The following is a 56,456-nucleotide window of genomic DNA, read 5'->3' on the forward strand; positions in this document are numbered from 1 at the left end:
TCGCGACCGTGCGACGATGGCCGAAGCGCTGGATCGACCGGGGGCTGCTCGCGATCTCGTGGGGGGTCGTGATCGAGAACCTGGGGCGCACCGCGAGCGTGCCGCTGACGGTAGCCGGCGCGCCGCCTTCAGCGTTCCTCGGCACCGAATACAGCCAGCTCATGTACATGAACGGTCTTCTGACCGGCCTCGGCTTCGCAGTCCTCGCTCTCCTGGCGGTGATGTCGGACGTCGTCGATGGCCATCGCAAGGACGCGCTCATCGATCCCCTCACCGGCCTCCTCAACCGGCGCGGACTGGAAGCCGTCGCGGCGCTCGCCCCCGCCCGTCGAAGCGACGGCGTCATCGTCTGCGACCTCGACCACTTCAAGCAGGTGAACGACACCTGGGGCCATCATGTCGGCGATCGAGTGCTCATCGCCTTCGCGGAACTGATGCGAGCCGCGGTGGAAACCGTCGGCGTCGCTTCGCGCACGGGCGGCGAGGAATTCGTCCTGTATCTCACCGCATCAACGCCACGGCGCACCCGCGCGGTCGCCGAAAATCTCCGGCTCGCCATGTCCCGCTTCGACTGGCCGTCGACGGGGATCGACGGCGCGCAGACCGCATCCTTCGGCGTGACGATCCGCGCGCCGGCCGAGCCGCTGGAAGACGCGCTGCGGCGCGCCGACCGCTCGGTCTACGAAGCCAAACGCAACGGACGGGATCGGATCGAGGACGATGCGGCAGATCGAACTGCCGCCTCGATCCACGCCTGACGCCCCGCGCCCTCAATACATCGGCATGCCGCCGGTGATCGGGATCACCGCGCCGGACATGTAGCTGCCTTCGCGTGATGCCAGGAGGACGTAGGCGCCCGCGAGTTCGCCGGGCTGGCCGGCACGGCCGAGCGGCGTGTTCTGGCCAAGCGTTTCCAGGGTTTCCGGGTCCTTCGCGATCGGCTGGATCGGCGTCCAGACGGGTCCCGGCGCCACCGCGTTGACGCGGATGCCCTTCGGGGCGAGGAGGTTCGACAGGCCGATCGTCAGGCTGGAGATCGCGCCCTTGGTCGCGGCGTAGACGATCATGTTTTCCGTCGCGACCTTGGCCTGAACGCTGGTGGTGATGACGATCGACGAGCCCGGCTTCATGTGCGGCATCGCCGCCTTGGCGAGGCGGATCATCGCGAAGACATTCGCCTGGAACGCGCCCTGCATGTCATCGTCGTCGATGTCCGACAGATCATCGTTGGTGGTCTGGGCCGCGGCGTTGTTGACGAGGATGTCGAGACCGCCGAGGTCCGAAACGGTGCGCTCGACCAGCGAGCGGCAGAGATCCCGGTCGCGGATGTCACCGGGCAGGAGCAGGCAGCGCCGGCCGGCCTTCTCGACCCAGGCCTTGGTCTCCTCCGCGTCCGCCTGCTCTTCGGCAAGATAGGAGATCGCGACGTCCGCTCCTTCCCTCGCATAGGCGATCGCCACCGCCTTTCCGATGCCGGAGTCGCCGCCCGTGATCAGCGCCACACGGCCTTCGAGAAGCCCTTTGCCGACATAGCTGTGCTCGCCATGGTCGGGTTTGGTGTGCATCCGGGTCTCGAAGCCGGGGTTCGGCTGGGACGGCTCGGAGGGGAAGCTCGTCGGCTGGCTGGTGCGGGGATCGTCGGTCATCGGGCGTGCTCCGGATCGGTGGATGCCGTGGGAACGATCAGTCCGCGCATATCGCTCCCGCAAGGCGGGATCTAATTCGGCGTCCCGCTAACCGCGGCGGGACGAGCGACGTGCGCGCAGGCGATCCAGGGCGTCCGCATTCTCGCGCCCCCACCCGTAGAGCATCTCAACGGGCTCCACGAAGCGGAGCCCAAGCTCGGTCAACCGATACTCGACGGCGGGCGGGATCGTGCCCTGGACATGCCGCGTGATGAGCCCGCTCTCCTCCATCTCGCGGAGCGTCTGCGTCAGCATCTTCTTCGAGATGCCGGGCAGGGAGCGCAGGAGCACGCCCGTGCGCGCCGCGCCGGCATGGCGGACATGAAGCGTATGCAGGATCATGCTCGTCCATTTCGTGCCGAAGAGTTCGAGCACGCGGCGCGGCGCGCAGTCCTCGCGCCAGTCCTCGTCGGACGTTCCCGGTCGCATGGGTGGATACCTCCTGGTGCCTATGTCCCCAAATGGTGCCGTCTGGACGGCGGATGCAAGGCTGCCTAGCTCGCGCTTCAACAAGCAAGGGATCACGGACATGGCACGAACGGCATTGGTAGTGGGCGCAAGCGGCATCGTCGGCAGCGCGACGGCGACGCTTCTCCGGGAGAACGGCTGGACGGTTCACGGGCTGGCGCGGCGCCCCGTCGACCAGCCCGGCGTGCTGCCTGTCGCAGCCGATCTTCAGGACGCAGCGGCGACGGCAGCCGCCCTGCGGGACATCCGGGCAGACGCGGTCTTCATCACGACATGGCTGCGCCAGGACACCGAGGCGGAGAACATCCGCGTCAACTCGGGCATGGTGCGCAACCTTCTCGATGGCCTTCGGCCGACCGGATCGGTGCGGCACGTCGCGCTCGTCACCGGTCTCAAGCACTATCTCGGCCCCTTCGAGGCCTATGGACAGGGCAAGCTCCCGCAGACCCCGTTCCGCGAAAGCCAAGGCCGGCTGGACGTCGCGAACTTCTACTACGCGCAGGAGGACGAGGTCTTCGCGGCCGCCGCGCGCGACGGCTTCTCGTGGAGCGTCCATCGCCCGCACACGGTGATCGGCAAGGCGGTCGGCAACGCGATGAACATGGGCACGACGCTCGCGGTCTATGCCACGCTGTGTCGCGAACTCGGTCGACCGTTCCGCTTCCCCGGCTCGGCCGCGCAGTGGAACGGCCTCACCGACATGACCGATGCCCGCCAGCTCGCGCGCCAGCTTCTGTGGGCCGCGACGACGCCCGAGGCGGCGAACGAGGACTTCAACATCGTCAACGGCGACGTCTTCCGCTGGAGCTGGATGTGGGGTCGGATCGCCGACTGGTTCGGCCTGGAGCCCGCCCCGTTCGACGGCACGGTGATCCCGCTCGAAGAGCAGATGCGGGACGACGCGGCGGTCTGGCAGCGGATCGCCGGGCGCGATGGACTGGCCGAACACGACCTTTCCCGCCTCGCCTCGCCCTGGCATACGGACGCCGACCTCGGCCGGCCCATCGAGGTGGTCACGGACATGAGCAAGAGCCGTCGCCTCGGCTTCACCGCCTACGAGGCGACGGACGACGCGTTCTTCGACCTCTTCGCGCGCCTGCGTGCCGACCGCCTGATCCCTTGAGGCGACCGGACGTGCGCCGGGACATCCCGGCGCACCGACGATCCCTATCGCGCGCCTTCGCGCCGTGGCGTCACCTCGGGCGCCGCCCGACCCAGACGCGATCGCCGCGTCCGGGGTTGCGTCTCGCGGCAAGGGGTCGGAAGGGCGGGCGGAGCCTCAGGACCCGTCCCGCTCTTTGCTTCGGTGGCCGCTGGACGCCTCTTGCGCCAGGAAGCCGGCGGCCATCGTGCGGAACGCTTCGACGGCCTTCGGCAGAACGGCGCGCGGGTCGTCGCTGGCGGCCACCCAGAGGGCCGCGTTGAGGGCCGCCCCGCTCAGGAGACGGGCCGCGGCCTCCACGTCGACGGGTTTCATGATGCCGTCGCCGACGAGGCCGGCGACCGCCTGCTTCGTCAGGTCGAGGCAGGCGTTCTGGCTCGGCCATGTCGAGGGATCGCCGAGAAAAGCCGGGCCGTCTAGAAGCACGATCCGCTGAATCTGCGGATCGAGTGCCATCTCGATATAGGCGGACCCTTCCGCCAGGAGCGCTTCCCACCCGCTCGGCGCCGCAGCGGCCGCCTCCCGGGCTCGCGCGGCCATCTCGCCGTCGACCTCGGCCACGACCGCCGCCAGCAGCCCCTTCTTGTCACCGAAGTTGTGATAGAGCGCCCCGCGCGTCAGGCCGGCGTCGGCGGTCAGCTCGTCCATGGAGGCGGCGGCAAAGCCCTTCTCGGCGAACGCGCGGCGCGCCGCGCGCACGAGCCTGGCGCGATTCTCCTGCATGGTTTCGGCGCGGCGGGTCGGGGGCATAACGGCTCTTTGATCGAACGCGACACGCATCGATTGACATACGCGTCGTATGTGAATAAATCATATACGCGTTGTATATCAAATCCGACGGCGTGCGCAAAGCCCCGGCCACGGTCCGGGCGGCCGCGCGGTTACACCCATCCCCCGAAAGGCTCGATCATGACGAAGCGCGACCCCGTATTCCCCACCGAACGCCAGGCCCTCTACGAGACGTACACCTATTCCGCCGCCGTCCGGTCCGGCGACCTCCTTTTCGTGTCCGGCCAGGTCGGCAGCCGTCCCGACGGCTCGCCGGAGCCGGACTTCCCGGCCCAGGTCCGTCTGGCGTTCGCCAACCTCGAGGCCGTTCTGCGGGCCGCCGGCTGCACCTTCGAGGACGTCGTGGACGTCACCACCTTCAACACCGACCCGGAGAATCAGTTCCCGACGGTCATGGACGTGAAGGCCGAGGCCTTTCCGCAGGCCCCCTATCCCACCTGGACGGCACTCGGCGTCAACTGGCTGGCCGGCTTCGACTTCGAGATCAAGGTGATCGCACGCATTCCCGCCGCCTGATCCCGCGCCGCCGGTGTCGCCGCGAATGGCTCTCAGAGAGACGGAGTAGCGATGCATAGTCTGATCGTCACCGCCCATCCGGATCCGGCATCCTACACGAACGCGGCGGTGGCCCGGCTCGTCGCCGGACTGGAAACGGCGCCGGGCCACACGCACGAGATCCTGGATCTCGCGGCCGAAGGGTTCGATCCGCGGTTCACCACGATCGACAACGACCACTTCCACGGCCGGATCGGCCAGGGTGAGGATGTCCTGGCGCACCAGCGACGCGTGGATCGGGCCGACACGCTGATACTCGTGTTCCCGGTCTACTGGTGGTCCATGCCGGCGGTCATGAAGGGGTGGATCGACCGCGTCTTCACGTCCGGCTGGGCCTTCGTCGATGATCCCGAGAAGGGAACGACCCGCCTCCTCGGCCGGCTGAGGGGACAGATCGTCGCGATCGGCGGTGCCCACCGCCACACCTATGAGCGCCGCGGCTATCTCTCCGCCCTCGACACGCAGATCGTCCAGGGCATCTTCGGCTTCTGCGGCATCCGTCCCGCCGGCCTCGACCTCCTTCTTCCGATGGATGCCGCCAGCGAGGCGGAGGGGCTGCAGCTTGCGTTCGATATCGGGCGTCGCCTGTCGAGCAACCCGGCCTGATCGACAGCTTCGGCCATCGGCCGCAGACCCCTCGGGTCGTCAGACGTTTCCCGGTCGGCGACGAGCCATCGCGCCGGCCGGGACACTTCGCCTCACGCGCCGGGAACGGCCCGGCAGCCGCCTGCTTCCGCTTTTATACCCATCGGTAATTTATTCCATTGACAGAGCGGGTCCGAGCCCCTAGCTCTTTCCGTACCGATCGGTAATCAACTGCGAAGCCCTCGGCCGAACGGCTTCCGGGCTTTCCCTTCGAACACGCAGGCAGGCCGCCGAGACCATCGTCCGGCGGGGGAGACGGTGTCAGGCGCCGCTCCCGAATCCCACAACTCAGCCCCTCCCGTCCCGCGCACTCTCCCGTCGCGGCAAGGAACGCTTGCGCCCAAATTCTGGAGACGTCCATGTCACGCACCCTTGTTTCCGCTTCCGCCCTCCTGATCCTGATGACCGGCCTCGCATCGGCCCGCGATCTCGTTCCCGGCTCCGACCTCGGTGTGCGGGAAGCGCAGAGCCTTGCCGACCGGTCGGTGATCGCCGGGCCCGCGGCCGGCGAGGCCCGCGTCGAGACGTCGTACGGCTACCAGGCCGACCGGACGGTTCGCTTCGAGTCCTTCCGGCCCTCCGACCGGTCCGGCGATGGGACCGCTCCCTCGACCGCCGCGCGCGGCCCGCTGCGGACGATCGTCCCCAACTCCGACAGCTTCTGACCCGACCGCGCGCCCGCACCGCCAAGCGCGGTCCTGCGGGCCCCGTCTTCCAGCCGTGATGAAGGAAGTCCCATGTCCAAACTCCATGTCGTCCTGAACTGGGTCGCCGCCATCATGGCCAGCACCGTCGCGGCGGCTTTCGCGTTCACCTTCCTCGGGCTCGGCGTGCTGTGGCACGAGCCGCGGCCGGCCGCCGGCGCCGAAACCGGCGAGGCGGCCGCGCCGGCCGCGATCCCCGCTTCCGTGGCGCGGGTCGAGCGGCGCGCCGTGGAACTGTGGACGCGGCAATCCGGTCGCCTCGAGGCGGTGGAACGCGTCGAGGTCCGCTCGCGCGTCGCCGGAGCGATCGAGACGATCCACTTCCAGGAAGGCGCCCTCGTCGAGAAGGGCGCGCTGCTGGTCACGATCGACCCCGAGCCCTACCGCGCGGCCGTCGAGCGCGCCCTGTCCGACCGCCAGGCGGCCGAAGCGCGCCTTGCCTTCGCGATCGGCGAACGCGATCGCGGCCGTCAGCTCCAGGGCAATCGCACGATCGCGAGTTCGGAAGTCGATCGCCGCGTCCAGGCCGCCGCCGAGACCGAGGCTCAGCTCGCCTCGGCCGACGCCGCCCTGCGCACCGCCCGGCTCGACCTCTCTTATACCGAGATCCGCGCGCCGGTCGCGGGGCGCATCGGGCGCTCGCTCGTGACCGCCGGCAACATCGTGTCGGCGGGAGCGGCCTCTCCGGTGCTCGCCCACATGGTCTCGATCGATCCGATCTACGCGACCTTCGACGCCGACGAGGCGGGCGTGCAGCGCCTTCTGCAGTCGGCTGGCGGCACGGCGGGCATCGAGCGCATTCCGGCCCGGCTGGATATCGCCGATGACCGGAGCGTCGAAGGCCGCGTTCGGTTCGTGGACCCGACAGTCGACGCCGCCAACGGCACCGTCGCCATCCGCGTCGCCTTTCCCAATACAGACGGCACGTTGATGCCCGGCCAGTTCGCGCGGATCCGCATCGGAACGCCCCAGACGGAGCCTGCCCTTCTCGTGTCCGAGCGGGCTGTCGGCACCGACCAGGACAAGCGCTACGTTCTCGTCGTCGACGACGCGGACACCGTGCAGTACCGCGAGGTGCGCCTCGGCGCGGCCGCCGGCGACATGCGCGTCGTCGAAAGCGGACTGTCCGTCAACGAGCGCGTGGTGGTGAACGGCCTGCAGCGCCTTCGCCCGGGCGCCAAGATCGCTCCCCAGATGGTCTCCATGGAGACCGGCCGCAGCCTCGAACGGCAGGCCAGCGCGGACCTCCCCTCCCTGCGCTGACCGCCCTCCCGGCGGAGCCTCCTCCCGCTCCGCCGGGTCCGGCGCAGTTCCCCCCTTTTCCTGAAAGCACCCTGCCGTGAACATCTCCCGGTTCTTCGTGGACCGTCCCGTATTTGCGGGCGTCCTGTCCGTCATGATCTTTCTGGGCGGCCTCCTGTCGATCTTCGCCCTGCCGATCTCGGAGTATCCGGAGGTCGTTCCCCCGTCCGTCGTGGTGCGCGCGGCCTATCCCGGCGCCAACCCGGCGGTGATCGCCGAAACGGTGGCGACCCCTCTGGAGGAACAGATCAACGGCGTCGAGGGCATGCTCTACATGTCGAGCCAGGCGACGACCGACGGCGCCTTGCAGCTGACCGTCACCTTCCGCATCGGCACCGACCCCGATCAGGCGCAGCAGCTCGTGCAGAACCGCGTCGCCCAGGCCGAGCCGCGTCTGCCCGAAGAGGTGCGCCGTCTCGGCGTCTCGGTAGTGAAGTCGTCGCCGGACCTCATGCTGGTCGTCCACCTCACCTCGCCGAACGGTCGCTACGATCTGACCTATCTGCGCAACTACGCGCTCCTCAACGTGCGCGACCGCCTGGCCCGCATCGACGGCATGGGGCAGGTCCAGCTCTTCGGCTCGGGCGACTACTCGATGCGCATCTGGCTGGACCCCGAGAAGACCGCGAGCCGCGGTCTCTCGGCCAACGACGTCGTCACCGCGATCCGCGAGCAGAACGTCCAGGCCGCAGCCGGCGTCATCGGCGCCTCGCCGAGCGTGGAAGGCGTCGAGTTCCAGCTGTCCGTCAACGCGCAGGGGCGCCTCAAGGACACGCAGGAGTTCGCCGACATCATCGTGCGCACCGATCCGGAGACCGGCGCGATCACGCGCATCCGCGACATCGGTCGCGTCGAGCTCGGCGCCTCCGAATATGCGCTGCGCTCCCTTCTTTCCAACGAACCGGCGGTCGCCATTCCCGTCTTCCAGGCGCCCGGCTCGAATGCGATCGCGATCGCGGACGAGGTGCGCAGCACCATGGCCGAGATCAAGCAGACCATGCCGGAGGGCGTCGACTACGAGATCGTCTACGACACGACGCAGTTCGTGCGCGCCTCGATCGAGGCGGTGGTCGATACGCTGCTCGAGGCCGTCGTGCTCGTGGTGCTGGTCGTCGTGGTCTTTCTCCAGACCTGGCGCGCCTCGATCATCCCGCTCCTCGCCGTGCCCGTCTCCATCGTCGGCACCTTCGCGGTGATGCATCTCCTCGGCTTCTCGATCAACGCGCTCTCGCTCTTCGGCCTGGTGCTCGCCATCGGCATCGTGGTCGACGACGCGATCGTGGTGGTGGAGAACGTCGAGCGCAACATCGAGAACGGGCTGTCCCCGCGCGAGGCCACCTATCAGGCGATGCGCGAAGTGTCGGGGCCGATCATCGCGATCGCGCTGGTGCTCGTCGCCGTCTTCGTGCCGCTCGCCTTCATCTCGGGCCTCACCGGCCAGTTCTACCGGCAGTTCGCGCTGACGCTGGCGATCTCCACGGTGATCTCGGCCTTCAACTCGCTCACCCTCTCGCCGGCGCTCGCCGCCCTCCTCCTGCGCGGCCACGACGCGCCCAAGGACCGGTTGACCCGCATTCTCGACGGCGCGCTCGGCTGGTTCTTCCGGGGCTTCAACCGTTTCTTCGGGGCCTCGTCGCGACGCTACGGCAACGGGCTCGGTCGGCTGGTGACGCGCAAGGGCATGATGCTCGTCCTCTATGTCGGGCTCGTCGGGCTCACCGTCGTCCTGTTCCGCAGCGTGCCCGGCGGCTTCGTGCCGGCGCAGGACAAGCAGTATCTTGTGGGCTTCGCGCAGCTGCCCGACGGGGCATCGCTCGATCGCACGGACGTGGTCGCCCGCCGCATGGGCGAGATCGCGCTGAAGGTTCCGGGCGTGGAATCGACGCTGGCCTTCCCGGGCCTCTCCATCAACGGCTTCACCAACTCCTCCAACGCCGCCGTCGTGTTCCTGACGCTCGCACCCTTCGAGGATCGCGAGACGCCGGAGCTTTCGGCCGGCGCCATCGCGCAGCGGCTGAACGGCGAGTTCTCCGGGATCGAGGAAGCCTTCACCGCGATCTTCCCACCGCCCCCGGTGCAGGGGCTCGGCACGATCGGCGGCTTCAAGCTGCAGATCGAGGACCGCGCTGGCCAGGGCTACCAGGCCCTCGACGAGGCGGTGAAGGGCTTCCTCGCCAAAGCCTATCAGGCACCCGAGCTGACCGGCATGTTCACCGGCTACGGAATCGACGTGCCCCAGCTCTTTGCCGACGTCGACCGCGCCCGGGCGCGGCAGCTGAACGTGCCCATCAGCGAGATCTTCAACACGCTGCAGATCTATCTCGGCTCGCTTTACGTCAACGACTTCAACGAGTTCGGCCGCACCTACTCCGTGCGCGTCCAGGCCGATGCGCCCTATCGAGCAAGAGCCGAGGACATCGGCAGCCTGAAGGTGCGCTCGACCACGGGGGAGATGATCCCGCTGTCCGCTCTCCTCAGCGTCGACACGGTGGCGGGGCCGGAACGCGCGCTGCGCTACAACGGGTTCCTCGCTGCCGACATCAACGGCAACGCCGCGCCCGGGTTCTCCTCGGGCCAGGCACAGGCCGCGGTGGAGCGCATCGCCGCCGAAACGCTGCCGCCGGGCTTCGCCTTCGAATGGACCGAACTGACCTATCAGGAGATCATCGCCGGCAATTCGGGCCTCGTCATCTTTCCGCTGGCGATCCTTCTCGTCTTCCTCGTGCTGGCCGCGCAGTACGAGAGCCTGACCCTGCCCATCGCGATCCTCCTAATCGTGCCGGCCGGTCTGTTCTCGGCGCTGGCCGGGATCTGGCTGACGGGGGGCGACAACAACATCTTCACCCAGATCGGCCTCATCGTGCTGGTCGGGCTGTCGGCGAAGAACGCGATCCTGATCGTCGAGTTCGCGCGGGAGCTGGAGTTGGAGGGGCGCTCCCCGCGCGAAGCGGCGATCGAGGCGGCGCGCCTGCGGCTGCGGCCGATCCTGATGACCTCGCTCGCCTTCATCATGGGCGTCCTGCCGCTCGTCCTGTCCACGGGCGCGGGTGCCGAGATGCGATCGGCGATGGGCGTCGCGGTGTTCGCGGGCATGATCGGGGTCACCGTGTTCGGCCTCTTCCTGACGCCAATCTTCTATGTCCTGGTGCGAGGGAGAGGGGCGAGGAAGACGCAGCCGGCACCCGCACCCGCGACGATCGCCCACGCGTCGTAGCAGAATTACGGCGGCCCGCGCTCAGGCAGGCCGCCGGTCAACTCGGCGAGACCCACGGCGATCCTTTCGAAATGCTGCGTGACCGTGCGCAGGAGCCGTTCGCCCGCCTCCGTGGTCGGCACGCTGCGCGTCGTGCGGTTGAGGAGCCTGAGACCCAACCGCGCCTCTATCCCGCGGAGCGTGTGGCTGAGGGCCGGCTACGAGATGCCCATATCCTTGGCCGCCTGCGTGAAGCTTCCGGCTCTTGAGATCGCGAGGAAGGCGAGCACGTCGCTGAGATTGTCTTGGGACATTCACGAGCCTCGTCGATGGCGGACGAGCGCTAACTAGCGGCCAGCCGTGGGACCGGACAGCCCTGAAACTCCGATCGCGCCTCGCGGCACCTCGCCCGACGGCGGCGGCCAGGACCGGCGGGAACATCGCCCGCACAACCTCGGTTGTATTACGCGCGACGAGGAGGTTCCGATGACCAAGGGTGTGATGAACGCGTGGGAGATCGAGGCGGGTCGGATGCGGCGCCGCGATCTGACGAAGGAGGAGACGGCCGCGATCGGGGAGGAGATGCTGAAGGGCACGCTCGTTCCCGACATGGATCCCCGTCGCCGAAAGAACGTGATCCGCACGGCGATCGACGGCGTGCGGCCGGGCAAGGCGGCGCGAGCCGGAAGGCACACGTCATGAACACCGCCAACCTCCAGCTCGAGGGACTTTATGCCGCCGTTGCGGCGTTGATGACGGCGCTGCGCCAGAGCGGAGCGGTCAGCGAAGGCGATCTCGACGCCGCTCTCGCCGAAGCCGAGGACGCGGTGACGGCGGACCGAAGCCGCGCCGACGACCTCAGCCCCGCGCATCTCGACGCCATCGCCTTTCCGCTTCGGTACCTGCGCCTCGCCAACAGGCTCGGCGCGGAGGGATCCTATCCCGGCTTCGCCGAACTGACTGCGCGGGTCGGCCGCGAAAAGCCGCAGCGAGCCCACCTCCAGGCTCTCGAGCGCGAGGACATCGAGGCTTCCGAGGACGCGGACGTTCGACGCCTCGAGGTGATCGATGGCCGGGACGTCAGTCCGTAGCGCATCGACGGGCGAGCGCCCGCAGGTCGCCCTCCCGCGACGGCCGGTGCACGCCGCGTCCCCTTCGCGATCGGTGCGGCGGACCGCCCCATTGATTGCGCCAGCCTGCGGCGGCATCTCGCCCGGAAGTGGATACGCGGACGGCGCATGTGGCGAGAAAGCATCGGGGTTGGGACGAGACGACGGACACGGCGGCGCCCGAGGCGGTCGCATGCTGGCTATGCAGCCGGCCGCTCGGTCGCCGGATCGAATGGCATCATCCGGTCCCCAAGAGCCGCGGCGGGCGCGATACCGTGCCCGTTCATCCGATCTGCCATCGGACCCTCCACGCATGCTTCACCAACACCGACCTCGAGCGACACGCGGAAGGCGGCGAGCCGTTGAGCACCAATCCGGAACTGGCCCGGTTCCTGAAGTGGATCGCCGGCAAGCCCCCCGACTTCCACGCGCCGACACGCAAGGTGCGCTGAACCGGAAGACGGAGCCCTCAGCGCAGAAGGCCCTCGGCATCGAAGGCCTCCCATTCGCGCAACGAGGGCTTGGGGCCGAGCGGACCGGAACGCTCCGTGGCGGCGCCTCGCTTTCGCGGTGGCTTCGAGCCCCGCGTCATCGCCGCCTTGCCGGCCGCCCGCCGCCGGTTCTCCGCCGCAGCCTCCGCGTCCTCCGCTCGCCAAATGGACGCGAGGTCGCGATCCAGGACGTCTTCGATGTGCCGGGGGTCGAAGACGTGAAACGTGACCGCCTTGGCGCGTCCGCGCAGCTTCACGGTCCGCGTGCCGACGCTCCGCAGCCGGCCGTCCTTCGTCCATTTCAGGCGTTCGCGCGGCAGGATGGTGAGGATGTCGTCGACCTCGCGCGGCAGCACGGGCAGTGCGCCGATGCCGTCCAGCACCTCCTGCACGATCCTTGACGCGGCCGCGATGCGCTGTTCCTCGCCAGCTTCGAACGTCAGGCGGATGATCTCGTCCTGGACCAAGAGGTGCTTGCGGTCGGGGAAGGCCAACCGCCCCTTGATCTCGCGCACGATCCCCTCGGCGCGCACGCGCGATCCGAGCGCCGCCGCTCTCGGAAAGGGCCACTCGGCAAAGAGCGGCGGTCTGGCACTGTCATCGTCGGCGCGTGTCATCGTGGCAGAACGAGAATGCCTGGGGTTTCTTTCCACCGTGCCACGGGACGACGTGACGGGCGCCGTCGTCGGGAGATGAAACTTGGAAAGGCGGCGCAAAGGGACTTCGGTGCAGCAGCGCTGAACGGTCCGTTGCAAGGCCAGGACGCAAACAATGTCTTGCTTATCAATAGCGCACTATCTAAATCCTCCGCATGGCTACGATCGACCCCGCCCTAAAGGCTGCCTTCGCCGAAAACCTCGTGAAGATCGGCCGCAAGTTGCGCACGCGCTTCAATGCCGACGTGGTGCGGCATGGGCTGACCTATCCGCGCGCGCGCGTCCTGGCCGTTCTCGCCGAACGACAGCCGCTGCGGCAGGCGGAACTTGCGGCCGATCTCGAACTTGAGGGACCGACGGTGGTCCGGCTGCTCGACGGGATGGAGGCCCTGGACCTCATCACGCGCCGTTCGGTCGCCGGCGACCGGAGGGCGAAGCATGTGGAACTGACCGAGCACGGTGCCCGGCAGGCCGAGGTCGTGGGGGCGATATCGGCCCGCCTGCGCGATACGATCCTCTCCGGAAGCGACGCCGCCGAGGTCGAGACGGCGCTCGGGGTGCTGCTCGGCATCGGCGAGGTGCTCGACCGGCCGGCCGAAGGGGATGGCGCATGACCGACGAGACCCTTTCCGCGCGCGCCACCGCACAGGTCGGCGGCCCCGCCCCGGCCGACGTGATGGCGGACGGCTCGTCGACCGCCGGAGCGCAACGGTCCCGCCGCCGCGGCCAACCCATGCCGGCGCCCGCGCCCTATGTGCCCAAGCCCGTCTGGCTCGCCGGGCTCTACATCCTCGCCTCGACCCTGATCGCCATGACGCAGGGGCTCGGGCTCAACCTCGTCACCGCCAATCTCTACCAGATCCAGGGTCCGCTCGGCGCCTCGCTGAACGAGACCGTGTGGCTCTCGGCCGCCTATCTCGCGCCCAATGTCAGCCTGACGCTGCTCCTGACCAAGGTCCGGGCGCAGTTCGGCCTGCGCGTCTTCGCGACCTATGCGATCGTCGCGTTCGTCGCGGTCGCCTCGCTCCATCTCGTCGTGGACGACATCCAGTCGGCGATCGTGGTGCGCTTCTTTGCGGGCGTGGCGGCCTCGCCCATGTCCTCGCTCGCCTTCCTCTACATGCTGGAGCCCTTTCCGCCGGAACGGAAGATGACGGTGGCCGTCAGCCTGGCGATGACGAACCTGTCGATCGCAGCGCCGCTCGCGCGCATCGTCTCGCCGACGCTTCTCGACTACGGCGGCTGGAACGGGCTGTTCATGCTGGAGACGGCCCTCGCTCTCGTCAGCTTCGCCTTCATCCGGCTCCTGCCCTTGAACTCGCCGCCGAAGACGCCGGTGATCGAGACGATGGACGTCGTGAACTACGTGTTCATCGCGGTCGGGCTCGGCTCTCTCGCCATGGTCGCGACGGTGGGGCCGTTCTACTGGTGGTTCGAAGCGCCCTGGATCGGCGGGCTCCTGGCGCTCGGCCTCGGCAGCCTGACGATCGCCGTCGTGATCGAACTGAACCGCGAGAACCCGTTGATCGACGTGCGCTGGATCACCTCGCGCGAGATCCTGCACTTCGCCGGCACGCTCCTCCTGTTCCGGCTGCTTCTGTCGGAGCAGGCGAGCGGGGCCACCGGCTTCTTCCAGGTGCTGGGTCTCAAGAACGAACAGATGACGGTGCTGTATCTCGTGATGCTGGGCTCGGCGATCGCCGCGGGCCTTCTGTGCACCGTGATCGTGCGGCCGGGGCGCGCGCCCTATATCCACATCGTCGCCCTGTCCTGTCTCATCGCCGGCTCGCTGATGGATTCGCGCGCGACGGCGCTGACGGGTCCCGAGCAGATGTATCTCAGCCAGGGTCTCATCGCCGCCGCCGGCGTCCTCTTCCTTCCCCCGGCGATGGCTGTCGGCTTCGCCTCGGCGATGAAGCGCGGCATGAACTACATCCTGTCGTTCCTGATCGTCTTCCTGACGACGCAGTCGCTCGGCGGTGCGATAGGCTCGTCCCTGTTCCGAACCTTCGTGACGATCCGCGAGAAGTTCCATTCCAGCCAGCTCGCCGAAAACATCGTGCTGTCCGATCCCGTGGTCGCCGCGCGCATCGCACAGACCGGCGCAGCCTATGCGCGGGTCCTGCCGGATGCCGGGCTGCGCCAAGCCGAAGGACTGGCCCTTCTTGGCACCCAGGCGACGCGCCAGGCCAATATCCTCGCCTACAACGACGCTTTCCTCGCGATCGCGGTCCTGTCCGGCATCGGCCTCGCGACGCTTCTCGTGCATCTCGCCGTCATCCACCTGCGCCAATGGCGCGCGCCGCGCCCGGAAGCACAGGCCGCCTGACCGCCCACCCCATCCCTGCCCCGTCCGTTCCACGCCCTTCCAAAGTTCGTCCGATGAAACTCTCGCGCTTGCTCTCCACCCTCTTCGCCGTCGCGGTCGGCCTCGCCGGCGTCGCGCTGGTTCTCTATGCGTGGCGTCTGCCGCCCTTTGCGACCAGCATTGAAACCACCGAGGACGCCTATGTGCGCGGCCAGGTGACGGTGATCTCGCCGCAGCTCGCCGGCACGGTGGTCGAGGTGCCGGTTCAGGACTACGAGAGCGTCGCGGAGGGGCAGCTCATCGCTCGCATCGACGACCGGATCTTCTCCCAACGGCTGGCGCAGGCCCGCGCGACGCTGGCCGGGCAGCGGGCGCAGCTCGCCAATTCGCAGCAGGGACGTCGCTCCGCCGAGGCGAAGGTCAAGGCGAGCGAGGCCGCCATCGCCAGCGCCCAGTCGGCGTTCGATACGTCGGAGGCGAACTACGCCCGCATCGCGCCGCTGGCCAGCAAGGGTTTCGTGCCGGGCAGCGATCTCGACGTGGCGACACGCACGCGCGACCAGGCAGCCGCCGCGCTCGACCAGGCGAAGGCGGCGCTCGAGGTCTCGCGCCAGGACCTGCAGACGGTGATCGTGGCGCGCCAGTCGCTGGAAGCCGGGGTGGAAGGGGCGGAAGCGGCGGTCCGGCTGGCGGAGATCGATCTTGCCAACACGCGCATCCTCGCCCCGAAGAGCGGGCGCCTCGGCGAGATCGGCGTGAAGCTCGGGCAGTTCGTCCAGGCGGGCACGCAGCTCACCAGTCTGGTGCCCTCGACGGTCTGGGTCGTCGCCAATTTCAAGGAGACGCAACTTCCCGGCATGACGGTGGGCCAGCCCGTCCACTTCACCGTCGACGCCTTGGCGGCCAGGACGCTCACCGGGCGGATCGAGCGCTTCGCCCCGGCAACGGGCTCGGAATTCGCGGTTCTTCGCCCCGACAACGCGACGGGCAACTTCACGAAGGTCGCGCAGCGCCTGCCCGTTCGCATCGCGATCGATCCCGGCCAGCCGGGGGCAAGCGAACTCGTGCCCGGCATGTCGGTGGTGGTGCGCCTCGACACGGCGGCCGACGCGGCGCCACCCGCGGTCGCCGGCAACTAAAAGCCGCGTCCGGCCGGCGGCGGCATCGTCGAACGACCGCGCGTCCTCCAACGCGGAGCGGTGCGCTGACAGCTCAATCCCGGCGGCGGCGAGCCGCAGCGATCGCAAGGACCGCGCACAGGACGACCGCCGCATCTTCGGCGAGGCCGCTCGGCGTCCTGCCGAACGCGTCCATGCTTCGGCGCCGCAGCGCGACCCCGCCGAAGGCGCTGCCAAGGGCGACAGCCGCGGCCAGCCCCGCGCCCGCGGGCCGCTGTGCGCGCGGCGCCAGGACGGCACCCGCGAAGGCCGCGGTGAACGTTCGGGCGAGGAGGCCGGGCAGGACGGTGCGATCGGGCGCCGAAGGCATCTTGTCGCCCGCCATCTCCGCAAGGCCGAGCGCCAGGAGGCCGGCCAGCGCTCCGGGTCGGCGCAAGAGGCTTCCGGCCGGCGCCCCCGACGGGAGGGCGCCCTGCCGAGCGGCGACGGCCAGAACCGCCGGCGGTGTCATGGCGCGTTGTCCGGCGGCAAGGCCGATCAGAAGCGAGGCGAGCATGGCGCGTTTCCAGAAAGGATCGATCGGTCACAACACGCGAGGGTGCCGATCGTATCCCTCCGAAGGGCGCCGCGTCAGACGACGGCTGCGGACTCGAACGTGGCGGCAGTGACGCCGAGAAGCGTGATGGTGCCGCCACCCGACAGGCTGACAACGGCGGAGCCCTGGATGTCGTCCACGCGGTAGCTCTGCCCGCCGAAGCTCAAGCGGTCACCCTCGGCGGCGTTGAAGTCGACGATGATGTCGCTGCCGTGCCCAGCCTCGAACAGGAAGAGGTCCGCGCCCTGACCGCCGCTCAGCGTGTCGTTGCCGAACCCGCCATGCACGGTGTCGTTGCCCCGGTCGCCCGCGACCAGATCGTCGCCACGCCCGCCGTAGACGAGGTCGTTGCCCTGCCCGCCATGGACGGTGTCGTTTCCACGGTCGCCCGTGACGGTATCGTCGCCCAAGTTGCCCAGCACGAGGTCGTCATCCCTCCCACCGTAGACGAGATCGTTGCCCGTGCCGCCATAGATCGTATCGTTGCCCTGGTTGCCCGCGAGCGTATCGTTGCCCTCGCCGCCATAGACGAGATCGTTGCCCGTAAACCCGTAGACGACGTCGTTGCCGGCGCCCGCGTCGACGGTGTCGCTGCCGGCCGTTCCGTTGAGGATTTCCGAGAAGGCCGTCCCGACGATCGACTGTCCCGCCAACCCGTAGAGCGCCTGGATGGCGGCGATGTCGGCGGCCATGGGCGCGGTCTGGACGCCGAGATAGGGATACATGATCGAAGACGGATCGTCGGCGTGGGCGAGGCCGATCGTATGACCGATCTCATGGACCACGACGCCGTAGAAATTGCTGCCGCCAGCGGAGGCCGGCCCCCAGTATTCCGCCGAATCGATGGCGATCTCGGCGTGAAGGGTCAGGCCGTTCGCGTAGGACCAACGGGCCTCGCCCAGCGTGCCGCCCCGCCCGTCGAAGCTTTGAAGGCCGATCTGGATGTCGGCCGGACCGGTTCCGATTTCGACGAAATCGATCGCGGCGATCTTCTCCCAGGCATCGAAGGCGCTGCGGACCAGGGACTGGAAGGCGGCGGACCCGATGGCGCTCTCGAACCCGTAGAACCGTGCGCCCACGAGGCTGAGGCTCCAGGTGACGACGCCGCCACTCGTGCCGGGCACGGACGAGTCGCCCCATTTCGTGCCCGTGTAGGGGACCTGGACCATTCTTCGTTCCTTGCGATCTAGCCGACCCTCGAATGAGGACGTGCCTTATCATCCGACGGACGGAGTAAATAGGCCGCCAACGCGGTGGCGTTCACAAGTCCTTTATTTTCTCCGAAGTGCGAGGCGGGAACGGGAATCGGTGGAAAGCGTCGCCGACCTGCTTTCGCCCGATGCGGACGAGGGCCAAGTTCGGTCCATCGGAATCAGAGAGTCGCCATCATGATGCAAGCTGCCGCGCGCCACGACGAACTCGATGCTGCCGTGGACGAGGCGGTGGCCCAGGCCGGCGGCGATCTTCTGGCCGCGATCCGGAACCTCGCGCGACGCCAGCACGAGATGGAGCATTGCCTCCAGGCCGACGTGTCGGCCGGTTTCGTTCGGCGGGGGCTCCGCCCGGCGCGCTGAAGCGCTTAGGGCCGGGACGTCAGGCGTCCCGGCCTGTCGACGGATCCGCGGAAAGGTCGAATTCGAGAACGCGCAGTCCCGGATCGTCCTTGTGCACCTTCTGGCGAAAGCCGATGCGCCGCGCCATCGACAGCATCGCCGTGTTCTCCGCCAGAACCTCGCCATGGACGGTGCCGACACGCTGGGCCTTTGCATAGGCGAGGATCGCCTCCATCAGGAGGCGGCCGAGACCCCGCCCCTTCTGGTCCGAGCGCACCATGATGCCGAATTCGGCGCGCTCGCCGTCGGGATCCGCGATGAGACGCACGACGCCGAGTATGGCGCTCTGCGCACCGGGCTCCGCCGGCTCGGCAACGAGGGCCATCTCGCGCGAATAGTCGATCTGCGTCAGGCGCGCCGCGAAGGCATGCCCGATCCGGCGCAGCGGCGCGAAGAAGCGCAGGCGCACGTCCTCGGGGTCGCTGAGCTCCACCATCCGGACCAGCGCCGGCTCGTCTTCGGGCCGGATCGGACGCAGGCGGAACCGGCCCTTGCGCGAGACGGCCTCGCGTTCCAGGTCTTCCGGGTAGGGCAGGATGGCGAAGCGCGCGCTCCCCGCCGGCGGCTCTGCGCGCAGCACGACACGGGCGTCGAGCGCCACCACCCCCTCGCCGTCGGCAAGGAGCGGATTGATGTCGAGTTCGGCGATGGCCTCGATGTCGGCGGCCATCCGCGACAAGGTGACGAGCGTCGCGGCGATCGTCTCGGCGTCCGCCGGCGGGCGCTCCCGGTAGCCTTGGAGGAGACGCCAGACCTTCGTGCGGCCGATCATGTCGCGCGCGAGCACGGCGTTCAGCGGCGGCAGGCCGATGGCACGGTCGTTCAGGATGTCGGCCGCCGTGCCGCCCTGGCCGAAGCGGATGACCGGGCCGAACACCGGATCGGTGGAGATGCCGAGCCGCAGTTCCACGGCATGGGCGCGGCGCACCATGGCCTGGACGGTGAAGCCATCGATCCGCGCGCCGGGCTGGCGTCCCGCCACGGTGCGGATCATGTGTTCGCCGGCCTCGCGTACGCTTGCGGCGTCGTCGAGCTGGAGGCGCACGCCGCCGACGTCGGTCTTGTCGGCGATGTCGGGCGAAAGGATCTTCAGCGCCACCGGGAAGCCGATGCGGGCGGCGAGCGCGGCGGCTTCCGCCGGATCGCCCGCGATCTCGGTGGGAACCGTGGCGATGCCGTAGGCAGCCAGAAGCGCCTTCGATTCCGGCTCGGTGAGAACCGTGCGTCCCTCGCCGAGCGCGCCCCCGACGAGCCGCTCGACGGCCGCACGATCGACGCCGAACGGCGCCACCACCGCCGGCGTCTGCATCAGGAGGTCCTGGTTGCGCCGATAGGTGACGAGCTGCATGAAGGCGCGGACCGTCTCGTCCGGCGTCTGGTAGGTCGGGACGTTGCCGGCCGCGAAGACGCGGCGTGCGGTTCGGGCGGCGCGCTCGCCGAGCCAGCAGGTGAGGATCGGCGTGCGGCGCGCCTTGCGCGCTGCCTCCACCGTGGCGCGCGCGGCCTCGGTCCCGTCGGCGATCGCTTGCGGACAGTTCATCACGAGGACGGCGTCCTGATCGCCGGATTCGAGGATCGCGGCGAGCGTGTCGGCATAGGCGTCGGCCGTGGCGTCGGGCGCGAGCTTCACGAGACCGCTGCGCGCGGGAGATCCCGGCAGGCCTGGAGCCAGCCGTGACCAGGCGGCTTCGGGGAGCTCTGCCAGACGTCCGCCGAAGGCGCTCAGGGCATCGAGCGCCAGCGTGCCCGCCGCATCGCTGTTGGTGACGACGGCGAGCCGGTCGCCGCTCGGGCGAAGGCCCGTGGCGAGCGTGGCGACCGCCTCGAACAGTTCGCGCAGCGTGTCGACCCGCAGCATGCCGGCGCGCCGGAACGCGGCGTCGTAGACGTCGTCCGCGCCGCGCCCGCCGCCGATTTCGGGCCGGAGGTCCGCCTGCAGCCCGGCGCCCCGCCCCGTCTTGATGACCACCACCGGCTTGGTGCGCGCGGCGATGCGGGCGGCGGTCATGAACTTGCGCGCGTCCGTGACGGTCTCGAGGTAGAGGAGGATCGCCCGCGCCCGCGCGTCGAGCGCGAGATAGTCGAGAAGGTCGCCGATATCGACGTCGCTCATGTCGCCGGTCGAGACGACGTGCGAGAAGCCGATCTCGCGCACGTCGGCCCAGTCGAGCACGGTGGTCGCCATGGCGGCCGACTGGCTGACGAAGGCGAGATCCCCCTTGCGCGGCGTGAGGTGGGCGAAGCTGGCGTTGAGCGCCGTCGGCGGCGACAGGACGCCCAGACAATTGGGGCCGACCACGCGCAGGAGATGGGGACGCGCCGCTTCGAGGAGCGCCCGTCTGCCGGCCGCGTCGAAGCCGGACGAGATCACCACGGCCGCCCGGCAGCCTCGCTGCGCGAGATCGGCCACCAGCGCCGGCACGCCCGAGGCGGGGGTCGCCACGACAGCGAGATCCGGCACGGCGGGAAGCGCGTCGAGCGAGGGATAACACACCACCGAGCGGATGGAGGTCTCGCGCGGATTGACCGGCATCACGGGACCGTCGAACCCCGAGCCGAACAGGTTGCGCGCCAGGACGGCGCCGACCGATCCCGCCCGGTTGCTCGCTCCGATCAGAGCGATGGATCGCGGCTCGAACAGGGCATCCAGGTTGCGGATCGACATGCGGTCTCCTTAGGCCGGCGCGGACGCCCGCGTCCAGGCGCGTGCGCTCCGAGCGTCACGGTGCCGGCACGATGGCGACATTTGTGGTGGGGCCGTCATCCGATTTGTTAAGCGCCTTGCGTGTAGGAATGACCACTGGCCGTGCAACCCTTGCGGTCGGACCAACGAACGGGGATCGACCTGGCTTCCATGATGAACGTCCTTCGCAACATCGGGGTGCGCGCTCGCCTCTTGTTGTTGATCGCGGCCGCGATGCTGCCGCTGATCGGACTCATCGCGGCCGGCCTCGTGGTCTCGTTCCGCGACGCCGAACTCGAGGCGCACAGGAACATCGCCAACGAAACAAGACTGGGCGCCGAAACGATCTCGCGCGTCTTCAGCGAGGCGCGCGAATTCCTCGCCACCTTGCGCCAGATGCCTCAGGTCCGCGACCTCGGCGAGACGAACTGCAAGGGCCTCCTGGCGGGTCTGAAGGCCGAGCGCCAACAGTTCATGACCATCGGCGTCGTGTCCCCGGACGGCGTGATCCGCTGCCACAGCCGCGGCGTCCACGGATCGTCGTTCGGCGACCAGAAGCTCATCGAGCGGACCATGGCATCCCGTGGCGCCCGGTTCCTGGTCGGCGACTTCATGATCGGCGCGGTCACGAAAAAGCCGACCGTGGCCGTGGCCATGCGCCTGCCGCCCTCCAGCGACCCGAACGGCGCGGGCGCCGTCTTCGCTTCGCTCAACCTGTCGCTGATCGAGCAGGATGTGCGCGCGTTGTCGGAGGCGACCGGTCACTCGGTCGCGATCGTGCAGCCCCGCGCCTCTCGCGTCCTGGTGAGCTGGCCGCATGTCGCGGAGTTCGGCACCGTGATGCCGGACTTCCGCCTGCTGGGCACGATGCGGGAAACGCGCGAACGCGGAACGGCGACCACGGCCGATCTGTCCGGCCGCACGACGATCTTCGGCTTCGAGCCCATCGATGGGGCCGGCACCGCCGATCTCTGGCTGGCCGTCGGCGTATCCCCGGACGAAGTCTACGGAACCCTTCACAGCCGGATGCGATGGGCCTTGCTGACGAGTGCCGCGACCCTCGTCTTGGCGCTCGCGGGCACCGCCCTCCTCGCCTACTGGATGCAGCTTCGCCCCATCGAGCTCCTGTCGCGCTCGGCGCAGCGAATCGGCGCCGGCAACTTCTCGGTGCGCACCGGCATGGAATCCTGGCAGGCGCCCGAGTTCCGGCGTCTGGGCCAGCTCGTGGACACGGCGGCCAGGACCTTGGCGCAGGCCAAAGTGGCCGAAGAGGCCGTGGCGGCGGGCCAGCGGCGGTTCCAGCTGGTCGCGGACAACACCGTGGACATGATCTCCTGCGTCGATGCGGACGGAAACCGGACGCTGGTCACGGGTGCAAGCCGGCGGATCCTCGGCTACGATCCGGCGGAGCTTCTCGGACAGAGCCCGCTCGAGATCGTGGTGCCGGAGGATCAGCCCATCGTGCGTTCGCTCCTCGACACCTTCCGCGCCGGGGGCGAGGTCAACGGCGTGCGCTACCGCGTGCGGCGCAAGGACGGCAGTATCGTCTGGGTCGAGCTGTCCGGCCGGCCGATCGACGATGCGGGCGGCAGCGTGATCTCCCTGCGCGACGTCGACCAGCGACAGCGCACCGAGGAAGCGCTGGCGGAAGCCAACCGGCAGCTGGAAATGCTCGCCGCAACGGACGACCTGACGCGCCTTGCCAACCGCCGGACCTTCAATCGCCGGCTGGAGGAGGCCTTTGCGAAGGCCGAGGACGGGACCGATTTCAGCCTGCTCCTCCTCGACGTCGACCGGTTCAAGGCGTTCAACGATCGCTACGGCCATCCGGCCGGTGACCGCTGCCTGAAGGCGGTCTCGGAGGCGCTGGCGGCCTGCGTGCGGCGCGACGACGAGATCGGCGCCCGCTACGGCGGCGAGGAGCTGGCCCTGATCCTGCCGGGCGCGGGGCCGGCCGAGGCGCTGATCCGGGCCGAGACCATCCGGCGCGCCGTGGCCTCGCTCGCCATCCCGCACCAGGACGGCGACGAAGGATACCTCACGGTGAGCATCGGCGTGGCGTCCCTGTCCGATCTGCGCTCGGGGACCACCGTTCCCCTCGACATCATCCAGAAGGCCGACGAGGCTCTGTATGCGGCGAAGGCGGGCGGGCGCAACCAGGTGCGCGCCCGCGCGGCCTGAACTCAGGCCGCGCCGGCGCGGCGGTCGGCCCGCATCATCTCGGCCGCCTTCTCCGCGATCATCACCGTGGGGGAGTTCGTGTTGCCGGAAACGATCGCGGGCATCACCGATGCGTCGGCGACGCGAAGGTTCGCGACGCCGCGCACCCGCAGCCGCGGATCCACCACCGATTCCGGATCGGCGCCCATGCGGCAGGTGCCCACCGGATGAAAGATGGTGGTACCGATCGCTCCTGCCGCCTCGCGCAGCTCGTCCTCCGTCTGGAAGGCGGGACCCGGCTTGAACTCCTCCGGCCGGTAAGGCTTCAGCGCCGCCTGCGCGACGATGCGCCGTGTCAGCCGGATCGCGTCGGCCGCCACGCGCCGGTCGCCCTCGGTCGAGAGATAGTTCGGCCGAATCGAAGGCTGCAGCCTGTGGTCGGGAGCGCGGGCATGGACGCTGCCGCGGCTCTCCGGCCGCAGGTTGCAGACGCTTGCCGTGAAGGCGGGGAACGGATGCACCGCCTCGCCGAACTTCTCGAGGCTGAGCGGTTGCACGTGATACTGGAGGTTCGCCGTCTCGAAGGCCGGATCGGAGCGGGTGAAGATGCCGAGCTGGCTCGGCGCCATGGACATCGGGCCCGACCGCTTCAGCGCGTATTCCAGTGCGATCGCCGCCTTTCCGAGGAGCGTCGAGGCCTTTTCGTTCAGCGTCGGGATGCCCGACACCTTGTAGGCGCAGCGCAGCTGGAGATGATCCTGCAGGTTCTCGCCGACGTCCCGCCGCTCGTGCACCACCGCAATGCCGGCGTCGAAGAGGACGTCTCCCCGCCCGATGCCCGACAGTTCCAGGATGTGCGGCGAGCCGATCGCCCCGGCGCTGAGCACGACTTCGCCGCGGCAGCGCGCGAGGCGGACCTGCGTGCCTTGCGAAAATTCGACGCCCGTGACGCGCGCCCCGTCCACCACGAGGCGGCGCACCTGCGCATGGGTTTCGACATGGAGGTTGGGCCGGCCCATGACGGGCTTCAGGAAGGCCTTCACGGCGTTCCAGCGGACACCGCGCCGCTGGTTGACCTTGAAGTAGGAGGAACCCTCGTTGTCGCCGCGGTTGAAGTCGTCGATGGGCGCGATGCCGGCCTGTTCGGCGGCGGTGCGGAAGGCGTCGAGAATGTCCCAGTGGAGGCGCGCGGTCTCGACCCGCCATTCGCCGCCCGCCCCGTGCATCTCGTCGGCGCCGGCGAACCAGTCCTCCGAGCGGCGAAACACGGGCAGGACGTCGTCCCAAGCCCAGCCCTCGCAGCCTATCTGGCGCCACCCGTCGTAGTCGCGCGCCTGGCCGCGCATGTAGATCATGCCGTTGATCGACGAGCAGCCGCCGAGCACCTTGCCGCGGGGGTAGGACAGGACGCGCCCGTTCAATCCGGCTTCCGCATCCGTCAGGAAGCACCAGTCGGTGCGCGGGTTGCCGATGCAGTAGAGATAGCCGACGGGAATGTGGATCCAGGCGTAGTTGTCGCGCCCGCCTGCCTCGAGGAGCAGGACGCGCTGGTCCGGATCGGCCGAGAGACGGTTGGCGAGGACGCAGCCGGCGGTGCCGCCGCCGACCACGATGTAATCGAACTCGCCGTCCATCCGAGGAGCCTTCAGCCCCGCCGCCGGAGGCGGTGGGCGATCTCGCCGACGATGCCGCGCCGGAACAGGAGCACGCAGACCATGAAGGTGAGGCCCGTGATCACGGTGACCGGGAAGGCCGAGGTCGCGAGATAGTTCTGAAGCGACACGACGAGCGCGGCGCCCACCAGCGGCCCCGCCATGGTGCCGATTCCGCCGAGCAGCGTCATCAGGATCACCTCGCCTGACATCTGCCAGGCGACATCGGTGAGCGTCGCGAACTGGAACACCAGCGCCTTCAAGCCACCGGCCAGTCCCGCGAGCCCGGCCGACATGACGAAGGCGGCGAGCTTGTAGGAGCCGACCGAAAGGCCGAGCGAAGTGGCGCGCGTCTCGTTCTCGCGGATCGATTTGAGGATCATGCCGAAGGGCGAGTGGACGATGCGCCAGATCGCGAAGAGCCCGATCAGCACCACGGCGAGCACGTAGTAGTAGATCGCCAGCGGCTGGCCGAGGTCGATGATCCCCAGCGCGTAGCCGCGCGGCACGCCCTGCAGCCCGTCCTCGCCGCCGGTGAAGGGTGCCTGCAGGCAGAAGAAGGCGAACATCTGGGACAGCGCCAGCGTGATCATCGCGAAGTAGATCCCCTGCCGGCGGATGGCGAGGAAGCCGATCGCAAGGCCGAGCAGCGCGCCCGCCGCGACGCCGACGAGAAGCCCGAGTTCGGGGGCGAGGCCCCACACCTTCACGGCATGCGCCGTGGCGTAGGAGGCGCCGCCGAAGAAGGCGGCATGGCCGAACGACAGGAGGCCCGTGTAGCCCAGGAGCAGGTTGAAGCTCGCGGCGAAGAGCGCGAAGCACAGGACCTTCATCAGGAAGATCGGGTAGACCAGGAAGGGCGCGGCGACGAGGCCGGCGAGCGCGACCAGGAGGAGCACGAGGCCGGTCGCCTTGGCGGCGGACCGTTCGCGCGGGAGCGTCATGGCATCTTGCGACATGTCAGGCCGCCCTTCCGAAGAGGCCCGCAGGGCGCACGAGCAGCACGATGGCCATGATCACGAAGATCACGATCGAGGAGGCTTCGGGGTAGAAGACCTTGGTCAGCCCTTCGAAGAGCCCGAGCATGTAGCCGGTGAGGATGGCTCCGCCGATCGAGCCCATGCCGCCGACGACCACCACCGCGAAGACGACGATGATGATGTTGGAGCCCATCAGCGGCGAGACCTGGTAGACGGGCGCCGCCATGATGCCGGCCAGCCCCGCCAGCGCCGAGCCGAGCCCGTAGGTGAAGGTGAGGAGCAGCGGCACGTTGATGCCGAAGGCGCGCACCATGACCGGATTTTCGGTGGCCGCGCGCAAGGTGGCGCCGAGCCGCGTCTTCTCGATCAGCGCCCAGGTGCCGATGCACACCGCGAGCGAGGCCACCACGATGAAGGCGCGGTAGTTCGGCAGGAACATGAAGCCGAGATTGGTGCCGCCGGTGAGCTGGGCTGGCGGCGCGTAGGGCTGGCCCGAGGCGCCGTAGAGGTAGCGGAACAGCCCCTCGATCACGAGGGCGAGGCCAAAGGTGAAGAGGAGGCCGTAGAGCGGATCGAGGTTGTAGAGCCGCGACAGCGCCGCCCGCTCGATCACGACGCCGACGAGCCCGACGATCAGGGGCGCCAGCAGCAGCGAGAACCAGAAGCCGATGCCGAGGTTCGTCAGCAGGAGATAGCCGACGAAGGCGCCGAGCATGTACTGCGCGCCGTGTGCGAAGTTGATGATGCGCAGGAGGCCGAAGATGATCGCGAGGCCAAGGCTCAGCATCGCGTAGAACGAGCCGTTGATGAGCCCGACCAGAAGCTGGCCGAGCAGCGCCTGGATCGGAATGCCGAAGACGGTGGTCATCCCAGTCAGACTCCGAGGGTTTCGGTAAGCTGGTTCATACGGTCCGGAAGCTCGCGCACGGGGAAGCCGTCGAGCACCTGCCCGTGGTCCATGAGGTAGAAGCGGTCGGCGACCTTGGCGGCGAAGCGGAAGTTCTGCTCGACCAAGAGCACCGTCATGCCGCGGCTCTTGAGCGTGGTGAGGATCTCGCCGATACGCTGGACGATCACGGGCGCGAGCCCCTCCGTCGGCTCGTCGAGGAGCATGAGCTTCACGCCCGAGCGCAGGATGCGCGCGATCGCCAGCATCTGCTGCTCGCCGCCCGACAACTGCGTGCCCGACGAGGCGCGGCGCTCCTCGAGGTTGGGGAACAGGCGATAGATCTCGGCGATCTCCATGCCGCCCGGCGCCACGACCGGCGGCAGGAGGAGATTTTCCTCCACGGTGAGGCTGGCGAAGATCGCCCGCTCCTCCGGCACGAAGCCGATCCCGTGATGGGCGGTCCGATGCAGCGGCACGCGGAGCATGTCGCGGCCGTCGAAGCGGATCTCGCCGGTGCGCCTGGGGATGATGCCCATGATGGCGCGGAGCGTCGTGGTCTTGCCGACGCCGTTGCGCCCGACCAGCGTCACCGTCTCACCGGGCAGGATGTCGAGGTCGACGCCATGCAGCGCCTGGCTCTCGCCGTACCAGGCGTTGAGCCCGCGAACGCGGAGCAGCGGCTCAGCCATGGTCGGTCCCCATATAGGCGGTGCGCACGCGCTCGTCGGTGGAGACGGTGGCGTAGTCGCCGGCCGCCAGGATCTCGCCGCGCTGGAGCACGGTGACGCGGTCGCAGAGGTCGGCCACCACCTTGAGATTGTGCTCCACCATCAAGACGGCGCGCGTCTCGGCGACCTTCCTGATAATGGCGGCGACCGTGCCGACGTCCTCGTGGCCCATGCCGGCCATCGGCTCGTCGAGGAGCAGCACCTTCGGATCGAGCGCCAGCGTGGTGGCGAGTTCGAGGACGCGCTTGCGCCCGTAGGAAAGGTCGGCGGCCAGGAGGTCGCGCGCGTCCTCCAGCCCCACCTCGCGCAGAAGCTCCATCGCCCGGCCGTCCAGCCGGTCGAGCACCGAGAGACCGCGCCAGAACTGCGTGGCGAGGCCGGCCGGGCGCTGCAGGGCGACCCGCACGTTTTCCAGCACCGTCATGTGCGGGAAGGTCGCCGAGATCTGGAACGAGCGCACGAGACCCATGCGCGCGACCTTCGACGGCGAGGTCTTGGTGATGTCCTCGCCCATCAGGGTGATGGTTCCCGCTGTGGAGGCTAAGAACTTGGTCAGGAGGTTGAAGACCGTGGTCTTGCCGGCGCCATTCGGCCCAATCAGGGCATGAACCTCGGCGTGACGAACATCGAGGTCGACGTCCTTGACGGCGGTGAAGCCGCCGAAGTCGCGCCGGAGGCCGCGGCAGGCGAGGACCACCTCTCCCCCGCCCCCGGCCGGAACGGTGCCCGGCCGGTCGATACGCTCCGCGACGCCTGCCATGGCGGCCGCGCCCCTACTGCGTCGCCACCAGCGAACAGCCGCTTTTGGCCGGATCGATATAGGCCTCGGCGCCCGGAACGGTGGCGAGCACCTTGTAGTAGTCCCAGGGCTTCGTGCTCTCGGCCGGCGTCTTCACCTCCATGAGGTACATGTCGTAGATCATGCGCCCGTTGGCGCCGACCTTGCCGCCGCGCGCGAAGACGTCCTCGACCGGCATCTCGTGCAAAGCCTTCGACACGGCCTCGGTCTCGTCGGTGCCAGCCTTCTCGATCGCCTTCAGATACTGCGTCACGGCCGAATAGGTGCCGGCCTGGATCATGTTGGGCATGCGCTGGGTGCGCTCGAAGAACTTCTGGGAGAAGGCACGCGATTCGTCGTCGCGATCCCAGTAGAACCCTTCCGTCAGCGACAGCCCCTGCGCCGCCTCGAGGCCGAGACCGTGGACTTCCGCCAGCGTGAAGAGCAATGCCGCGAGGCGCTGGCCGCCCTGCACGATGCCGAACTCGGCCGCCTGCTTCACGGCGTTGGCGGTGTCGAGGCCGGCGTTCGCCATGCCGATCACCTTGGCGCCGGACGACTGGGCCTGGAGGAGGAACGAGGAATAATCGGTGGTCGAGAGCGGATGGCGCACAGAGCCGAGCACCTGGCCACCGTTGGCCTTCACGAAGTTCGAGGTCTGCTCCTCCAGCGAATAGCCGAAGGCGTAGTCGGCGGTGAGGAAGAACCATGTGTCGCCGCCCTGCTTCACCAGCGCGCCGCCGGTGCCGACCGCCAACGCATGCGTGTCGTAGGCCCAGTGGAAGCCGTAGGGGCTGCACTGCTTGCCGGTGAGTTCCACCGTCGCCGCGCCGGTCGTGATCGTGACCTTCTTCTTCTCCTTGGACAGACCCTGCACGGCCAGCGCGACCGAGGAGGTCGTCAGCTCCATGATCGAATCGACCTGCTCGGTGTCGTACCACTGGCGGGCGATGTTGGAGGCGACGTCGGGCTTGTTCTGGTGGTCGGCGTTGACGACCTCGATCGGCGCATCCAGCACCTTGCCGCCGTAATCCTCCACCGCCATCTTCGCCGCCTCGAAGCTCCAGCGGCCGCCGAAGTCGGCATAGACGCCGGACTGGTCGTTGAGGATGCCGATCTTCACCTTGCCGTCGGACACCTGGGCGGCGGCCGGCAGAACGGTGGCGGCGAGAAGAAGCGTCGAAAGCGCGGCGAGCTTGGTCATCCGTGGTCCTCCCGGTTGCAGCGAACCCCGGGAGACGGCGCGCGCGGACGAGCGGAACCGCCAGCCCCGTCGCGCAACCTCCCAGTGACCGTCCCGCGTCCTTGGAGATCGCGCGGGTTCAAGCCGTTCGCCCGCAGCACCAGGACCTCCCGTCCCGTCGTGCTGCCGATACGCGAAGGCTAGCATCGGCCGTCGTCCATATGAATGTTCATTTCCGAAAACATTCTGTACAAAAACGTACGGACAGGAGCGGCGGTTGAGCGAATTTGCCTGGGACGACCTGCAGTATTTTCTGGCCGTCGCGCGAACCGGTCAGCTGTCGTCGGCCGCGCGCATCCTGCGCACGAACCATGTGACCGTCTCGCGCCGTCTCGACCGGCTGGAGAAGGATCTCGGCATTCGGCTCTTCGAGCGCTCGCCGCGCGGCTACATGCTGACCGCGCTGGGAGAGCGGCTGGTGGAGCGGGCGGGGGCGATGGAGCGAGACGCGGCGGTGTTCGCGGAGGCCGCCACTGAAGGCCCCGCCAGCCCGCGCGGCACGGTGCGACTGGCGACGCCCGAGGGCTTCGGCAACTTCTTCCTGGCCGACCGGCTTCCCGGCCTCGCGCGCAGCCATCCCGCCCTGTCGATCGAACTCGTGCCGATCCAGCAGATCGTCTCCCTGTCTCGCCGTGAGGCGGACCTGTCGGTGGCCCTTCATGCGCCGTCGAGCGGTCCCTACCGGCGCGAGCGCATCTTGCCCTACCGGCTCTTCGTCTACGCCTCGCGCGGCTATCTCGACGCCTCGGGACCGATCGCCGAGCCATGCGCCCTCGGGTCCCATCCGGTAATCGGCTACATCGAGGACATGATCTTCACGCCCGGGCTCGACTATCTCCGCGAGATCCTGCCGGGCACGCGGGCGAGCTACCAGAGCTCGAGCATCCATGCGCAGCTCGCGGCAACGCGCGACGGCTTCGGGCTCGGCGTCCTGCCCTACTTCATCACCAGCCGCTACCCCGACCTCGTGCCGATCCTGCCGCGCGAGGTGCATATCGAGCGCGACTACTGGCTGATCTGCCACGACGACCTCGTCGGTGCCCCGCGTATCCGCCTCCTGTCGGACTTCATCCGCGACACGGCGCGCGCCGCCAGGTCGATCTTCGCCGGCGAGCCGCTCCTCGCATGAAAAAGGCCGCCCCGGGGGCGGCCTTCTCGATCGATCGCCGATCGGCTCTTACGCCTTCGGCGCGGTCATCTTGCCGTCCATGCGGCGCCAGAGGCCGAGCGGGTTGGCATCCTTCAGGGCGTCCGGCAGGAGGCCGTCCGGCAGGTCCTGGTAGCAGACCGGGCGCAGGAACCGCTCGATCGCCTTGGAGCCGACCGAGGTGGAGCGACCGTCCGCCGTGGAGGGATAGGGGCCGCCGTGCACCATGGCGTGCGCCACCTCGACGCCCGTGCCGAAGCCGTTGACGAGTATGCGGCCGGCCTTGCGCTCGAGCAGAGGCAGGACGGCGCGCGCGGCCTCGTGGTCGGCGTCCGCGATGTGGATTGCCGCGGTCAGCTGACCTTCCAGCGCCGCGACGACGCTCTTCATCTCGGCGGCGTCGCGGCACACGACCACGATCGAGGCCGAGCCGAACATCTCCTCCTGCAGCTCGGCCGACTTGACGAAGTCGGCGGCCGAGACGCGGAACAGCGCGGCCTGTCCGCGAAGGTTCTCGCCGGCCAGGCCCTTGGCGACCACGGAGACCGAGGCATGGCCCTCGACGGCGGCGACGCCCTTGGCATAGGCCGAGCAGATGCCGGGCGTCAGCATGACCGCGGCGGGCGCGGCCACGAGCGTTTCTTCCGCGGCCTTGAGGAAGGCCTCCAGACCTTCGCCCTCGATGGCGATCACGAGCCCCGGATTGGTGCAGAACTGGCCGGCGCCCAGCGTCAGCGAGCCGACGAAGGCCTTGCCGATCGCAGCGCCGCGGTCCCGCAGCGCTGCCGGGAACAGGAGCACCGGGTTGATCGAGCTCATCTCGGCATAGACCGGGATCGGCTCGGGGCGGTTGGCGGCGATCTTCATCAGCGCCGTGCCGCCCGTGCGCGAACCGGTGAAGCCGACCGCCTTGATGCGGGGATCGGCGACGAGGCCCTCGCCGATCGCGCGCTCGGCCGCGAAGAGGAGCGAGAACGTGCCCTCCGGCATGCCGCACTTGGCGACGGCCGCATGCACCGCGCGCCCGACGAGCTCGGACGTGCCGGGATGAGCCGAGTGGGCCTTCACAACGACCGGGCAGCCGGCAGCCAGCGCCGAGGCCGTGTCGCCGCCGGCGACCGAGAAGGCGAGCGGGAAGTTCGACGCGCCGAACACGGCGACGGGCCCGAGCGGCACGTTGCGCAGCCGCAGGTCCGGCCGGGGCAGCGGCTGGCGGTCCGGCATCGCGGGGTCGATGCGCGCGTCGAGATAGCCGCCGTCGCGCAGGACGCCCGCGAAGAGGCGCAACTGGCCCATCGTGCGGCCGCGCTCGCCCTCGATGCGCGGACGCGGCAGGCCGCTCTCGGCCATGCAGCGCTCGATCAGCTCGTCGCCCAGCGCCAGGATCTCGTCGGCGATCGTCTCCAGGAACTTGGCGCGGGCCTCGAGGCTCGTCTCGCGGAAGGCGTCGAACGCGGTTTCGGCCAAGGCACAGGCCCGGTCGAGATCGGCCTTGCTGGCGCCGCCGAATGCGGGCTGGAGCTGTGCGCCCGTCGCGGCCTCGATTCCGTAGACCGTGCCCTGCCCTCCCTTGGAGATGGCCTGGCCGATGATCTGCTCGCCTTGGATGGTCATGGGGTTCTCCGTCCTGTCGCGACTGGCGCAGCGCACCCGTCACCTCGCGCTCCGATTACAGGCTCCGGGCGACGGAGGGAACCATGGCAGTGCCGTTCGATCGCAATTCCTCGGACAATTCGCCGGATTTCGTTGGAAATCGTAAGGCGAGCCTGTTACCTGTAAGCGTATGCCTGCAACCTACATGTTGCGTAGCCGTGCACATTGCTGCATGGGAGATTGACAGACAATTGCAGGACATGGCGGCCCAAGCGATGAGCAAGGACATTCTCCTCGACGAGCAGCTCTGCTTCGCCATCTATTCGGCAACCCATGCGTTCAACCGCTTCTACAAGCCTCGCCTCGATCGACTGGGCCTGACCTATCCCCAGTATCTCGTGATGATGGTGCTGTGGGAGGAGGAGCCGCAGACCGTGGGAAGCATCGGCGAACGCCTGCTTCTCGACTCCAGCACGCTGACCCCACTGCTCAAGCGGCTGGAAACGGCCGGCTATGTCAGCCGCACCCGTTCCTCGCGCGACGAACGCGTCGTGGAGGTCACGCTGACGCCCGTCGGCCGCTCGCTTCGCGAAGACGCCTGCCCGATCCCCGAAGCCGCCAAGTCGGCGACGGGCACGTCGATGACGGAGTTGAACGAGCTTCGGCACCAGCTCGTCACGATCCGGGACGCGCTCAACACCGCCGATCCCGCCTGACGCCTCGCCGCGAGGCGTGCGCAGCGCGGAGGAATCCGCTAAGAGATCGCCCGAATACGGCAGCCGCGGACGGCGCCGCGCGAGGGAGGATCGACGATGGTGGCGCTCGGCAACGGCAATCTGGCCGAAATCTCTGATGTGGCACGCGTGCCGGCCTATGATCGGGCGGCCCTTGTGCCCGGCATCGCGCATTTCGGCGTCGGCAATTTCCACCGCGCGCACCAGTGCGTCTATCTCGACGACCTGTTCGCCACCGGGGCCGGACATGAATGGGCGGTCGTCGGACTCGGCGTGCGTCCCGAGGAGAAGGCGGCCTTCGCCGATCTCGCCGCCCAGGATGGGCTCTTCACCGTCACCGAGGTGGACGAGGGCGTGCGGCAGACGCGTGTGATCGGTTCGGTGGTCCGTGTCGTGGAGCCGGGCGACCGGGCCGCCACGATGGCGGTCCTGACCGATCCGGCGATCCGCATCGTCACCCTCACCATCACGGAAGGCGGCTACTACCTGTCGGGCGACAAGCCCAATCTCGACCATCCCGACCTCGTCGCCGATGCCGCCGACCTTGCCGGCTCGCGCACCGTCTTCGGTCTGATCGTCGCCGCCCTGTCCGAGCGGCGTGCGGCGGGCACCCCGCCCTTCACCGTCCTGTGCTGCGACAACCTTCCCCATAACGGCGACCTGACGCGCCGCCTCGTGACCGGTCTCGCACACCAGGCGGATCCGGCGCTCGCCGATCATATCGAGACCTCGGTCGCCTTCCCGAACTCGATGGTGGACCGCATCACCCCCGCGACGACGCCCGGCCAGATCGAATCGCTGCGCGCCGAGACCGGCATCGAGGACAAGCGCCCGGTGTTCTGCGAGCCCTTCATCCAGTGGGTGGTGGAAGAGCGCTTTCCCAATGGGCGCCCGGCGCTGGAGACCGTGGGCGTCACCTTCGTGGAGGACGTCACCCCCTACGAGCTGATGAAGCTGCGCATCCTGAACGCGGGTCACGCCACGATCGCCTATCCCGCCGCGCTCCTCGGCCTCACCTATGCGCACGACGCGATGCGCGACGACCTCGTCCTGCGCTTCTTCCGCGACGTGGAGGAGAACGAACTGCTGCCGACGGCCCCGAGTATCGAAGGCGTCAGCCGCGAGGACTACCTGGCGACCGTCACCTCGCGCTTCGCCAACCCGGCGATCGCCGACACGCTTCGGCGCCTGGCGCTCGACGGCTCGAACCGCCAACCCAAGTTCATCCTGCCGTCCGTGCGCGAGCGGCTGGCGAAAGGGGAGGACATCTCGGGCCTCGCCCTCGTCGGAGCGCTGTGGTGCCGCTACTGCTACGGCACGCTGGAGGACGGGACCGCGATCGAGCCGAACGACCCGAATTGGGATACGCTGCAGGCGGCCGCGCGCGCCGCCAAGGACGAGCCCCGCCGCTTTCTGGAGCAGCGCGACATCTTCGGCGATCTCGGCGCGAATGCCCTCTATGCCGATACGTTCGGGCGGCACCTGCAGGCCCTCTGGCGCGATGGCGTGCGCCCGGTTCTGGAAGCGCATCTGGCGCGCAGGGCAACCTGAGCCTTCCCCACGCGGAACGGCAGCGAACCGAAAGGGCCGGACCTCCTCGAGGTCCGGCCCTTTGTCGTTTCCCGTCGTCGTCGGCCTCCCCCGGGGGAGGCGGTCCACTCTCCGTGTGTCAGGGAAACAGGATTGCGACGGCCAATGTCGTGCCCGCGGCCAGCATGGCCAGTGCAGTCAGGTTGACGAAGACGGACACCATGGTCTCGATGCGCACCGGAAACTCTCCTCGTGGTCGGCCCTTCGCTTCTACAACGGCCTTGTTTCCGCCTGGTTTCGTGACCCCGCGGATTTGATCGCACACCCCGCAATCCACAGACATATCGCTTCGACCGATGCGCCGCGCAGATGACCGAGGCCCGTCCGGCGAACCGCCGGATCGGCTTGCCCGGCTCTTCCTCTGCGATGCAAGAAATCGTGTTGACAGATCCCGCGGTTTAGAACTTGTATGAGTTATTGCGGATCAGCGGTCCGCAAGGATGTCGGCCGGAATGGCTCGACGTCGTCGCCGGCTCGGGAGGCCGGGGGAATTTTCGGCCGGCGTTCGTCCGGCATCAGGGAGGAAGAGCATGAGCAAGTTGGGCAAGCTGGCAGCGGCCTTGGCGTTGGCGACCGTGATGGGCGCCCCGGCCTTCGCGCAGAGCGGCATGGTGGTCGGCTTCTCGCAGGTCGGCTCCGAATCGGGCTGGCGCGCCGCCGAGACGGCGGTGACCCGCCAGGAAGCCGAGAAGCGCGGCATCGACCTGAAATTCGCCGACGCGCAGCAGAAGCAGGAAAACCAGATCAAGGCGATCCGCTCCTTCGTGGCGCAGGGCGTCGACGCGATCCTGCTCGCCCCCGTAGTCGCCACGGGCTGGGACGACGTCCTGGAAGAGGCCAAGGAAGCCGAGATCCCCGTCGTCCTTCTCGACCGCAACATCGAGACGACGGACGACTCCCTGTATCTTACGGCCGTGACCTCCGATCAGGTCCACGAGGGCAAGGTCGCCGGCGACTATCTCGTCGGCCAGGTCGGCTCGAAGCCCTGCAACGTCGTGGAGCTCCAGGGCACCACGGGATCGTCGCCCGCCATCGCCCGCAAGAAGGGCTTCGAGGAGGCGATCGCCGGCCACGACAACATCAAGCTCACCCGCTCGCAGACGGGCGACTTCACCCGCACCAAGGGCAAGGAAGTCATGGAGAGCTTCATCAAGGCCGAGAACGGCGGCAAGGACATCTGCGCGGTCTACGCCCACAACGACGACATGGCCGTCGGCGCGATCCAGGCCATCAAGGAAGCCGGTCTGAAGCCGGGCTCGGACGTCATGGTCGTCTCGATCGACGCCGTGCCGGACATCTTCGCCGCCATGGCGGCCGGCGAGGCCAACGCCACCGTCGAGCTGACGCCCAACATGGCCGGCCCCGCCTTCGACGCGCTGGAGGCCTACAAGAAGGACGGCACCGAACCGAAGAAGTGGATCCAGACGGAATCCAAGCTCTACACCCAGGCCGACGACCCGAAGGCGGTGATGGAGTCCAAGAAGGGCCTCGGTTACTGAGCCGAGCCGTCTGACGGGTCTCGTCCCGTCCGGCCCACGATCCCCGCGCCGCCGGCCTGACTTCATGGCCGGCGGCGCGGTCCTTGGCGGCGACGGCACGGCCGACCGCGCCGGCTCGCGGCGAGATCCGCGACGGCCCGCCCCCGGCTCATCGGACCCGAGCGAACTTTATGCCTCACGATCTCCTGGCCCTTCGCGGGCTGACCAAGACCTTTGCCGGAATGACGGCGCTCGACGGCGTAGACCTGACGCTGCGCGCCGGCGAGATCCACGCGCTTCTCGGCGAGAACGGCGCCGGCAAGTCGACCCTGATCAAGACGCTGACGGGCGTCTATCGGCGCGACGGCGGCCGCATCCTTCTCGACGGCGCCGAGATCAACCCGGCCGACAGCCGGCAGGCGCAGGCCCTGGGCATCGGCACGGTCTATCAGGAGGTCAACCTCCTGCCCAACCTGTCGGTCGCCGAGAACCTCTTTCTCGGCCGCCAGCCGATGCGCTTTGGGTTCACCGATGGGCGCGCCATGCGCCGGCGGACCCGGGAGCTCCTGACGGCCTACGGCCTCGACGTCGACCCCTCCGCGACGCTCGGCCAGCTCTCGGTCGCGGTCCAGCAGCTCGTCGCCATCATCCGCGCGGTGGACGTGTCGGGCAAGGTGCTGATCCTCGACGAGCCGACCGCGAGCCTCGACGCCGCCGAGGTCGAGATGCTGTTCGCGGCGATGCGGCGCCTGCGAGACCAGGGCATGGCGATCGTCTTCGTCACACATTTCCTCGATCAGGTCTTCGCCGTCTGCGACCGCGCCACGGTGCTGCGCAACGGCCGGCTCGTCGGCGAGCGCGCGATCGCCGAGACCTCGCGCATGGACATCGTCACCATGATGCTGGGCCGCGAGCTGGGCGAGGCCGTTCATCACAAGACGCCTGCCACCGCCGCCGCTGGTGAGCCGCGCGTCGCCTTCCGCAATTTCGGCCGCCGCCGCAGCGTCGAGCCCTTCGACCTCGCCATCCGACCGGGGGAGGCGGTGGGCGTCGCCGGTCTTCTCGGCTCCGGCCGCACCGAGACCGCCCGCCTCGTCTTCGGCGCCGACCGAGCCGATACGGGTGAGGCCTTCGTGGACGGCAAGCTCGTGCGCCTCGCCAACCCTCGCGCGGCCATCCGCGCCGGCTTCGGCTACTGCCCGGAGGAGCGCAAGGTGGAGGGCATCGTCGGCGACCTGTCGGTGCGCGAGAATATCATTCTGGCATTGCAGGCCCGGCGCGGCTGGGCGAAGCCCCTGTCGATGCGCGAGCAGATCCGCATATCCGACCGCTTCGTCAAGGCGCTTGATATCCGAACCACCGATATCGAGAAGCCGATCCGGCTCCTGTCCGGCGGCAACCAGCAGAAGGCGATCCTCGCCCGCTGGCTGGCGACGGAGCCGAGCTTCCTGATCCTCGACGAGCCGACGCGCGGCATCGACGTCGGCGCCCATGCCGAGATCGTGCGCCTGATCGAGACGCTGTGCGCGGACGGCATGGCGATGCTCGTCATCTCGTCGGAGCTCGACGAGATCACCGCCTATGCGAACCGCGTGCGCGTGCTGCGCGACCGCCGCCATCTCGGCGACCTCACGGGCGAGGACGTCTCGCCCGCCGCCATCATGCGCACCATTGCCGGCACGTCCACGGAAGGAGCGCGCGCGTGAGCCTCTCCCGCCTCAGATCGGCCCTGCCGCAGCTCCTGGCGCTCGCGCTCGTGCTCGGCATCAACGCGATGGTGTTCCCGTCCTTCTTCGACCTCGCCGTGCGCAACGACCGGCTCTACGGCCCCTTGATCGACGTCCTCAACCGCGGCGCGCCGGTGATGCTGCTCGCCATCGGTATGACGCTCGTGATCGCGACCAAGGGCGTCGACCTCTCCGTCGGCGCCACCATGGCGATCTCGGGCGCGGTCGCCGCGACCCTCACCGTCGCAGGCGTGCCAATCCCGCTCGTGATCCTCGCCTCGCTCGGCGTCGGCCTCCTCTGCGGCCTCTGGAACGGCATCCTCGTCGCCGTCCTCGACATCCAGCCGATCATCGCGACCCTGATCCTGATGGTCGCTGGACGCGGCATCGCGCAGCTCGTCACCTCCGGCTTCATCGTCACCTTCAACGATCCGACCCTGTTCTTCATCGGCTCGGGCTCGTTCCTCTTCCTGCCCATGCCGGTGGTGATCGCGCTGGTGATGGCCGTGCTCGTCATCCTTCTCGTGCGGCGCACCGCGCTCGGCCTCCTGATCGAGGCGACGGGCATCAACCGCCGCGCCTCGGCACTGGCCGGCGTCGACGCCAAGGCGGTGCTCATCGCCGCCTACATGACGTCGGGCCTCTGCGCCTCCGTCGCCGGCCTCATCGCCGCCGCCGACATCCGCGGCGCGGACGCGAACAACGCCGGTCTGTGGCTCGAACTCGACGCGATCCTTGCGGTCGTCATCGGCGGCACGTCGCTGATGGGCGGGCGCTTCTCGATCCCGCTCGCGCTCGTCGGTGCCCTGATCATCCAGGCGATGAACACCGGCATCCTCTTGTCCGGCTTCCCGCCGGAGATGAACCTCATTCTGAAGGCCGTGCTGATCGCCGTGATCCTGGTGCTGCAGTCGCCCGCCATGGCGCGCGCGACGAGCCTCCTGGCGGCGCGCCGTCCGCCCGCAACCGGGGTCGCCGCGCCCACCGCCGCCGATCCCCGCAAGGTCTGACGCCGATGAATGCGCGCTTTCTGCCCCTTCTCGTCACGGTCGCCGTCTTCGCCGTCGCCTTCGCCCTGTCGGCGGCGCAGTTCCCGGCGATGCTGTCCACCCGCGTCGTCGCCAACCTCCTGACCGACAACGCCTTCCTCGGCATCGTCGCCGTCGGCATGACCTTCGTCATCCTGTCCGGCGGCATCGACCTGTCGGTCGGCTCGGTGATCGCCTTCACCGGCGTCTTTCTCGCCGTCACCATTCGCGACGGATACCACCCCTACCCGATGATCGCGGCGATCCTCGTGATATCGGCCCTCTTCGGCGCGTTGATGGGCGCGATGATCCATACGCTCGAGACGCCGCCCTTCATCGTCACACTGGCCGGCATGTTCCTCGCACGCGGCGGCTGCTACCTCTTGACCACCGAGTCCGTGCCGATCGACCATCCGGCCTTCGACGCGCTGAAGCGGATCTACTGGACCATCCCCACCGGCGGTCGCCTCACCTTCGTCGCCATGGTCATGCTGGCCGTCTTCGCGCTTGGCATGGTGATCGCGCACAAGACGCGCTTCGGAACCTATGTCTATGCGCTGGGCGGCGACAGGACCTCGTCGGAGCTGATGGGCGTGCCGGTGGCCCGCGTCACAATCGGCATCTACGCGCTGTCGAGCCTGCTCGCCGGCATCGCCGGCGTCGTCTTCGCGCTCTACACCTCGTCCGGCTACTCGCTGGCGACCGTCGGCGTCGAGCTCGATGCGATCGCCGCCGTCGTGATCGGCGGGACCCTCCTCACCGGCGGGGTCGGCTTCGTCGCCGGTACCTTCGTCGGCATCCTGATCTCCGGCCTGATCCAGACCTACATCGTCTTCGACGGCACGCTCTCGTCCTGGTGGACCAAGATCGCCATCGGCATCCTCCTCTTCGCCTTCATCACCCTGCAGCGCGGCCTGACGAAACGCACCAGCCTCGCGGCCGCGGCGTAAGGAAGGGGCGGGGCTGCCGCCCCGGTCCCCGCTCGGGAATGAATTCCCGAACCCTTCTTTCTTTTTGACATGGAAAAAGGGGGCCGGCGGCCCCCTTTTCCATGTCACCAAAGATGGGGGTCCAGGGGAATCATTCCCCTGGCGGGGTGCAGGGGCGGCGCCCCAGCCCTACCCCTCCGCCGAGAATGCCGCGAAGGCGGCCATGTTGACGATGTCGGTGTCGGCGGCGCCGAGCTTGACAATCTGGACGGGCTTTTCGAGACCGACGAGCACGGGGCCGAGCACGGTCGCCTCGCCGAGTTCCTGCACCAGACGCGTCGAGATCGAGGCGGAGTGGAAGGCCGGCATGACGAGAACGTTGGCCGGTCCGGTGAGGCGGCAGAACGGATAGAGCGCCATCAGCTCGGGATTGAGCGCGACATCGGCGCCCATCTCGCCATCGAACTCGAAGTCGACGCTGTTCTGCGACAGGAGCGCGACGGCCTCGCGCACGCGCTCGGACCGCTCGGAGGCGGGGTGGCCGAAGGTCGAGTGGGCGAGGAAGGCGACGCGCGGCGTGTGGCCGAGCTTGCGGGCGAAGCGCGCGGCTTCCGTGGCGATGCGGGCAAGCTGCTGGGCGCCCGGCATATCGTGGACCGCGGTGTCGGCGACGAACGTCGTGCGCCCCCTGGCGATCACGATCGAGATGCCGATCACGGCGCGGTTCGGCTTGGGGTCGATGACGTGTCGCACGTCGTCGAGCACGACCGAGTAGTTGCGCGTCAGGCCGGAGACCATGGCGTCTGCGTCGCCCAGCGCCACCATGGCGGCGGCGAAGTGGTTGCGGTCGGTGTTGATCAAGCGATGACAATCGCGCTGCAGGTAGCCGTGGCGCTGGAGGCGGCCGTAAAGGTGCTCGGAATAGGCGCTGGTGCGGTCCGACAGGCGCGCGTTGTTGATGGCGATCCCGTCCTTCAGCTCGACGCCGGCAAAGCGAGCGGTCTCGCGGATGCGGTCCTCGCGCCCGACGAGGACCGCCTGTCCGAGCCCTTGCGTGACGTAGGAGGTGGCGGCGCGGATGACCTGCTCCTCCTCGCCTTCCGCGAAGACGACCTTGCGGGGACGCTGGCGCAGGCTGGCGAAGATGTTCTGGAACGTGCCGGCAGTCGGGTCGCGGCGCGAGGCGAGCTGGTTGCGGTAGGCGGTCCAGTCCGCGATGTCCTTGCGCGCCACCCCGGACTCCATCGCGGCGCGGGCCACGGCTTCCGGGATGTGGGTGATGAGGCGTGGATCGAAGGGGGCGGGGATGATGTAGTCGCGGCCGAACTTCGGACGCCCCGAACCCTTGTAGGCCGAGGCGACGGCATCGGGCACGTCCTCGCGGGCGAGCGCCGCCAGAGCCTCGGCAGCCGCGATCTTCATCGCGTCGTTGATCTGCGTCGCGCGCACGTCGAGCGCGCCGCGGAAGATGTAGGGGAAGCCGAGGACATTGTTGACCTGATTGGGGTAGTCCGAGCGGCCGGTCGCCACGATCGCGTCGTCGCGGATCGCGTGCGCCTCCTCCGGGGTGATCTCCGGGTCCGGGTTGGCCATGGCGAAGATGATCGGGTTCTCCGCCATCGAGCGCACCATTTCGGGGGTCAGCGCGCCCTTGGCCGAGACGCCGAAGAAGACGTCGGCGCCGCGCATCGCATCCTCGAGGGTCCGGGCGTCCGTATGGGCGGCGTGCGCCGACTTCCACTGGTTCATGCCCTCGGTGCGACCCTGGAAGATCACGCCCTTGGTGTCGCAGAGGATGACGCTGTCGTGCGGCACGCCCATCGCCTTGACAAGCTCGACGCAGGCGATGCCAGCCGCGCCCGCGCCGTTGCAGACGAGCTTGATGTCCCGCATCTCGCGCCCCGTCAGATGCAGGGCGTTGATGATGCCGGCGGCGGCGATAATCGCCGTGCCGTGCTGGTCGTCGTGGAAGACGGGAATGTCCATCAGCTCGCGCAGGCGCTGCTCGATGATGAAGCACTCGGGCGCCTTGATATCCTCGAGGTTGATGCCGCCGAAGGAGGGGCCGAGATAGCGCACGGCGTTGACGAAGGTGTCGGGGTCTTCGGTGTCGACCTCGAGGTCGATGGAATCGACGTCGGCGAAGCGCTTGAAGAGGACGGCCTTGCCCTCCATCACGGGCTTGGAGGCGAGCGGCCCGAGATTGCCGAGGCCGAGGATCGCCGTGCCGTTGGAGATCACGGCCACCATGTTGCCGCGCGTCGTGTAGTCGAAGGCGCGCGCCGGATCCTCGGCGATGGCCTTTACCGGCACGGCGACGCCGGGCGAGTAGGCCAGGCTGAGGTCCCGCTGCGTCGCCATGGGTTTCGTCGGCGCGATCTCCAGCTTGCCGGGACGTCCGTCGGCATGGAAGGCGAGCGCCTCCGCATCGGTGGTGCGGATGCCGCTGCGTCGCGTCGTGTCGGCCATGATTCCCTCGCTTCGTAGGCCAGGCTCATCGCCGGCCGCAAGGGTCGTTGTTTCGTGGGGAGCGGCCGTCGTCAACGGGTCCGTCGTGCGGCAGTGCAGCGAAGACGCCAGCGTTTGCGGGATCGGATGGCCGGTCGGCGGCGGGACGACCGCGGCGCTTCGGACCGCCGGTCTCTTGGGATCGCGAGGGCAATAAACGAAGACGGGAGAGACCCGGGACGACGGGTCTCTCCCCAAAACTGGAGGCAGGAAGCCGAAGGGGCATGACGCCCCTTCGGTATCGCGGTCGGATTAGAAGTTGCGCTGGAAGCGCAGGAAGCCCGAGACCTGATCGGTGTCGCCGATCGGGCCGCCGAAGTCGACGTTCCGGTAGGAGACTTCGGCCAGCGTCGCGAAGTTGTTGGTGATCTGGTAGCCGACGTTGCCGACGAGCGCGTAGTAGTCGCCCGACGAGATGACCGGCAGGAGCTGACCGAAGGCGTTACGCACGAAGAAGCGCGTGTCGAAGGTCTCGCCGTACTGGCCCGACACCGCGACGCCGACCTTGCCGAACGCCTGGGCGTAGCCCGCACCGGCGGCCCACTCGAGGACGATCGGAACCGAGCCCGGGACCGGGTTCAGGATGTTCGGGTTGTTGGCGGCGAAGGTACCGGCCGTGGTCAGACCGTCGGTGACGGCGTAGACGGTCGGGTCGAAGGCGTAGTGACCCTCGATCTTCAGCTGCGACTCGGGCGCGATGAGGTCCTTCAGCAGCACGCCGGCCTTCAGAGCGAAGGCGCCGTTGTCACCGTCTTCCAGCAGCGTCGGGTAGTTGCCGTTCAGCACGAAGCGGCCGGCAGAGGTGAACAGGTCGTCGACGTCTTCCTGGTTGAAGGTCTCGTCGTAGACGGCCGACAGGAAGGCACCGCCCCAGGCGCCGGAATAGACCAGCTTGCCGTGGATGTCCGGAACCACGTCGCCGGTGCCGTCGTCTTCGAGGCCGATCGAGGCCGAGAAGCCGCCCGCGGCGAAGGTGTAGGACACCTGGTTGGTGTTGAAGTCACCGACGATGAGGTCGGTATCGGTCAGAAGGCCATCCTCGAGACCGCCGATGTCCGACGACCACATGGAGTCGCGGTAACCCATGAGCAGGCCGCCGAGCTGGATGTAGGCCTGGTCGATCGCAACGCCGTTGTTGGCGCCCGACAGGTTGGTCGCCTGGAGACGGGCGAAGGCGCGCAGGGTGCCGAGCTCGGTCTCTTCGCGGGCGTCGAAGTTCAGACGGGCGCGGACGCGGCTGCGCAGGTCGTAGTCGTCGCCTTCGAGGTTCTGGGCCGGGTCACCGGCGACGTTCACCTGGAAGCGGACGTAACCACCGACCGAAAGGCAGGTCTCGGTGCCCGGGATGTAGTAGAAGCCCTTGCCGTAGACGTCGCAAACGCGGACGTAGTCGACCGGCTCGGGCTCGACGGCAACGATGGCATCAGCGGCGCGAGCGCCGGAAACAGCGACGAGAGCCGCAGCGGAGCCAAGAAGAACTTGGTGGAAAACGTTTTTCATTGTCCCGGACAATTCCTGGTTGAAGGCTAAGGCAGCCCTTGCGGCGGCTACCTCCGACAAATGCCATTGAAGTTGTTTGGACACAATTTAAAAACCGCTGCGGCCTTCCCTCGTAAGCTCTCTGACACAGCGTTGTGCCGTTTTGGCCACATTTCGACTTGCAGCAACGCAATCACTACTTAAGATAAGGGAAGCTTCCTAATCTGAACCAGCGTCGGCGGAAAGGGGCGCCACAATTGCTGGATGGCCGGATCGAGCGCGGCGTAATGTGCAGCGATAACAGCACCATGGCGGCGTGGCGCGCGCGCATGCGCCAGGGACCACCTGTCGTATACAAGTGCCGCAAAGCCGTGTTGGCTGAAGACTCGAGGGCGGAGCCTGCCCTCGCGGCGTCCGCGCGCGATCAGCTGCCCGCGGGCACGTAGTTCAGCACCGGCCCCAGCCAACGCTCGACTTCCGCGACCGCCATGCCCTTGCGCTGGGCGTAATCCTCGACCTGGTCGCGCTCCACCTTGGCGACCCCGAAGTAGTAGCTGTCGGGATGCGCGAAGTAGAGGCCGGAAACAGATGAGCCCGGCCACATGGCGTAGCTTTCGGTCAGCTTCACGCCAGCCTGACGTTCCGCATCGAGAAGACGAAACAGCGTCACCTTCTCCGTGTGGTCGGGTTGCGCGGGATAGCCCGGCGCCGGGCGAATGCCGGCATAGGGCTCCGCAATCAAATCCTCCGGCGCGAAGCTCTCGTCCGGTGCGTAGGCCCAGAGTTCACGCCGGACATATTCATGCATGCGTTCGGCGAAGGCTTCCGCGAAGCGATCCGCCAGCGCCTTGACCATGATCGCGGCATAGTCGTCGTTCGCCTTGGCGAAGCGGTCGGCGATCGCCTCCTCCTCGATGCCGGCAGTCACCACGAAGCCGCCGACATAGTCGGCGATCCCCGTCTCCTTCGGCGCGACGAAATCGGCCAGCGCCACGTTCGGCCGGTCCCCTCGCTTGGCGAGTTGCTGGCGCAGCGTGAAGAAGGTGGCGAGCTCGGCGTTGCGCGCTTCGTCGGTATAGACGCGCACATCGTCGCCGACCGCGTTGGCCGGCCAGAAGCCGACGACGGCGCGCGGGCGGAACCAGCCCTCCCCCACGATCTGGGCGAGCATCCCCTGTGCGTCGGCGAAGAGTTGACGCGCGGCGGCGCCCTGCGCCTCGTCTTCGAGGATCTTCGGGTAGCGGCCTTTCAGCTCCCAGGTCTGGAAGAAAGGCGTCCAGTCGATATAGCGCGCTAGATCGGCGAGGTCCCAGGTGTCGAAGGTGCGCGTGCCGAGGAAGGACGGCTTCACCGGACGCCAGGCCGACCAGTCGACGGGCTGCCGGTTGGCGCGCGCCTTCTCAAGCGGCAGGCGCTGCTTCTCGGCCTCGGCTTCGGCATGCTTCGTCGCCACCCGCTCGTACTCTTCGCGCACCCCCGACGCATAGGCGTCGCGCCCCTCCGGCGACAGGAGGCTGGAGACGACGCCGACGGCGCGGCTGGCGTCGGTCACGTAGACGGTCTGCCCGCGGCGGTAGCGCGGGTCGATCTTCACCGCCGTATGGACGCGGCTGGTCGTCGCCCCGCCGATCAGGAGCGGCACCGCGAAGCCCTCGCGCTCCATCTCGGCAGCGACGTGCACCATCTCGTCGAGCGAGGGGGTGATGAGGCCGCTGAGGCCGATGACGTCGACGTTCTCGGCCCTGGCCGTCTCGAGGATCTTGGCGGCCGGTACCATGACGCCAAGGTCGATCACTTCGTAGTTGTTGCAGGCGAGCACGACGCCGACGATGTTCTTGCCGATGTCGTGGACATCGCCCTTCACCGTCGCCATCAGGATCTTTCCGGCGTTCCTGCGCGCCTCGCCGCCGTTCAGGCGCTTCTCCTCCTCCATGAAAGGAAGGAGATGGGCAACCGCCTGCTTCATCACGCGAGCGGACTTCACCACTTGCGGCAGAAACATCTTGCCGGCGCCGAAGAGGTCGCCGACCGTGTTCATGCCCGCCATCAGCGGGCCCTCGATCACGTGGAGCGGACGCTCGGCGCCAAGACGCGCTTCCTCGGTGTCGGCGTCGACGAACTCGGTGATGCCGTTGACGAGCGCGTGGGCGAGGCGCTCGGCGACCGTCCCGTCGCGCCACGCCAAGTCCTTGGCCTTGGCCTCGACCCCGGCGGTGCCGCGGTATCGCTCGGCGATCTCCAGGAGGCGCTCGGTCGGGCTCTTGCCGTCGCGGCCCGGCCGGTCGAGCACCACGTCCTCGCAGGCTTCGCGAAGGTCCGGGTCGATGGAATCGTAGACCGCGAGCTGGCCGGCGTTGACGATGCCCATGTCCATGCCCGCCTGGATGGCGTGGTAGAGGAACACGGCGTGCATCGCCTCGCGCACCGGCTCGTTGCCGCGGAACGAGAAGGACAGGTTCGACACGCCGCCCGAGATATGGGCGTGCGGCAGGCTCGAGCGGATCGTGCGCGTCGCCTCGATGAAGGCGACGCCGTAACCGTCGTGCTCCTCGATACCGGTGGCGACCGCGAAGACATTGGGGTCGAAGACGATGTCCTCGGGCGGGAAGCCGTTGGCGGTGAGGAGCTTGTAGGCCCGGCCGCAGATCGCGACCTTGCGCTCGAAGGTATCGGCCTGCCCCTCCTCGTCGAAGGCCATGACCACCACCGCAGCGCCGTAGAGGCGGCAGAGGCGGGCGTGGTGAAGGAACGCCTCCTCGCCTTCCTTCATCGAGATGGAATTCACGATCGGCTTGCCCTGCACGCATCGCAGGCCGGCCTCGATCACCTCCCACTTCGACGAGTCGATCATCACCGGCACGCGGGCGATGTCGGGCTCGGAGGCGACGAGGTTGAGGAACTCGACCATGGCGGCTTTCGAGTCGATCAGACCCTCGTCCATGTTGACGTCGATGATCTGGGCACCGTTGGCCACCTGGTCGCGCGCGACGTCGAGGGCCGCCGGGTAGTCGCCTGCGGTGATCAGCTTGCGGAATTTGGCCGAACCCGTGACGTTGGTGCGCTCGCCCACGTTGACGAAGGGAATGTCGTCCGTGAGCGTGAACGGCTCGAGGCCGGACAGCCGCATCATCGGCTTCAGCTTCGGCACCTCTCGCGGCTTGAGGTCCGCCACGGCGTCCGCGATGGCGCGGATGTGCTCGGGCGTCGATCCGCAGCAGCCGCCGACGACGTTGATCAGCCCCTCCTCGGCAAAGCCGCGAACCTGGGCGGCCATCGCGTCCGGCGTCTCGTCGTACTGGCCGAACTCGTTGGGCAGGCCGGCATTGGGATAGGCGCACACGAGCGTCTCGGCGACGCCCGAGATTTCGGCGAGATGCGGGCGCATGGCCTCCGCACCGAGCGCGCAGTTGAGGCCGATCGTGAAGGGCTTGGCGTGGCGCACCGAATGCCAGAAGGCGGTCGGCGTCTGGCCCGAGAGCGTGCGGCCCGAGAGATCCGTGATCGTGCCGGAGATCATCACAGGCAGCGAGATGCCGGCCTCGGCGAACACCTCTTCGGCCGCGAAGATCGCCGCCTTGGCGTTGAGCGTGTCGAAGATCGTCTCGATCAGGATGAGGTCCGAGCCGCCGTCCACGAGGCCGCGCACCTGCTGCGCGTAGGCGACGCGCAACTCGTCGAAGGACACGGCACGAAAGCCGGGATTGTTGACGTCGGGCGAGATCGAGGCCGTGCGGTTGGTCGGGCCGACCGCGCCGGCGACGAAGCGGCGACGCCCGTCCGCCTCCTCGGCCCGCAGTGCGGCACGCCGCGCGACCGCCGCGCCCTCGCGGTTCAGCTCGTAGACCACGGCCTCCATCTCGTAGTCGGCCTGCGCGATGGTGGTGCCGGAAAAGGTGTTGGTCTCGACGATGTCGGCGCCGGCCATCAGGTAGGCGAAGTGGATGTCCTCGATGGCTTTGGGCTGCGTCAGGACCAGGAGATCGTTGTTGCCCTGAAGATGGCAGGCGCAGTCGCCGAACCGGTCTCCCCGGAAATGCTCCTCCCCGAGCCCCAGCCCCTGGATCTGCGTGCCCATCGCCCCGTCGAGGATCAGGATGCGCTCGGACGCGGCCTTGCGCAGGGCGGTCCACACATCCTCGCGCTTCGAAACGGGGCGGGAAGCAAACAGCGTGTCGAGGGTGGAACTCATGAAAAGCACCTCACGGCCGGGCACCGCCCGATGGCATATAAGGATGTCCTTATATGATCCGACACGCCATGGCGAGGCGTCAGACATGCCGCGGATGCGCGACTTGGATTGGAACGGTTCCAGAACATATTTATTGCTGACAATTTCGTGAAGGATTATGAGGTCGGGGCCGGCAAGCGCTCGGCGCATCCGAAATTCCGCAGGGTTCGACCATGCTGGTCCCATTCCTCATCATGCTCCGGGAGGGGTTGGAAGCGGCGCTGATCGTCGGGATCGTGGCCGGCTACCTCTCTCACAGCGGACGCGGCGCCTGGATGCCGGCGGTGTGGACCGGCATCTTCCTCGCCGTCGCCCTCGCCTTGTTCGCCGGAGCCGGACTGCAGCTGGCAAGCGCCGAATTTCCCCAGCGCACGCAGGAACTGTTCGAGGCGATCGTCGGCTTCACGGCCGTCGCGATCCTCACATCGATGGTTCTGTGGATGCGCAAGGCCGCGCGCTCGCTGAAAGCGGAGTTGCAGGGTTCGATCGACGCCGCCCTTTCGGGATCGCGGGCGCGAGGGCTGGCGCTGGTCGGCCTCGTCTTCTTCGCCGTGGCGCGCGAGGGCCTGGAATCGGTGTTCTTCCTGCTGGCGATCTTCCAGCAGAGCCCCGGCGCGTCGGGGCCGCTCGGAGCGCTTTTGGGCATTCTCGTGTCCGGGCTCCTCGGCTGGGCGATCTATGCCGGCGGCGTGCGGCTCGATCTCGCGCGCTTCTTCCGATGGACGGGCGTCTTCATTCTCGTCGTGGCGGCGGGGCTCCTGGCGGGTTCGATGCGCCATCTGCACGAGGCGGGCGTCTGGAACGCTCTCCAGGCCACGGTCTTCGATCTGAGCCGCGCCCTGCCCGTGGACAGCCTTCTCGGCAGCGTCCTGTCCGGTCTCTTCGGCTATCTCGCCGATCCGACGGTGGGCGAGGTGCTCGCCTATGTCGCCTATCTCACCGTGGCGCTGGTTCTCTTCCTGAAGCCCGCCACGCCGGCCCCCGGCCGCGCGCGTCCCGCCGCCGCACTTCGCTGAAGGCCGATCGATGGCTCCCACCGTGCAGTCCGCTTCGCCCCGTCCGAACCGTGCCCTCCTGTGGGGAGCCGCCGGCTCCGCTCTCCTCATGGTCGCGGGGCTCGGCGCCTTCGCCTACGCCTCTCAGGTCGCCGCCCGCCGCGCGCCCGGCGGGAGCGACATCACGGTAACGCTGCAGGACAACGCCTGCCAGCCGAACGAGCTGACCGTTCCGGCGGGACGGACGAGCTTTCGCATCGTCAACCGAACCGAACGCGCCGTGGAATGGGAGATCCTCGACGGCGTGATGGTGGTCGAGGAGCGCGAGAACATCGCGCCCGGCCTGTCGCAGACCTTGTCCGCCCGCCTCAAGGCCGGCGAATACGCCATCACCTGCGGCCTCCTGTCCAACGCGCGCGGCCGACTGGTCGTCACGCCGGCGGCCTCCGGCACACCGCTCGAGGCGCCCAAGCTCGTCGCCTTCGTCGGTCCCCTCGCCGAGTATCAGGTCTTCACGCAGCTCCAGGCGCGCGCCCTCCAGCGCGAGGTGACGGCGCTCGACGAGGCGATCCGGGCCGGCGATCTGGCGAAGGCCCGCGCGCTCTACTCGCAGGCGCGCGCGCCCTACCTGCGCCTGTCTCCGGTCGCCGGTCGCATCGCCGACCTCGCCAATGCGATCGACCCCGTCGCCGCCTACCTCGCGGGACGCGAGCTAGACGCCGCCTTCACCGGCTTCCATCGGCTGGAATACGGCCTCTTCGCCACGAACAGCCTCGACGGCCTCGCCCCGGTGTCGGCTAAGCTCGTCACGGACGTCGGGACGTTGCGCGAGCGGCTGCGCGCGCTGAAAGCCGCGCCTGCCGACATGCCCGATGGCGCGGCCCGGGTCCTGCGGGGTCTTGCCGACACCACAGCGGGCGGCGGCGCGAACGTCTATGCCCGTACCGACCTCGCCGACTTCGACGCGAGTCTTGCGGGGATCGCCAAGATCGTCGCCCTTTTGAAGCCCGTCGCCGGTGAGGCTGCGCCCACCGCCTTCAGTGCCGTGGAAACCAAGCTTTCGTCGCTGGAAGCCCGGCTGGCCGCCCTTCGCGGGCCGGACGGCTATCGCGCGTTCGACGCGGTCGCGGCCGATGACCGACAAGCGCTCGTGGAGGGCGCGCGAGACCTCGGCCAGGCGCTGGACCAGACCAGCGAAGCGATCGGCCTCGGGCAGGGCGGCGCGTGATGGACGACGGGACGAAACAGGTACCGCGTTTCCTGACCGACCGCCGCCGGCTCCTGATGGGCCTTGCGGGGAGTGCGGCCGGGGTCGCGGCCGGCAAGACCGCAGGCGCTGCGCAGCAGCCGCAATCGGAGGTCACGCAGGCCCCGCAGAGCGAACAGGCGCGCAGGGCCCAGCCGTTCCACGGGGCGCATCAGAGCGGCATCGTCACGCCCCGCCCGGCGGCCGGCATGATCGTCGCCTTCGACACGCTGGCGGAAAGCCCCGAAGAGGTCGAGCGCCTTTTCGCGACGCTGACCGAGCGCTTCCGCTTCCTGATGGCGGGCGGCCCGGTTCCCGAGCTCGATCCGAAGCTGCCGCCGGCCGATTCCGGCATTCTCGGCCCGGTCGTCGCGCCCGACAACCTGACGATGACCCTGTCGCTCGGGCACAGCTTCTTCGACGCCCGGCCCTGGCTCCATCCGCTGAAGCCGCGGTGCCTGCAACGCATGACGCGGTTCCCCAACGACGCGCTCGACCCCGCACTCTGCCATGGCGACCTGTCGATCCAGATCTGCGCCAACACACCGGACGCCACGATCCACGCGCTGCGCGACATCATCAAGTCGCTGCCCGACCTCCTGGTCATTCGCTGGAAGCAGGAGGGCACCGTGCCGATCGTTCCGCCGAGCCCGGACGGCGCCCAGGAAAGCGCTCGCAACTTCCTCGGCTTCCGAGACGGCTCCGCCAATCCGGACTCGCGGGACGCTGCGCTGATGAACACCCTCGTCTGGGTCGGGGACGGCGTCGAGGAGCCCGCATGGGCAGATGCCGGGACCTACCAGGCGGTGCGCATCGTCCGCAATCTGGTGGAGCGCTGGGACCGCACGCCGCTCGGCGAACAGGAAGCCATCATCGGGCGTCGCAAGGCGAGCGGCGCGCCGCTCGGATCGTCGGGCACCGAGATCGAGGTTCCCGACTATGCCCGCGATCCCGACGGCAGCGTGACGCCGCTCGACGCGCATATCCGCCTCGCCAATCCGCGCCGGCCCGACACGCAGAAGAACCTCATGCTGCGCCGCCCCTTCAACTACTCCAACGGCGTCACCCGGAACGGGCAGCTCGACCAGGGACTGCTGTTCATCGCCTATCAGGCCGATCTCGACCAAAGCTTCATCGCCATCCAGCAGCGCCTCGATGGCGAGCCGCTGGAGGAGTACATCAAGCCTGTCGGCGGCGGCTACTTCTTCACCCTGCCCGGCGTGCGCGACGAGGAAGACTTCCTCGGCCGCTCGCTTCTCCAGGCCGCATCGGACCTGAAGGCCTGACGACGGAGACCAAGCCCATGAAGCCTGCCCTGCCCGCCGGCGCGTTCCTGTTCGCGCTTCTGTCCGGCGCCACGCCGACGCTCGCCGAGGTCTCGCCTCTCGACCTCGTGCAGCCCGTCGCGGACTACAAGATCTACGTCTCGGAGAAGCTGGAGACGCTGACCGGCGACACCAAGGCCTTCACCGACGCGATCAAGGCGGGCGACACGGCCAAGGCCAAGGCGCTCTTCGCGCCGACGCGCATGAGCTACGAGGCTGTGGAGCCCATCGCCGAACTCTTCTCCGATCTCGACGCCTCGATCGACTCGCGCGCCGACGACCACGAGAAGCGCGAGGAAGACCCCGGGTTCATCGGCTTCCACCGCCTCGAATACGGCCTGTTCTCGCAGAACTCGACCGAGGGTCTCGGCCCGGTCGCCGACAAGCTGATGGCCGACGTGACCGATTTGGAAAAGCGCATCTCCGATCTCGCGCTGCCGCCGGAAAAGGTGGTGGGCGGCGCGGCCGCGCTGATGGAGGAAGTGGCCGCGACCAAGATCTCCGGCGAGGAAGACCGCTACAGCGGGACCGACCTCTGGGACTTCAAGGCCAATTTCGACGGTTCGAAGACGATCTTCGACCTCGTCCGCCCCCTCCTGACGAGCGACGCGGCCTTCGTCGCCAAGGTGGACAAGAGCTTCGGCACGGTGGATACGACGCTCGCGAAGTATCGCGACGGCGAGGGCTACCAGCACTACGAGAAGCTGACCGACGGCGACCGCAAGATCCTTGCCGCCAACGTCAACACGCTGGCCGAAGACCTGTCCACCCTGCGCGGGAAGCTCGGCCTCAACTGACATCCCTCGCCACCGCGCCGGAGGCCCAGTTGTCCTTCGGCGCGGCGGCGACGGATCCGGAAAGCCCCGCCGCACCGCTTGCCTTCGACCGCCTTCGATCGGTGGCCGACGCCGGCCGCAGGCGGCATCCCGGACGCCACCCTTCGCACGGCCTAGGCCGGCGACGTGATCGCGCCGTCCTGCAAAACCGAGAGCACCTGGGAGGGAAGGTAGGGCTTGCCGACGAACCCCAGCGGTTTCCAACCGAGACTGCGGGCCCGCTCCTCCTCTTCGAGATGAGCCGAGACGAACAGGGCCTCGACCCCGTGCTCCTTGCGAAGCCTGTCCGCCGTCTCGATTCCGTCGTCGCCCCTGGCAAGGTCGATGTCGAGAACGGCGAGGTCGATCGGAGCGGCGTCGGCGGCGATCTGGAGGGCCTGCGCCATGGTCATCGCAATCCCCACCACGGTGTGCCCGGCATCGGCAAGGATATCCTGCAGGTCCATGGCGATGATGGATTCGTCTTCAACGATCAAGACTTTGAGGTTACGCAAGATACCGCTCCGTTCACACTGACCACGTGAACAATCACGAGCGATGGCTGTTCCGGCTCAACGGTCGCCGGCCTGCGGACCCGGCGCGACCGCCGCCGGCAAGTTTGCGGCTTGCCGCTTCCGCCACGCAGACATCACGCGTCGTGTCCCGACAAACGGCGCGCCAAGTCGGCAGGGCCGGTGGCCGCCCGAAGGCCCTCCGCATTACCAGCGTTTCCTCACGATCGAGCCGCCAACGCCAACGCCTCGACCCCGTCGACGTGACCATCGCCGGGACAGGCCGTCGAAACCCGGACGCCGGACATGGTCGACGCCGAACGGGGCGTCGCCCGCGCGCATCGCCCGGTCCCGCTGGACCGTGTCGTGCTGTGGGCATCGTCGTGGCGATCGCCGCCAAAGCGCTGCGGGCCGTGGCGCGCAACGAGAACTTCGGCTGGTCCGTGGTCGCCCAGTGGTTCTTCGATCCACGGTGATGCAGGGCCTCAGCGTGGCCTTGGGGCTCACCGTCGTCACCATGTCGCTCGGCGATGCACCCCATCGTGCCGCCGACCGGCAACCCGCTCGTCAGCAGGATCTAGGCGACCTCGCTGGTCAGCGTGCTGCGAGCGATCCGTGGCCATGGAGCACGCTCGGCAGCCCGTGGAGATCCCGAACCTCACGCCTCCGACGACGGAAGCCGCGCGGGAAGCCGAGCTCGGTCCTAGTTGCCGGCCAAGCCGAGTTGTTGCTGCATCACGGATGCGGCGTTGTAGCAGTGGAACGAGGTGACCTTGCCGCCTGCCAGATGGAAGACGTCGCAGCATGGCACGTCGATCGTCCGGTGCGTGGGCGCAAGGGTCCCCGAGGGAAGGGCCAGCGGGCCCGTGTGCGTTCCGCGAATGGCGAGTTCGACGACGATGACGCCTCCAGCGTCGTAGACGTTGAACAGTTCGCGATGGATGTCCGGGAATGCGGCGGACAGCGCCCCGATATAGTCCCCGATCGCCTGACCGCGAAGCGTCGCCCCGGCGGGAATGTCGGTCATGTATCCGTCGTCGGAAAAGGCGGCGACGAAGGTCGCCATGTCGAACCCCTCGCCTTCCGCGACGGCGTAGAGGTCACGGATGATCGCCTCGTTCTCACGCATTGCGTATCTCCTGGATTGGACGTCGCTGGGCCGGCCGTCACGGCGGCCGATCTGGGGTCCGGACGCGAAGGCCGAACTGGCTTTCGCTGGAAATGCTCTAGACCTGCGCCTGCCCGCCATCGGCGAAGAGCTCGCTGCCGTTGACGAAGCTGCTGTCGTCGCTGGCGAGGAACAGGGCGGCGGCAGCCGTCTCGTCGGGGGTCGCCATCCGGCCGAGGGGGACCTGCGCCTCCATCGCCGCGACGAAGGCTCGCCGCTCATCTTCGCTCGAGGCAAGGCCGTGCAGACCCGGTGTCGACGTCGGGCCGGGAACGAGCACGTTCACGCGAATGCGACGCGGTGCGAGATCCAGGATCCAGTTGCGGGCGAAGCTGCGGATGGCCGCCTTGCTGGCGCCGTAGACGCTGAAGGCCGGCGATCCCGTGCTGGCGGCCGTCGACCCGGTAAGGATCACCGAGGCGCCGTCGACGAGGAGCGGCAGCGCCTTCTGGACGGTGAACAACGTTCCCTTGACGTTCGTGGAGAAGGTTCGCTCGTACTCCTCCTCCGTGATCTCGGAAAGGGCGGCGAAGCTGCCGCCGCCGGCATTGGCGAACAGCACGTCGATCCGATCGGCTTCCGCCGCCACGATCTCGTAGAGGCGATCGAGATCGGCGAGGTTCGCGATGTCGCCCTGCACCCCGCGCGCGCCGTTGCCGACCTCGGCCACCGCGGCGTCGAGTTCGCGCGGGCGCCGTCCGGTCATGAAGACGCGTGCCCCTTCGCTCGCGAAGCGCTTGGCACTGGCGAGCCCGATGCCGCTGTTGGCCCCGGTGACGACCGCGATCTTGTTGGCGAGCCTGCCCATCCATCGTCTCCTTCGTTCGATGGAAGCGGATATAGACAGGCACTGACAACGGCACTAGTACATACCAAAAGGTAAGTGACGGTTCCGGTATGAGCAAAAGCGAATCTGATTGCGGCCTGGACGTCGCGCTGGCGGTGATGGGCGGCAAGTGGAAACCGCTCATCCTGTATCACCTCGGATACGGACCGAAGCGTTTCGGAGACCTTCGGCGACTGGTGGCGGGCATCAGCGAGAAGGTGCTGATCCATGAGTTGCGCGAACTCGTCGCCTCCGGCGTCCTGATCCGGCACGACTATCGGGAAGTGCCGCCACGGGTCGACTACACCGTGACACCGTTCGGGGAGACGCTCGTGGAAGCGCTCCGGCCGCTGTGCGCATGGGGAACGGCGCATCGTCGCCATGTCGAGGCGACACGGAACGACAGGGCGCCGGATGAGTCCCGCCCCGCAGCATCGCGGTGATTTCGAGGGGGTCTCCCTAAGGGCCGGAGGCCCGGTTCAGCCCACGAGAAGCGAGTGCGGCGGCAATCGGCTGCTAGGACGTTTCCACGCCGTCGATCGTCGAGAGCCGTTCGACGGCGAATTCCGCAAAGGCGCGGACTGCGGGGCGCATGAACTTGACCGAGGGATAGGCCAGGAACATCTCGGTCGGGCGAACCTCGTACTCCGGCAGGATGCGCAAGAGCCGGCCGCTCGCCAGATCATCGGCGATGAGCAGGTGCTGCACAGGACCTGCGGCATGGCCGTCCAGCAGCGTCCTCTCGATCACATGCGCATCGATGGTTCTGAGGATCGACCAGACGTCCACCTCCAACTGCTCTCCGTCCCGCAGCAGGGCCATGCGATTCTGTGGCGTGACCGAGCGGGGGGTCGTGATCAACGGCACCTCGGACAGACGGTCGAGGGTCTCGATCGCGCCGTGCTTGGCCAGATAGGCGGGGCTCGCGACGAGGATACGGCGGACAAGACCCAGTCGGCGGATGATCACGTCCTGTGCCTCCGGGCGACCGTAGACGAGCGCCAGATCGAAGTTCTCGAACACGAGGTCGACCGTCCGGCTTTCGAGGACGAGGTCGATGGCGACATTCGGATGCTTCCGCTGGAACGCCATGACGATGGGATGGAAGTGCTTGGCGCCGATACAGGACGGGGCGTGGACGCGGATCGTCCCTTCGATGCGACCGCAATCGGCTTGCAGGCCCTCCACTGCGGCGTCGATCGAGGCGAGTGCCGAACGGCTCGCATCGTAGAGCGCCTGCCCCTCCGCGGTCGGACGAACGCTGCGAGCGGACCGCTCGAGAAGGCGCGCCTGAACGCGATGTTCGAGGTTGGCGATATGCTTCGACACGGCTGGCTGGGTGAGCGAGAGATCGCGCGCTGCCGCCGTCAGCGAGCCGCGTTCGACGGTGCGGGCAAAGGCGCGAAGAGCGGCGGTCAGGTCCATCTCGTCATTCCAAACAGCTATCGATACCATTCAGGTATAGCCGTTGTTTATGCCTCGCCGAACTGGTGTTCTCAAGCGATCTCCAAAAAGGTGTTCGGGAATGCATCGACGGTTCTTCTTGCTTGGCGCGCCGCTGGCGCTGGCCGCTTGCGCGACGACGGCGGAGCAGCCACCCGCGGTCATGTCCTACGTGCCGC

49 protein-coding genes and 1 pseudogene (2 of these 50 only partly in view) are annotated in these 56,456 nt (G+C 68.3%); 28 read left to right on the forward strand and 22 right to left on the reverse strand.

The genetic code is table 11. The features are described 5' to 3' along the window. Positions 1-758 carry the 3' portion of a GGDEF domain-containing protein gene (locus AUL34_RS18255; protein WP_061936957.1) on the forward strand. 394 nt of this gene lie to the left of the window's left edge, so 758 of the gene's 1,152 nt are visible here — the last part of the coding sequence; its start codon lies off the left edge, out of view; it ends in the stop codon at positions 756-758. 12 nt (positions 759-770) lie between these two features. Here the strand turns inward: AUL34_RS18255 and AUL34_RS18260 are convergent, their stop codons facing one another. Continuing rightward, positions 771-1,646, reverse strand: coding sequence for an SDR family oxidoreductase (locus tag AUL34_RS18260; RefSeq protein WP_061936960.1), 876 nt, complete (start codon positions 1,644-1,646; stop codon positions 771-773). Positions 1,647-1,733: 87 nt separating this feature from the next. Then, positions 1,734-2,114, reverse strand: a complete 381-nt coding sequence (locus tag AUL34_RS18265) for a helix-turn-helix domain-containing protein (protein ID WP_061936963.1) — start codon at positions 2,112-2,114, stop codon at positions 1,734-1,736. 100 nt (positions 2,115-2,214) lie between these two features. On the opposite strand from AUL34_RS18265, the gene AUL34_RS18270 reads away from it, so the two are divergent. Further along, the gene (locus AUL34_RS18270; RefSeq protein ID WP_061936966.1) at positions 2,215-3,276 is read left to right on the forward strand and encodes an SDR family oxidoreductase; all 1,062 of its coding nucleotides are present in this window, start codon (positions 2,215-2,217) and stop codon (positions 3,274-3,276) included. Positions 3,277-3,432: 156 nt separating this feature from the next. On the opposite strand, the gene AUL34_RS18275 is transcribed toward AUL34_RS18270, so the two are convergent. Next, complete coding sequence (locus tag AUL34_RS18275) at positions 3,433-4,065, reverse strand: TetR/AcrR family transcriptional regulator (RefSeq protein WP_061936969.1); 633 nt, start codon at positions 4,063-4,065, stop codon at positions 3,433-3,435. Positions 4,066-4,224: 159 nt separating this feature from the next. Here AUL34_RS18275 and AUL34_RS18280 point away from each other — a divergent pair, with 159 nt between their 5' ends. The 5 genes from AUL34_RS18280 to AUL34_RS18300 all read left to right on the forward strand — a co-directional run bounded on the left by AUL34_RS18280 (position 4,225) and on the right by AUL34_RS18300 (position 10,524). Beyond that, positions 4,225-4,620: a RidA family protein gene (locus AUL34_RS18280; protein ID WP_061936971.1), complete on the forward strand. Its 396-nt coding sequence runs from the start codon at positions 4,225-4,227 to the stop codon at positions 4,618-4,620. A gap of 51 nt (positions 4,621-4,671) precedes the next feature. After that, on the forward strand, positions 4,672-5,265 hold the full coding sequence (locus tag AUL34_RS18285; RefSeq protein WP_061936974.1) for an NAD(P)H-dependent oxidoreductase: 594 nt from the start codon (positions 4,672-4,674) through the stop codon (positions 5,263-5,265). A 398-nt stretch (positions 5,266-5,663) separates the two neighbouring features. After that, complete coding sequence (locus AUL34_RS18290; RefSeq protein WP_061936977.1) at positions 5,664-5,969, forward strand: hypothetical protein; 306 nt, start codon at positions 5,664-5,666, stop codon at positions 5,967-5,969. Positions 5,970-6,041: 72 nt separating this feature from the next. Continuing rightward, a complete protein-coding gene (locus AUL34_RS18295; RefSeq protein ID WP_061936980.1) occupies positions 6,042-7,271 on the forward strand; it encodes an efflux RND transporter periplasmic adaptor subunit in 1,230 nt (409 codons plus the stop codon). Between the two features lie 76 nt (positions 7,272-7,347). Next, complete coding sequence (locus AUL34_RS18300) at positions 7,348-10,524, forward strand: efflux RND transporter permease subunit (protein WP_061936983.1); 3,177 nt, start codon at positions 7,348-7,350, stop codon at positions 10,522-10,524. Between the two features lie 38 nt (positions 10,525-10,562). On the opposite strand, the pseudogene AUL34_RS22930 reads toward AUL34_RS18300, so the two are convergent. Next, positions 10,563-10,817: pseudogene (locus AUL34_RS22930) on the reverse strand (LysR family transcriptional regulator); the annotation flags it as partial. Positions 10,818-10,989: 172 nt separating this feature from the next. On the opposite strand from AUL34_RS22930, the gene AUL34_RS18305 reads away from it, so the two are divergent. From AUL34_RS18305 to AUL34_RS18315, 3 genes are all read left to right on the forward strand, one after another. Beyond that, a complete protein-coding gene (locus AUL34_RS18305; protein WP_061936986.1) occupies positions 10,990-11,205 on the forward strand; it encodes a hypothetical protein in 216 nt (71 codons plus the stop codon). Beyond that, positions 11,202-11,594 carry a hypothetical protein gene (locus tag AUL34_RS18310; RefSeq protein WP_192845785.1) on the forward strand — a complete coding sequence of 131 codons (393 nt, stop codon included), beginning with the start codon at positions 11,202-11,204 and terminating at the stop codon, positions 11,592-11,594. Before AUL34_RS18305 ends, AUL34_RS18310 begins: the two co-directional genes overlap by 4 nt. 149 nt (positions 11,595-11,743) lie before the next feature. Continuing rightward, positions 11,744-12,064, forward strand: a complete 321-nt coding sequence (locus AUL34_RS18315; protein ID WP_244492637.1) for an HNH endonuclease — start codon at positions 11,744-11,746, stop codon at positions 12,062-12,064. Between the two features lie 17 nt (positions 12,065-12,081). On the opposite strand, the gene AUL34_RS18320 is transcribed toward AUL34_RS18315, so the two are convergent. Beyond that, the gene (locus AUL34_RS18320; RefSeq protein WP_061936989.1) at positions 12,082-12,720 is read right to left on the reverse strand and encodes a hypothetical protein; all 639 of its coding nucleotides are present in this window, start codon (positions 12,718-12,720) and stop codon (positions 12,082-12,084) included. 194 nt (positions 12,721-12,914) lie between these two features. Between AUL34_RS18320 and AUL34_RS18325 the strand changes: the two genes are divergently transcribed. The 3 genes from AUL34_RS18325 to AUL34_RS18335 all read left to right on the forward strand — a co-directional run bounded on the left by AUL34_RS18325 (position 12,915) and on the right by AUL34_RS18335 (position 16,206). Next, on the forward strand, positions 12,915-13,373 hold the full coding sequence (locus AUL34_RS18325; protein WP_061936992.1) for a MarR family winged helix-turn-helix transcriptional regulator: 459 nt from the start codon (positions 12,915-12,917) through the stop codon (positions 13,371-13,373). A 119-nt stretch (positions 13,374-13,492) separates the two neighbouring features. Then, a complete protein-coding gene (locus tag AUL34_RS18330) occupies positions 13,493-15,088 on the forward strand; it encodes an MFS transporter (protein ID WP_061937148.1) in 1,596 nt (531 codons plus the stop codon). 53 nt (positions 15,089-15,141) lie between these two features. After that, entirely contained in the window at positions 15,142-16,206 is a 1,065-nt protein-coding gene (locus AUL34_RS18335; protein ID WP_061936995.1) for an HlyD family secretion protein, read from the forward strand. A 73-nt stretch (positions 16,207-16,279) separates the two neighbouring features. Here the strand turns inward: AUL34_RS18335 and AUL34_RS18340 are convergent, their stop codons facing one another. Together AUL34_RS18340 and AUL34_RS18345 are read right to left on the reverse strand one after the other, a co-directional pair. After that, complete coding sequence (locus AUL34_RS18340; protein ID WP_061936998.1) at positions 16,280-16,741, reverse strand: hypothetical protein; 462 nt, start codon at positions 16,739-16,741, stop codon at positions 16,280-16,282. 74 nt (positions 16,742-16,815) lie between these two features. After that, positions 16,816-17,949: a matrixin family metalloprotease gene (locus AUL34_RS18345; RefSeq protein ID WP_061937001.1), complete on the reverse strand. Its 1,134-nt coding sequence runs from the start codon at positions 17,947-17,949 to the stop codon at positions 16,816-16,818. Between the two features lie 219 nt (positions 17,950-18,168). On the opposite strand from AUL34_RS18345, the gene AUL34_RS18350 reads away from it, so the two are divergent. Then, complete coding sequence (locus AUL34_RS18350; RefSeq protein ID WP_061937004.1) at positions 18,169-18,354, forward strand: hypothetical protein; 186 nt, start codon at positions 18,169-18,171, stop codon at positions 18,352-18,354. 19 nt (positions 18,355-18,373) lie between these two features. Here AUL34_RS18350 and AUL34_RS18355 read toward each other — a convergent pair whose 3' ends face one another. After that, positions 18,374-21,058 carry a bifunctional acetate--CoA ligase family protein/GNAT family N-acetyltransferase gene (locus AUL34_RS18355; protein ID WP_061937006.1) on the reverse strand — a complete coding sequence of 895 codons (2,685 nt, stop codon included), beginning with the start codon at positions 21,056-21,058 and terminating at the stop codon, positions 18,374-18,376. A 189-nt stretch (positions 21,059-21,247) separates the two neighbouring features. Here AUL34_RS18355 and AUL34_RS18360 point away from each other — a divergent pair, with 189 nt between their 5' ends. Beyond that, entirely contained in the window at positions 21,248-23,257 is a 2,010-nt protein-coding gene (locus tag AUL34_RS18360) for a diguanylate cyclase domain-containing protein (protein ID WP_061937009.1), read from the forward strand. Positions 23,258-23,259: 2 nt separating this feature from the next. Here AUL34_RS18360 and AUL34_RS18365 read toward each other — a convergent pair whose 3' ends face one another. The 6 genes from AUL34_RS18365 to AUL34_RS18390 are packed head-to-tail and all read right to left on the reverse strand — an operon-like array spanning position 23,260 to position 29,467. Then, entirely contained in the window at positions 23,260-24,870 is a 1,611-nt protein-coding gene (locus AUL34_RS18365; RefSeq protein ID WP_061937012.1) for a GMC family oxidoreductase, read from the reverse strand. 11 nt (positions 24,871-24,881) lie between these two features. After that, positions 24,882-25,832 (reverse strand): branched-chain amino acid ABC transporter permease, encoded by a 951-nt coding sequence (locus AUL34_RS18370; RefSeq protein ID WP_370539062.1) that lies wholly within the window; start codon positions 25,830-25,832, stop codon positions 24,882-24,884. Positions 25,833-25,848: 16 nt separating this feature from the next. After that, the gene (locus AUL34_RS18375) at positions 25,849-26,736 is read right to left on the reverse strand and encodes a branched-chain amino acid ABC transporter permease (RefSeq protein ID WP_061937018.1); all 888 of its coding nucleotides are present in this window, start codon (positions 26,734-26,736) and stop codon (positions 25,849-25,851) included. 5 nt (positions 26,737-26,741) lie between these two features. Further along, positions 26,742-27,446, reverse strand: a complete 705-nt coding sequence (locus AUL34_RS18380; RefSeq protein WP_061937021.1) for an ABC transporter ATP-binding protein — start codon at positions 27,444-27,446, stop codon at positions 26,742-26,744. Beyond that, positions 27,439-28,245 (reverse strand): ABC transporter ATP-binding protein, encoded by an 807-nt coding sequence (locus tag AUL34_RS18385; protein WP_082653479.1) that lies wholly within the window; start codon positions 28,243-28,245, stop codon positions 27,439-27,441. The genes AUL34_RS18380 and AUL34_RS18385 overlap by 8 nt, the downstream gene beginning before the upstream one ends. 13 nt (positions 28,246-28,258) lie before the next feature. After that, entirely contained in the window at positions 28,259-29,467 is a 1,209-nt protein-coding gene (locus tag AUL34_RS18390; protein WP_061937023.1) for an ABC transporter substrate-binding protein, read from the reverse strand. A gap of 256 nt (positions 29,468-29,723) precedes the next feature. Here AUL34_RS18390 and AUL34_RS18395 point away from each other — a divergent pair, with 256 nt between their 5' ends. Next, positions 29,724-30,635, forward strand: a complete 912-nt coding sequence (locus tag AUL34_RS18395) for a LysR family transcriptional regulator (RefSeq protein WP_061937026.1) — start codon at positions 29,724-29,726, stop codon at positions 30,633-30,635. Between the two features lie 48 nt (positions 30,636-30,683). On the opposite strand, the gene AUL34_RS18400 is transcribed toward AUL34_RS18395, so the two are convergent. Then, positions 30,684-32,267: an aldehyde dehydrogenase (NADP(+)) gene (locus AUL34_RS18400; protein WP_061937029.1), complete on the reverse strand. Its 1,584-nt coding sequence runs from the start codon at positions 32,265-32,267 to the stop codon at positions 30,684-30,686. A gap of 254 nt (positions 32,268-32,521) precedes the next feature. On the opposite strand from AUL34_RS18400, the gene AUL34_RS18405 reads away from it, so the two are divergent. The 6 genes from AUL34_RS18405 (at position 32,522) to yjfF (ending at position 39,753) form a co-directional block, all read left to right on the forward strand. After that, positions 32,522-32,962 (forward strand): MarR family winged helix-turn-helix transcriptional regulator, encoded by a 441-nt coding sequence (locus tag AUL34_RS18405; protein ID WP_061937154.1) that lies wholly within the window; start codon positions 32,522-32,524, stop codon positions 32,960-32,962. Between the two features lie 96 nt (positions 32,963-33,058). Then, entirely contained in the window at positions 33,059-34,531 is a 1,473-nt protein-coding gene (locus tag AUL34_RS18410) for a mannitol dehydrogenase family protein (protein WP_061937032.1), read from the forward strand. Between the two features lie 569 nt (positions 34,532-35,100). Continuing rightward, the gene (gene ytfQ, locus AUL34_RS18415; RefSeq protein WP_061937035.1) at positions 35,101-36,069 is read left to right on the forward strand and encodes a galactofuranose ABC transporter, galactofuranose-binding protein YtfQ; all 969 of its coding nucleotides are present in this window, start codon (positions 35,101-35,103) and stop codon (positions 36,067-36,069) included. A 170-nt stretch (positions 36,070-36,239) separates the two neighbouring features. Then, positions 36,240-37,754, forward strand: coding sequence for a sugar ABC transporter ATP-binding protein (locus AUL34_RS18420; RefSeq protein ID WP_061937038.1), 1,515 nt, complete (start codon positions 36,240-36,242; stop codon positions 37,752-37,754). Then, the gene (locus AUL34_RS18425) at positions 37,751-38,785 is read left to right on the forward strand and encodes an ABC transporter permease (protein ID WP_061937041.1); all 1,035 of its coding nucleotides are present in this window, start codon (positions 37,751-37,753) and stop codon (positions 38,783-38,785) included. The genes AUL34_RS18420 and AUL34_RS18425 overlap by 4 nt, the downstream gene beginning before the upstream one ends. Before the next feature lie 5 nt (positions 38,786-38,790). Then, positions 38,791-39,753 (forward strand): galactofuranose ABC transporter, permease protein YjfF, encoded by a 963-nt coding sequence (yjfF, locus tag AUL34_RS18430; protein WP_061937044.1) that lies wholly within the window; start codon positions 38,791-38,793, stop codon positions 39,751-39,753. A gap of 168 nt (positions 39,754-39,921) precedes the next feature. Here yjfF and AUL34_RS18435 read toward each other — a convergent pair whose 3' ends face one another. The 3 genes from AUL34_RS18435 to metH all read right to left on the reverse strand — a co-directional run bounded on the left by AUL34_RS18435 (position 39,922) and on the right by metH (position 47,908). Then, the gene (locus AUL34_RS18435) at positions 39,922-42,201 is read right to left on the reverse strand and encodes an NADP-dependent malic enzyme (RefSeq protein ID WP_156420991.1); all 2,280 of its coding nucleotides are present in this window, start codon (positions 42,199-42,201) and stop codon (positions 39,922-39,924) included. Positions 42,202-42,492: 291 nt separating this feature from the next. Next, entirely contained in the window at positions 42,493-43,740 is a 1,248-nt protein-coding gene (locus AUL34_RS18440; RefSeq protein WP_061937047.1) for a porin, read from the reverse strand. 403 nt (positions 43,741-44,143) lie between these two features. Continuing rightward, a complete protein-coding gene (gene metH, locus AUL34_RS18450) occupies positions 44,144-47,908 on the reverse strand; it encodes a methionine synthase (RefSeq protein WP_061937160.1) in 3,765 nt (1,254 codons plus the stop codon). 212 nt (positions 47,909-48,120) lie between these two features. Here metH and efeU point away from each other — a divergent pair, with 212 nt between their 5' ends. From efeU to efeO (AUL34_RS18470), 4 genes are read left to right on the forward strand one after another with little or no spacing between them, the layout of a single operon-like run. Beyond that, entirely contained in the window at positions 48,121-48,963 is an 843-nt protein-coding gene (gene efeU / locus AUL34_RS18455) for an iron uptake transporter permease EfeU (protein ID WP_061937053.1), read from the forward strand. Between the two features lie 10 nt (positions 48,964-48,973). Next, positions 48,974-50,170: an iron uptake system protein EfeO gene (efeO, locus tag AUL34_RS18460; RefSeq protein WP_061937056.1), complete on the forward strand. Its 1,197-nt coding sequence runs from the start codon at positions 48,974-48,976 to the stop codon at positions 50,168-50,170. Beyond that, a complete protein-coding gene (efeB, locus tag AUL34_RS18465; protein WP_061937059.1) occupies positions 50,170-51,474 on the forward strand; it encodes an iron uptake transporter deferrochelatase/peroxidase subunit in 1,305 nt (434 codons plus the stop codon). The genes efeO (AUL34_RS18460) and efeB overlap by 1 nt, the downstream gene beginning before the upstream one ends. A gap of 17 nt (positions 51,475-51,491) precedes the next feature. After that, a complete protein-coding gene (efeO, locus tag AUL34_RS18470; RefSeq protein WP_061937061.1) occupies positions 51,492-52,310 on the forward strand; it encodes an iron uptake system protein EfeO in 819 nt (272 codons plus the stop codon). Between the two features lie 152 nt (positions 52,311-52,462). Here efeO (AUL34_RS18470) and AUL34_RS18475 read toward each other — a convergent pair whose 3' ends face one another. The 3 genes from AUL34_RS18475 to AUL34_RS18485 form a co-directional block, all read right to left on the reverse strand. Beyond that, positions 52,463-52,843 carry a response regulator gene (locus AUL34_RS18475; protein WP_156420993.1) on the reverse strand — a complete coding sequence of 127 codons (381 nt, stop codon included), beginning with the start codon at positions 52,841-52,843 and terminating at the stop codon, positions 52,463-52,465. Between the two features lie 700 nt (positions 52,844-53,543). Further along, the gene (locus AUL34_RS18480) at positions 53,544-53,969 is read right to left on the reverse strand and encodes an ester cyclase (RefSeq protein ID WP_061937067.1); all 426 of its coding nucleotides are present in this window, start codon (positions 53,967-53,969) and stop codon (positions 53,544-53,546) included. A gap of 97 nt (positions 53,970-54,066) precedes the next feature. Continuing rightward, positions 54,067-54,816, reverse strand: coding sequence for an SDR family oxidoreductase (locus AUL34_RS18485; RefSeq protein WP_061937070.1), 750 nt, complete (start codon positions 54,814-54,816; stop codon positions 54,067-54,069). Positions 54,817-54,905: 89 nt separating this feature from the next. On the opposite strand from AUL34_RS18485, the gene AUL34_RS18490 reads away from it, so the two are divergent. Continuing rightward, positions 54,906-55,277: a helix-turn-helix domain-containing protein gene (locus AUL34_RS18490; RefSeq protein ID WP_061937073.1), complete on the forward strand. Its 372-nt coding sequence runs from the start codon at positions 54,906-54,908 to the stop codon at positions 55,275-55,277. 73 nt (positions 55,278-55,350) lie between these two features. Here the strand turns inward: AUL34_RS18490 and AUL34_RS18495 are convergent, their stop codons facing one another. After that, on the reverse strand, positions 55,351-56,259 hold the full coding sequence (locus tag AUL34_RS18495; protein ID WP_061937076.1) for a LysR family transcriptional regulator: 909 nt from the start codon (positions 56,257-56,259) through the stop codon (positions 55,351-55,353). 49 nt (positions 56,260-56,308) lie between these two features. Between AUL34_RS18495 and AUL34_RS18500 the strand changes: the two genes are divergently transcribed. Further along, a protein-coding gene (locus AUL34_RS18500) for a L,D-transpeptidase (RefSeq protein WP_244492641.1) crosses the window boundary here: on the forward strand, positions 56,309-56,456 show its 5' portion. The gene runs 590 nt beyond the window's last position; 148 of the gene's 738 nt are visible here — the first part of the coding sequence; it begins with the start codon at positions 56,309-56,311; its stop codon lies beyond the right edge, outside the window.

It is taken from the genome of Aureimonas sp. AU22, assembly GCF_001463745.1.
Taxonomy (GTDB): Bacteria; Pseudomonadota; Alphaproteobacteria; order Rhizobiales; family Rhizobiaceae; genus Aureimonas.

What these genes read in the sequence shown, in the direction of transcription:
- AUL34_RS18325 (WP_061936992.1), top strand. Translation starts at nt 12,915, where the DNA reads ATGGCTACGATCGACCCCGCCCTAAAGGCTGCCTTCGCCGAAAACCTC.
- AUL34_RS18305 (WP_061936986.1), top strand. Translation starts at nt 10,990, where the DNA reads ATGACCAAGGGTGTGATGAACGCGTGGGAGATCGAGGCGGGTCGGATG.
- AUL34_RS18310 (WP_192845785.1), top strand. Translation starts at nt 11,202, where the DNA reads ATGAACACCGCCAACCTCCAGCTCGAGGGACTTTATGCCGCCGTTGCG.
- AUL34_RS18365 (WP_061937012.1), bottom strand. Translation starts at nt 24,870, where the DNA reads ATGGACGGCGAGTTCGATTACATCGTGGTCGGCGGCGGCACCGCCGGC.
- AUL34_RS18410 (WP_061937032.1), top strand. Translation starts at nt 33,059, where the DNA reads ATGGTGGCGCTCGGCAACGGCAATCTGGCCGAAATCTCTGATGTGGCA.
- AUL34_RS18495 (WP_061937076.1), bottom strand. Translation starts at nt 56,259, where the DNA reads ATGGACCTGACCGCCGCTCTTCGCGCCTTTGCCCGCACCGTCGAACGC.
- AUL34_RS18330 (WP_061937148.1), top strand. Translation starts at nt 13,493, where the DNA reads ATGCCGGCGCCCGCGCCCTATGTGCCCAAGCCCGTCTGGCTCGCCGGG.
- efeB (WP_061937059.1), top strand. Translation starts at nt 50,170, where the DNA reads ATGGACGACGGGACGAAACAGGTACCGCGTTTCCTGACCGACCGCCGC.
- AUL34_RS18370 (WP_370539062.1), bottom strand. Translation starts at nt 25,832, where the DNA reads ATGACGCTCCCGCGCGAACGGTCCGCCGCCAAGGCGACCGGCCTCGTG.
- metH (WP_061937160.1), bottom strand. Translation starts at nt 47,908, where the DNA reads ATGAGTTCCACCCTCGACACGCTGTTTGCTTCCCGCCCCGTTTCGAAG.
- AUL34_RS18265 (WP_061936963.1), bottom strand. Translation starts at nt 2,114, where the DNA reads ATGCGACCGGGAACGTCCGACGAGGACTGGCGCGAGGACTGCGCGCCG.
- AUL34_RS18375 (WP_061937018.1), bottom strand. Translation starts at nt 26,736, where the DNA reads ATGACCACCGTCTTCGGCATTCCGATCCAGGCGCTGCTCGGCCAGCTT.
- AUL34_RS18275 (WP_061936969.1), bottom strand. Translation starts at nt 4,065, where the DNA reads ATGCCCCCGACCCGCCGCGCCGAAACCATGCAGGAGAATCGCGCCAGG.
- AUL34_RS18340 (WP_061936998.1), bottom strand. Translation starts at nt 16,741, where the DNA reads ATGCTCGCCTCGCTTCTGATCGGCCTTGCCGCCGGACAACGCGCCATG.
- AUL34_RS18490 (WP_061937073.1), top strand. Translation starts at nt 54,906, where the DNA reads ATGAGCAAAAGCGAATCTGATTGCGGCCTGGACGTCGCGCTGGCGGTG.
- AUL34_RS18390 (WP_061937023.1), bottom strand. Translation starts at nt 29,467, where the DNA reads ATGACCAAGCTCGCCGCGCTTTCGACGCTTCTTCTCGCCGCCACCGTT.
- AUL34_RS18270 (WP_061936966.1), top strand. Translation starts at nt 2,215, where the DNA reads ATGGCACGAACGGCATTGGTAGTGGGCGCAAGCGGCATCGTCGGCAGC.
- AUL34_RS18260 (WP_061936960.1), bottom strand. Translation starts at nt 1,646, where the DNA reads ATGACCGACGATCCCCGCACCAGCCAGCCGACGAGCTTCCCCTCCGAG.
- AUL34_RS18335 (WP_061936995.1), top strand. Translation starts at nt 15,142, where the DNA reads ATGAAACTCTCGCGCTTGCTCTCCACCCTCTTCGCCGTCGCGGTCGGC.
- ytfQ (WP_061937035.1), top strand. Translation starts at nt 35,101, where the DNA reads ATGAGCAAGTTGGGCAAGCTGGCAGCGGCCTTGGCGTTGGCGACCGTG.
- AUL34_RS18480 (WP_061937067.1), bottom strand. Translation starts at nt 53,969, where the DNA reads ATGCGTGAGAACGAGGCGATCATCCGTGACCTCTACGCCGTCGCGGAA.
- AUL34_RS18420 (WP_061937038.1), top strand. Translation starts at nt 36,240, where the DNA reads ATGCCTCACGATCTCCTGGCCCTTCGCGGGCTGACCAAGACCTTTGCC.
- AUL34_RS18405 (WP_061937154.1), top strand. Translation starts at nt 32,522, where the DNA reads ATGAGCAAGGACATTCTCCTCGACGAGCAGCTCTGCTTCGCCATCTAT.
- AUL34_RS18280 (WP_061936971.1), top strand. Translation starts at nt 4,225, where the DNA reads ATGACGAAGCGCGACCCCGTATTCCCCACCGAACGCCAGGCCCTCTAC.
- yjfF (WP_061937044.1), top strand. Translation starts at nt 38,791, where the DNA reads ATGAATGCGCGCTTTCTGCCCCTTCTCGTCACGGTCGCCGTCTTCGCC.
- AUL34_RS18400 (WP_061937029.1), bottom strand. Translation starts at nt 32,267, where the DNA reads ATGACCATCCAAGGCGAGCAGATCATCGGCCAGGCCATCTCCAAGGGA.
- AUL34_RS18385 (WP_082653479.1), bottom strand. Translation starts at nt 28,245, where the DNA reads ATGGCAGGCGTCGCGGAGCGTATCGACCGGCCGGGCACCGTTCCGGCC.
- AUL34_RS18345 (WP_061937001.1), bottom strand. Translation starts at nt 17,949, where the DNA reads ATGGTCCAGGTCCCCTACACGGGCACGAAATGGGGCGACTCGTCCGTG.
- AUL34_RS18440 (WP_061937047.1), bottom strand. Translation starts at nt 43,740, where the DNA reads ATGAAAAACGTTTTCCACCAAGTTCTTCTTGGCTCCGCTGCGGCTCTC.
- AUL34_RS18290 (WP_061936977.1), top strand. Translation starts at nt 5,664, where the DNA reads ATGTCACGCACCCTTGTTTCCGCTTCCGCCCTCCTGATCCTGATGACC.
- efeO (WP_061937056.1), top strand. Translation starts at nt 48,974, where the DNA reads ATGGCTCCCACCGTGCAGTCCGCTTCGCCCCGTCCGAACCGTGCCCTC.
- AUL34_RS18355 (WP_061937006.1), bottom strand. Translation starts at nt 21,058, where the DNA reads ATGTCGATCCGCAACCTGGATGCCCTGTTCGAGCCGCGATCCATCGCT.
- AUL34_RS18350 (WP_061937004.1), top strand. Translation starts at nt 18,169, where the DNA reads ATGATGCAAGCTGCCGCGCGCCACGACGAACTCGATGCTGCCGTGGAC.
- AUL34_RS18435 (WP_156420991.1), bottom strand. Translation starts at nt 42,201, where the DNA reads ATGGCCGACACGACGCGACGCAGCGGCATCCGCACCACCGATGCGGAG.
- efeO (WP_061937061.1), top strand. Translation starts at nt 51,492, where the DNA reads ATGAAGCCTGCCCTGCCCGCCGGCGCGTTCCTGTTCGCGCTTCTGTCC.
- efeU (WP_061937053.1), top strand. Translation starts at nt 48,121, where the DNA reads ATGCTGGTCCCATTCCTCATCATGCTCCGGGAGGGGTTGGAAGCGGCG.
- AUL34_RS18360 (WP_061937009.1), top strand. Translation starts at nt 21,248, where the DNA reads ATGATGAACGTCCTTCGCAACATCGGGGTGCGCGCTCGCCTCTTGTTG.
- AUL34_RS18485 (WP_061937070.1), bottom strand. Translation starts at nt 54,816, where the DNA reads ATGGGCAGGCTCGCCAACAAGATCGCGGTCGTCACCGGGGCCAACAGC.
- AUL34_RS18295 (WP_061936980.1), top strand. Translation starts at nt 6,042, where the DNA reads ATGTCCAAACTCCATGTCGTCCTGAACTGGGTCGCCGCCATCATGGCC.
- AUL34_RS18380 (WP_061937021.1), bottom strand. Translation starts at nt 27,446, where the DNA reads ATGGCTGAGCCGCTGCTCCGCGTTCGCGGGCTCAACGCCTGGTACGGC.
- AUL34_RS18285 (WP_061936974.1), top strand. Translation starts at nt 4,672, where the DNA reads ATGCATAGTCTGATCGTCACCGCCCATCCGGATCCGGCATCCTACACG.
- AUL34_RS18320 (WP_061936989.1), bottom strand. Translation starts at nt 12,720, where the DNA reads ATGACACGCGCCGACGATGACAGTGCCAGACCGCCGCTCTTTGCCGAG.